The sequence below is a fragment of the Syntrophotalea acetylenica genome, from assembly GCF_001888165.1.
In the GTDB taxonomy this organism is placed as follows: Bacteria; Desulfobacterota; Desulfuromonadia; order Desulfuromonadales; family Syntrophotaleaceae; genus Syntrophotalea; species Syntrophotalea acetylenica.
Genome location: NZ_CP015455.1, coordinates 1,376,715 through 1,432,013, shown reverse-complemented (window position 1 = coordinate 1,432,013; position 55,299 = coordinate 1,376,715). Strand labels below are relative to the sequence as shown.

Annotated in this window: 64 protein-coding genes, 1 tRNA gene and 1 pseudogene (2 of these 66 running past the window's edge); 29 read left to right on the top strand and 37 right to left on the bottom strand. The window is 54.2% G+C overall.

Annotated elements, in window-relative coordinates; genetic code table 11:
- The 5 genes from A6070_RS06580 to A6070_RS06560 form a co-directional block, all read left to right on the top strand.
- Positions 1-1,133: the 3' portion of a CpaF family protein gene (locus A6070_RS06580; RefSeq protein WP_072287581.1), read on the top strand. Its footprint begins 223 nt before the window's first position; 1,133 of the gene's 1,356 nt are visible here — the last part of the coding sequence; its start codon lies off the left edge, out of view; its stop codon occupies positions 1,131-1,133.
- Between the two features lie 9 nt (positions 1,134-1,142).
- Complete coding sequence (locus tag A6070_RS06575) at positions 1,143-2,120, top strand: type II secretion system F family protein (RefSeq protein ID WP_083558795.1); 978 nt, start codon at positions 1,143-1,145, stop codon at positions 2,118-2,120.
- An 11-nt stretch (positions 2,121-2,131) separates the two neighbouring features.
- A complete protein-coding gene (locus A6070_RS06570; RefSeq protein WP_072287580.1) occupies positions 2,132-3,115 on the top strand; it encodes a type II secretion system F family protein in 984 nt (327 codons plus the stop codon).
- Positions 3,116-3,202: 87 nt separating this feature from the next.
- Positions 3,203-4,129: a tetratricopeptide repeat protein gene (locus tag A6070_RS06565; RefSeq protein ID WP_072287579.1), complete on the top strand. Its 927-nt coding sequence runs from the start codon at positions 3,203-3,205 to the stop codon at positions 4,127-4,129.
- Positions 4,130-4,147: 18 nt separating this feature from the next.
- Positions 4,148-5,662, top strand: a complete 1,515-nt coding sequence (locus A6070_RS06560) for a hypothetical protein (protein ID WP_072287578.1) — start codon at positions 4,148-4,150, stop codon at positions 5,660-5,662.
- Here A6070_RS06560 and A6070_RS06555 read toward each other — a convergent pair.
- The 10 genes from A6070_RS06555 to htpG all read right to left on the bottom strand — a co-directional run bounded on the left by A6070_RS06555 (position 5,608) and on the right by htpG (position 13,830).
- Positions 5,608-6,387 carry a dolichyl-phosphate beta-glucosyltransferase gene (locus tag A6070_RS06555; protein WP_072287577.1) on the bottom strand — a complete coding sequence of 260 codons (780 nt, stop codon included), beginning with the start codon at positions 6,385-6,387 and terminating at the stop codon, positions 5,608-5,610. The genes A6070_RS06560 and A6070_RS06555 overlap by 55 nt on opposite strands.
- Before the next feature lie 144 nt (positions 6,388-6,531).
- Entirely contained in the window at positions 6,532-7,449 is a 918-nt protein-coding gene (locus tag A6070_RS06550) for a hypothetical protein (RefSeq protein ID WP_072502042.1), read from the bottom strand.
- 155 nt (positions 7,450-7,604) lie between these two features.
- Positions 7,605-8,159: a hypothetical protein gene (locus A6070_RS15340; protein WP_145928197.1), complete on the bottom strand. Its 555-nt coding sequence runs from the start codon at positions 8,157-8,159 to the stop codon at positions 7,605-7,607.
- 113 nt (positions 8,160-8,272) lie between these two features.
- On the bottom strand, positions 8,273-9,226 hold the full coding sequence (locus tag A6070_RS06545) for a glycosyltransferase family 2 protein (RefSeq protein WP_072287575.1): 954 nt from the start codon (positions 9,224-9,226) through the stop codon (positions 8,273-8,275).
- Positions 9,227-9,793: 567 nt separating this feature from the next.
- On the bottom strand, positions 9,794-10,519 hold the full coding sequence (locus tag A6070_RS06540) for a class I SAM-dependent methyltransferase (protein WP_072287574.1): 726 nt from the start codon (positions 10,517-10,519) through the stop codon (positions 9,794-9,796).
- A gap of 31 nt (positions 10,520-10,550) precedes the next feature.
- The gene (locus tag A6070_RS06535) at positions 10,551-10,754 is read right to left on the bottom strand and encodes a GSU3473 family protein (RefSeq protein ID WP_072287573.1); all 204 of its coding nucleotides are present in this window, start codon (positions 10,752-10,754) and stop codon (positions 10,551-10,553) included.
- A 125-nt stretch (positions 10,755-10,879) separates the two neighbouring features.
- A complete protein-coding gene (locus tag A6070_RS06530; protein ID WP_072287572.1) occupies positions 10,880-11,152 on the bottom strand; it encodes a hypothetical protein in 273 nt (90 codons plus the stop codon).
- Positions 11,153-11,215: 63 nt separating this feature from the next.
- Entirely contained in the window at positions 11,216-11,482 is a 267-nt protein-coding gene (locus A6070_RS06525) for a hypothetical protein (protein WP_072287571.1), read from the bottom strand.
- A 53-nt stretch (positions 11,483-11,535) separates the two neighbouring features.
- Positions 11,536-11,769, bottom strand: coding sequence for a hypothetical protein (locus A6070_RS06520; protein WP_072287570.1), 234 nt, complete (start codon positions 11,767-11,769; stop codon positions 11,536-11,538).
- 213 nt (positions 11,770-11,982) lie between these two features.
- Positions 11,983-13,830 carry a molecular chaperone HtpG gene (htpG, locus tag A6070_RS06515; RefSeq protein ID WP_072287569.1) on the bottom strand — a complete coding sequence of 616 codons (1,848 nt, stop codon included), beginning with the start codon at positions 13,828-13,830 and terminating at the stop codon, positions 11,983-11,985.
- 422 nt (positions 13,831-14,252) lie between these two features.
- Between htpG and A6070_RS06510 the strand changes: the two genes are divergently transcribed.
- The 7 genes from A6070_RS06510 (at position 14,253) to A6070_RS06480 (ending at position 20,880) form a co-directional block, all read left to right on the top strand.
- Positions 14,253-15,335 (top strand): D-alanine--D-alanine ligase family protein, encoded by a 1,083-nt coding sequence (locus tag A6070_RS06510; protein WP_072287568.1) that lies wholly within the window; start codon positions 14,253-14,255, stop codon positions 15,333-15,335.
- Positions 15,289-16,299, top strand: coding sequence for a D-alanine--D-alanine ligase family protein (locus A6070_RS06505; protein WP_072287567.1), 1,011 nt, complete (start codon positions 15,289-15,291; stop codon positions 16,297-16,299). The genes A6070_RS06510 and A6070_RS06505 overlap by 47 nt, the downstream gene beginning before the upstream one ends.
- On the top strand, positions 16,292-16,774 hold the full coding sequence (locus A6070_RS06500) for a GNAT family N-acetyltransferase (protein WP_072287566.1): 483 nt from the start codon (positions 16,292-16,294) through the stop codon (positions 16,772-16,774). The genes A6070_RS06505 and A6070_RS06500 overlap by 8 nt, the downstream gene beginning before the upstream one ends.
- A gap of 18 nt (positions 16,775-16,792) precedes the next feature.
- On the top strand, positions 16,793-17,887 hold the full coding sequence (locus tag A6070_RS06495; RefSeq protein ID WP_268807490.1) for a KamA family radical SAM protein: 1,095 nt from the start codon (positions 16,793-16,795) through the stop codon (positions 17,885-17,887).
- Between the two features lie 158 nt (positions 17,888-18,045).
- Complete coding sequence (locus A6070_RS06490) at positions 18,046-20,181, top strand: thioredoxin domain-containing protein (protein ID WP_083558792.1); 2,136 nt, start codon at positions 18,046-18,048, stop codon at positions 20,179-20,181.
- 104 nt (positions 20,182-20,285) lie between these two features.
- Entirely contained in the window at positions 20,286-20,561 is a 276-nt protein-coding gene (locus A6070_RS06485; RefSeq protein ID WP_072287564.1) for a hypothetical protein, read from the top strand.
- Positions 20,542-20,880, top strand: coding sequence for a hypothetical protein (locus A6070_RS06480; protein WP_072287563.1), 339 nt, complete (start codon positions 20,542-20,544; stop codon positions 20,878-20,880). Before A6070_RS06485 ends, A6070_RS06480 begins: the two co-directional genes overlap by 20 nt.
- Before the next feature lie 18 nt (positions 20,881-20,898).
- Here the strand turns inward: A6070_RS06480 and A6070_RS06475 are convergent, their stop codons facing one another.
- Together A6070_RS06475 and A6070_RS06470 are read right to left on the bottom strand one after the other, a co-directional pair.
- Positions 20,899-22,239: a nitrite/sulfite reductase gene (locus tag A6070_RS06475; RefSeq protein WP_072287562.1), complete on the bottom strand. Its 1,341-nt coding sequence runs from the start codon at positions 22,237-22,239 to the stop codon at positions 20,899-20,901.
- A gap of 150 nt (positions 22,240-22,389) precedes the next feature.
- Complete coding sequence (locus A6070_RS06470; protein WP_072287561.1) at positions 22,390-22,635, bottom strand: hypothetical protein; 246 nt, start codon at positions 22,633-22,635, stop codon at positions 22,390-22,392.
- A 273-nt stretch (positions 22,636-22,908) separates the two neighbouring features.
- On the opposite strand from A6070_RS06470, the gene A6070_RS06465 reads away from it, so the two are divergent.
- Positions 22,909-24,198 (top strand): alpha/beta hydrolase, encoded by a 1,290-nt coding sequence (locus A6070_RS06465; RefSeq protein WP_072502041.1) that lies wholly within the window; start codon positions 22,909-22,911, stop codon positions 24,196-24,198.
- A 3-nt stretch (positions 24,199-24,201) separates the two neighbouring features.
- Positions 24,202-24,957, top strand: coding sequence for an MlaA family lipoprotein (locus tag A6070_RS06460; protein ID WP_072287559.1), 756 nt, complete (start codon positions 24,202-24,204; stop codon positions 24,955-24,957).
- A gap of 63 nt (positions 24,958-25,020) precedes the next feature.
- On the opposite strand, the gene aroL is transcribed toward A6070_RS06460, so the two are convergent.
- Entirely contained in the window at positions 25,021-25,542 is a 522-nt protein-coding gene (gene aroL, locus A6070_RS06455) for a shikimate kinase AroL (RefSeq protein ID WP_072287558.1), read from the bottom strand.
- A gap of 151 nt (positions 25,543-25,693) precedes the next feature.
- Positions 25,694-26,932: an MgtC/SapB family protein gene (locus A6070_RS06450; RefSeq protein WP_083558791.1), complete on the bottom strand. Its 1,239-nt coding sequence runs from the start codon at positions 26,930-26,932 to the stop codon at positions 25,694-25,696.
- A gap of 155 nt (positions 26,933-27,087) precedes the next feature.
- Here A6070_RS06450 and A6070_RS06445 point away from each other — a divergent pair, with 155 nt between their 5' ends.
- The gene (locus tag A6070_RS06445; RefSeq protein ID WP_072287557.1) at positions 27,088-28,509 is read left to right on the top strand and encodes a dihydrolipoyl dehydrogenase; all 1,422 of its coding nucleotides are present in this window, start codon (positions 27,088-27,090) and stop codon (positions 28,507-28,509) included.
- Between the two features lie 64 nt (positions 28,510-28,573).
- Here the strand turns inward: A6070_RS06445 and A6070_RS06440 are convergent.
- From A6070_RS06440 to A6070_RS06430, 3 genes are all read right to left on the bottom strand, one after another.
- Positions 28,574-28,660: transfer RNA gene (locus tag A6070_RS06440), tRNA-Leu, on the bottom strand.
- Positions 28,661-31,105: 2,445 nt separating this feature from the next.
- Positions 31,106-32,761, bottom strand: a complete 1,656-nt coding sequence (locus A6070_RS06435) for an MraY family glycosyltransferase (protein WP_072287556.1) — start codon at positions 32,759-32,761, stop codon at positions 31,106-31,108.
- Between the two features lie 128 nt (positions 32,762-32,889).
- Positions 32,890-34,377: an MBL fold metallo-hydrolase gene (locus A6070_RS06430; protein WP_072287555.1), complete on the bottom strand. Its 1,488-nt coding sequence runs from the start codon at positions 34,375-34,377 to the stop codon at positions 32,890-32,892.
- A 1,419-nt stretch (positions 34,378-35,796) separates the two neighbouring features.
- Between A6070_RS06430 and A6070_RS06425 the strand changes: the two genes are divergently transcribed.
- On the top strand, positions 35,797-36,375 hold the full coding sequence (locus A6070_RS06425; RefSeq protein WP_072287553.1) for a porin family protein: 579 nt from the start codon (positions 35,797-35,799) through the stop codon (positions 36,373-36,375).
- Positions 36,376-36,414: 39 nt separating this feature from the next.
- On the opposite strand, the gene A6070_RS06420 is transcribed toward A6070_RS06425, so the two are convergent.
- Positions 36,415-36,735 (bottom strand): type II toxin-antitoxin system RelE family toxin, encoded by a 321-nt coding sequence (locus A6070_RS06420; protein WP_235605427.1) that lies wholly within the window; start codon positions 36,733-36,735, stop codon positions 36,415-36,417.
- A gap of 1 nt (position 36,736) precedes the next feature.
- On the bottom strand, positions 36,737-36,964 hold the full coding sequence (locus A6070_RS06415) for a ribbon-helix-helix domain-containing protein (RefSeq protein ID WP_072287552.1): 228 nt from the start codon (positions 36,962-36,964) through the stop codon (positions 36,737-36,739).
- 280 nt (positions 36,965-37,244) lie between these two features.
- Between A6070_RS06415 and A6070_RS06410 the strand changes: the two genes are divergently transcribed.
- From A6070_RS06410 to A6070_RS06395, 4 genes are all read left to right on the top strand, one after another.
- Positions 37,245-37,535 (top strand): nucleotidyltransferase family protein, encoded by a 291-nt coding sequence (locus A6070_RS06410; RefSeq protein WP_072287551.1) that lies wholly within the window; start codon positions 37,245-37,247, stop codon positions 37,533-37,535.
- Positions 37,532-37,903 (top strand): HepT-like ribonuclease domain-containing protein, encoded by a 372-nt coding sequence (locus A6070_RS06405; protein ID WP_083558790.1) that lies wholly within the window; start codon positions 37,532-37,534, stop codon positions 37,901-37,903. Before A6070_RS06410 ends, A6070_RS06405 begins: the two co-directional genes overlap by 4 nt.
- A gap of 226 nt (positions 37,904-38,129) precedes the next feature.
- Positions 38,130-38,417: a type II toxin-antitoxin system Phd/YefM family antitoxin gene (locus A6070_RS06400; protein ID WP_072287550.1), complete on the top strand. Its 288-nt coding sequence runs from the start codon at positions 38,130-38,132 to the stop codon at positions 38,415-38,417.
- Positions 38,414-38,743 (top strand): type II toxin-antitoxin system RelE/ParE family toxin, encoded by a 330-nt coding sequence (locus A6070_RS06395; protein ID WP_072287549.1) that lies wholly within the window; start codon positions 38,414-38,416, stop codon positions 38,741-38,743. Before A6070_RS06400 ends, A6070_RS06395 begins: the two co-directional genes overlap by 4 nt.
- A gap of 308 nt (positions 38,744-39,051) precedes the next feature.
- Here A6070_RS06395 and A6070_RS06390 read toward each other — a convergent pair whose 3' ends face one another.
- Complete coding sequence (locus A6070_RS06390; protein ID WP_235605426.1) at positions 39,052-39,327, bottom strand: type II toxin-antitoxin system RelE family toxin; 276 nt, start codon at positions 39,325-39,327, stop codon at positions 39,052-39,054.
- 1 nt (position 39,328) lies between these two features.
- Entirely contained in the window at positions 39,329-39,556 is a 228-nt protein-coding gene (locus A6070_RS06385; RefSeq protein WP_072287548.1) for a ribbon-helix-helix domain-containing protein, read from the bottom strand.
- A 260-nt stretch (positions 39,557-39,816) separates the two neighbouring features.
- On the opposite strand from A6070_RS06385, the pseudogene A6070_RS16700 reads away from it, so the two are divergent.
- Positions 39,817-39,945 (top strand): annotated as a pseudogene (locus A6070_RS16700) (type II toxin-antitoxin system RelE family toxin); the annotation flags it as partial.
- A gap of 24 nt (positions 39,946-39,969) precedes the next feature.
- Here A6070_RS16700 and A6070_RS06375 read toward each other — a convergent pair.
- The gene (locus A6070_RS06375; protein WP_072287547.1) at positions 39,970-40,308 is read right to left on the bottom strand and encodes a HepT-like ribonuclease domain-containing protein; all 339 of its coding nucleotides are present in this window, start codon (positions 40,306-40,308) and stop codon (positions 39,970-39,972) included.
- Positions 40,298-40,591: a nucleotidyltransferase family protein gene (locus A6070_RS06370; protein ID WP_072287546.1), complete on the bottom strand. Its 294-nt coding sequence runs from the start codon at positions 40,589-40,591 to the stop codon at positions 40,298-40,300. Before A6070_RS06370 ends, A6070_RS06375 begins: the two co-directional genes overlap by 11 nt.
- A 490-nt stretch (positions 40,592-41,081) precedes the next feature.
- Here A6070_RS06370 and A6070_RS06365 point away from each other — a divergent pair, with 490 nt between their 5' ends.
- Both A6070_RS06365 and brnA read left to right on the top strand, forming a co-directional pair.
- The gene (locus A6070_RS06365) at positions 41,082-41,351 is read left to right on the top strand and encodes a BrnT family toxin (protein ID WP_072287545.1); all 270 of its coding nucleotides are present in this window, start codon (positions 41,082-41,084) and stop codon (positions 41,349-41,351) included.
- Positions 41,332-41,562 carry a type II toxin-antitoxin system BrnA family antitoxin gene (brnA, locus tag A6070_RS06360; RefSeq protein WP_072287544.1) on the top strand — a complete coding sequence of 77 codons (231 nt, stop codon included), beginning with the start codon at positions 41,332-41,334 and terminating at the stop codon, positions 41,560-41,562. Before A6070_RS06365 ends, brnA begins: the two co-directional genes overlap by 20 nt.
- A gap of 200 nt (positions 41,563-41,762) precedes the next feature.
- Here brnA and A6070_RS16695 read toward each other — a convergent pair whose 3' ends face one another.
- From A6070_RS16695 to istA, 5 genes are all read right to left on the bottom strand, one after another.
- Positions 41,763-42,041, bottom strand: coding sequence for a type II toxin-antitoxin system RelE/ParE family toxin (locus A6070_RS16695; protein WP_072287543.1), 279 nt, complete (start codon positions 42,039-42,041; stop codon positions 41,763-41,765).
- A 2-nt stretch (positions 42,042-42,043) separates the two neighbouring features.
- The gene (locus A6070_RS06350; protein WP_235605425.1) at positions 42,044-42,433 is read right to left on the bottom strand and encodes a type II toxin-antitoxin system Phd/YefM family antitoxin; all 390 of its coding nucleotides are present in this window, start codon (positions 42,431-42,433) and stop codon (positions 42,044-42,046) included.
- Between the two features lie 173 nt (positions 42,434-42,606).
- Positions 42,607-42,930 carry a helix-turn-helix domain-containing protein gene (locus A6070_RS06345; protein WP_072287542.1) on the bottom strand — a complete coding sequence of 108 codons (324 nt, stop codon included), beginning with the start codon at positions 42,928-42,930 and terminating at the stop codon, positions 42,607-42,609.
- Positions 42,911-43,300, bottom strand: coding sequence for a type II toxin-antitoxin system RelE/ParE family toxin (locus A6070_RS06340; protein WP_072287541.1), 390 nt, complete (start codon positions 43,298-43,300; stop codon positions 42,911-42,913). The genes A6070_RS06345 and A6070_RS06340 overlap by 20 nt, the downstream gene beginning before the upstream one ends.
- A gap of 157 nt (positions 43,301-43,457) precedes the next feature.
- On the bottom strand, positions 43,458-44,795 hold the full coding sequence (gene istA / locus A6070_RS06335) for an IS21 family transposase (protein WP_235605423.1): 1,338 nt from the start codon (positions 44,793-44,795) through the stop codon (positions 43,458-43,460).
- Between istA and A6070_RS15695 the strand changes: the two genes are divergently transcribed.
- On the top strand, positions 44,794-45,021 hold the full coding sequence (locus tag A6070_RS15695; RefSeq protein ID WP_072287540.1) for a hypothetical protein: 228 nt from the start codon (positions 44,794-44,796) through the stop codon (positions 45,019-45,021). The two genes, istA and A6070_RS15695, sit on opposite strands and share 2 nt — an antisense overlap.
- A gap of 40 nt (positions 45,022-45,061) precedes the next feature.
- Here the strand turns inward: A6070_RS15695 and A6070_RS06325 are convergent, their stop codons facing one another.
- The gene (locus A6070_RS06325) at positions 45,062-45,358 is read right to left on the bottom strand and encodes a type II toxin-antitoxin system RelE/ParE family toxin (protein WP_072287539.1); all 297 of its coding nucleotides are present in this window, start codon (positions 45,356-45,358) and stop codon (positions 45,062-45,064) included.
- Positions 45,355-45,576, bottom strand: coding sequence for an addiction module protein (locus A6070_RS06320; protein WP_072287538.1), 222 nt, complete (start codon positions 45,574-45,576; stop codon positions 45,355-45,357). Before A6070_RS06320 ends, A6070_RS06325 begins: the two co-directional genes overlap by 4 nt.
- Positions 45,577-45,846: 270 nt before the next feature.
- Between A6070_RS06320 and A6070_RS06315 the strand changes: the two genes are divergently transcribed.
- Both A6070_RS06315 and A6070_RS06310 read left to right on the top strand, forming a co-directional pair.
- Positions 45,847-46,119: a YlcI/YnfO family protein gene (locus tag A6070_RS06315; RefSeq protein WP_072287537.1), complete on the top strand. Its 273-nt coding sequence runs from the start codon at positions 45,847-45,849 to the stop codon at positions 46,117-46,119.
- A complete protein-coding gene (locus A6070_RS06310) occupies positions 46,116-46,415 on the top strand; it encodes a type II toxin-antitoxin system RelE/ParE family toxin (RefSeq protein WP_072287536.1) in 300 nt (99 codons plus the stop codon). The genes A6070_RS06315 and A6070_RS06310 overlap by 4 nt, the downstream gene beginning before the upstream one ends.
- Positions 46,416-46,669: 254 nt before the next feature.
- On the opposite strand, the gene A6070_RS06305 is transcribed toward A6070_RS06310, so the two are convergent.
- Positions 46,670-46,936, bottom strand: coding sequence for a type II toxin-antitoxin system RelE family toxin (locus A6070_RS06305; RefSeq protein WP_072287535.1), 267 nt, complete (start codon positions 46,934-46,936; stop codon positions 46,670-46,672).
- Positions 46,920-47,147: a type II toxin-antitoxin system RelB family antitoxin gene (relB, locus tag A6070_RS06300; protein WP_072287534.1), complete on the bottom strand. Its 228-nt coding sequence runs from the start codon at positions 47,145-47,147 to the stop codon at positions 46,920-46,922. Before relB ends, A6070_RS06305 begins: the two co-directional genes overlap by 17 nt.
- Before the next feature lie 221 nt (positions 47,148-47,368).
- Between relB and A6070_RS06295 the strand changes: the two genes are divergently transcribed.
- The gene (locus A6070_RS06295) at positions 47,369-47,614 is read left to right on the top strand and encodes a type II toxin-antitoxin system Phd/YefM family antitoxin (RefSeq protein ID WP_072287533.1); all 246 of its coding nucleotides are present in this window, start codon (positions 47,369-47,371) and stop codon (positions 47,612-47,614) included.
- Positions 47,604-47,894: a type II toxin-antitoxin system RelE family toxin gene (locus A6070_RS06290; RefSeq protein WP_072287532.1), complete on the top strand. Its 291-nt coding sequence runs from the start codon at positions 47,604-47,606 to the stop codon at positions 47,892-47,894. Before A6070_RS06295 ends, A6070_RS06290 begins: the two co-directional genes overlap by 11 nt.
- 670 nt (positions 47,895-48,564) lie before the next feature.
- Here the strand turns inward: A6070_RS06290 and A6070_RS06285 are convergent.
- Both A6070_RS06285 and A6070_RS06280 read right to left on the bottom strand, forming a co-directional pair.
- Complete coding sequence (locus A6070_RS06285; RefSeq protein ID WP_072287531.1) at positions 48,565-49,473, bottom strand: glycosyltransferase family 32 protein; 909 nt, start codon at positions 49,471-49,473, stop codon at positions 48,565-48,567.
- 20 nt (positions 49,474-49,493) lie between these two features.
- Positions 49,494-50,843, bottom strand: a complete 1,350-nt coding sequence (locus tag A6070_RS06280) for a phosphohexomutase domain-containing protein (RefSeq protein WP_072287530.1) — start codon at positions 50,841-50,843, stop codon at positions 49,494-49,496.
- 143 nt (positions 50,844-50,986) lie between these two features.
- Between A6070_RS06280 and A6070_RS06275 the strand changes: the two genes are divergently transcribed.
- Positions 50,987-51,346 (top strand): four helix bundle protein, encoded by a 360-nt coding sequence (locus A6070_RS06275; protein WP_072287529.1) that lies wholly within the window; start codon positions 50,987-50,989, stop codon positions 51,344-51,346.
- Between the two features lie 198 nt (positions 51,347-51,544).
- Here A6070_RS06275 and A6070_RS06270 read toward each other — a convergent pair whose 3' ends face one another.
- From A6070_RS06270 to A6070_RS06255, 3 genes are all read right to left on the bottom strand, one after another.
- The gene (locus A6070_RS06270; RefSeq protein ID WP_072287528.1) at positions 51,545-53,050 is read right to left on the bottom strand and encodes a mannose-1-phosphate guanylyltransferase/mannose-6-phosphate isomerase; all 1,506 of its coding nucleotides are present in this window, start codon (positions 53,048-53,050) and stop codon (positions 51,545-51,547) included.
- A gap of 509 nt (positions 53,051-53,559) precedes the next feature.
- Entirely contained in the window at positions 53,560-54,627 is a 1,068-nt protein-coding gene (locus A6070_RS06260; protein ID WP_072287526.1) for a GDP-L-fucose synthase family protein, read from the bottom strand.
- A gap of 648 nt (positions 54,628-55,275) precedes the next feature.
- Positions 55,276-55,299 (bottom strand): IS3 family transposase gene (locus A6070_RS06255; protein WP_235605421.1); it runs 1,118 nt beyond the window's last position. Within the gene, positions 55,276-55,299 belong to an annotated coding region that runs on past the window's edge; the region does not span the whole gene.

Here is a 55,299-nt window from a genome sequence, read left to right as displayed (position 1 = left end):
AGGTTCTGCTTAACGAAGAAGAACATCAGTCGCTGATCCTGGAGATTCTCGACGAATTGACCGGACTCGGGCCCATCGAGCCGTTTTTTAAGGACCCCACGGTCTCCGATATTCTGTGCAACACCTACAAGGATATTTACGTGGAGCGCCGGGGCCTGCTGGAAAGAACACCGGCGCGGTTCGTCGACAACGCCCACCTGATGAACATCATCGACCGCATCATCTCCAGGGTCGGGCGCCGCATCGACGAGTCTTCGCCCATGGTCGACGCCCGGCTCGCCGACGGGTCCCGCGTCAACGCCATCATCCCTCCCCTCGCCCTTGACGGACCGATTCTGTCGATCCGGCGTTTCTCGGTCAATCCGCTGAAAATGGATGACCTGATCAACTACAAAACCCTTACGCCGGATATCGCCACCCTGCTGGCCGGCAGCGTCAAAGCTAAGCTGAACATCATGATTTCCGGTGGCACCGGCGCCGGCAAAACCACCCTGCTCAACATTCTTTCGGGGTTCATTCCGGGCAACGAACGCATCATCACCATCGAGGACTCGGCCGAACTGCAGCTGCAACAGGAGCATGTTGTTCGCCTGGAAACCCGACCCGCCAGCATCGAAGGAACCGGCATGGTGACGCAGCGCGATCTGGTGCGCAACAGCCTGCGCATGCGCCCCGACCGCATTATCGTCGGAGAGGTGCGCGGCTCCGAAGCCTTTGACATGCTGCAGGCCATGAACACCGGCCACGAAGGCTCCCTGACCACCATTCACGCCAACACGCCGCGCGACTCCCTGACCCGTCTGGAATCGATGATCCTGATGACCGGCGTCAGCCTTCCCGAGCATGCCATGCGTTTCATGATCTCCTCGGCTCTGGACATGGTCGTGCAGGTATCCCGTCTGGCGGACGGCACCCGAAAGGTCACCTCCATTGCCGAAGTCGTGGGCATGGAGGGAGAGATCATCACCCTGCAGGATATTTTCGTCTTCGAGCGTCAGGGCATCGACGCCAACGGCAAGGTTGTCGGACGCTTCCGTGCCACCGGCATCCGCCCCAAATTCGCCGACAAGCTGGAAGTTGCCGGCGTCGATATCCCGGAAGATCTGTTCTTTGCCCACAAATACTTCGAATAAGGAGGCTGCATGGATCTTCTAGACGCCCTTATCATGGCCACGGTCTTCCTGTTTGTTGCGTCGGTGGTGACGCTGCTCTATCTGGGGTGGTCGGAAAGCCGCTTCGCCGAAAAAAAGGCTATCAAAAAGCGCCTTCTGTTCATTTCGGCTGGCGGCAAGCACGGCCGAGAAAAACTGTTCCGCTATCGGGACAAGATCCTCGCCGATGCGGGGCCGGTACAGAAACTGGCCCTCAAAATGCCCCGGGTAACCACCCTGGATCGCATGCTGCTCAAATCGGGCCTGCCTTTCAATGCAAGTGTATTCGTCCTGTTGAGCTTGTCCCTCGGGCTGATTGCTCTGCTGCTGGGGCTGAAGTTTATTCCCTCGACGTTGATCGCCATTGTGCTTGGCATTCTGGTGCTCTTCCTGCCCTTCGGCTACCTGAAGCTTGCAGAAAACGCCTACCTCAACAAGTTTCAGGACCAGCTGCCTGAAGCGCTGGACCTGCTGGCCCGGGCGCTGCGTTCCGGACATGCCATGACCTCGGGGCTGGAGATGGTCTCCAGCGAAATGGAGCCGCCTATCAGCGCCGAGTTCGGCGCGGCGGTGGATGAAATCAACCTCGGGCTGACTTTTCAGGAGGCCTTCGAAAATCTCTGCGAGCGCGTGCCCAGCACAGATCTGCGCTTCTTTGCCATCTCCGTCATCATCCAGCGGGAAACCGGCGGCAACGTGGCCGAAATCCTCGACAACATCAGCCGCCTGATCCGCGAACGCATGCAGTTCAGACGTCAGGTCAAAGCCCTCACAGCGGAGGGGCGACTCTCGGCCATGGTCCTTATCGGCCTGCCCATCACCCTGTTTGTCTATATATTTTTTGTTAATCATGAATACCTGTCGCTGCTCTGGCAGGACGTCATTGGGCAATACATGCTGGCCGGGGCCATTGTGCTGCAAATAGTGGGTGCCTTCATCATTAAAAAAATCGTTACCATTGAAATGTAAGGAGGCGCTACATGAATATTTTACTAAGTGTATATTATCGTTTATTGGAGAACGCCGGATACTGGGCTGTTCTTGTTTTGACCTTCCTGGCGACCGTCCTTTTCATTTTAAGCATCTATTTTTTCCTGACCCGCAAATCCCGTGAGGAAAAGCGGCTGGAAAAGTTGGTCCCAGCCTCAAAAACACCCATCAAACAAAAACCAAAGCTTTTGGACGCTGAACAAGGCGGGTTTATCACCCGCTTCGCCAAACCGATTGACGACATCGTCTCCAGCCAGCCCGGAGCTATGCATAAATCCATACGCCTGCACCTGATCCAGGCCGGCTGGCGCTCCAATGCGGCCTATTACAATTACATCACTGCCAAAGTTGTGCTCGGACTGGTTCTCCCCCTGGGCTATCTTATTTCAAGGTTTTTCTTTACCTTCTCCCTGCAGGTCATCCTCCTGTGCCTGTTGCTGGCAGTTATCGGCTTCGGTCTGCCCGACACCATTCTGGGATTCGCAATTAGGGCGCGACAAAATCGCATTCTCCGAGCACTGCCCGATGCCCTCGACCTGATGGTGGTCTGCGTCGAGGCCGGCCTCGGTCTGGACATGACCTTTCGCCGGGTGGGCGAAGAGATCAAGCCGCTGTGTCGGGACCTCAGCGAGGAATTTTTCCTGACCAACCTGGAGATCCGCGCCGGCAAGCCGCGCAACGAATGCTTCAAAAATATGTCGTTGCGCACCGGTGTTGCCGAAGTGGGCAATCTGATGACCATCCTGATTCAGACCAGTCGTTTCGGAACCAGCCTCGCCAAAGCCCTGCGAATACACTCCGATGCCATGCGCATCAAACGCCGTCAGGTGGCCGAGGAAAAAGCCGCCAAATCAACCGTCAAGCTCATCTTCCCGTTGGTGTTCTTTATCTTTCCTGCAATCTTTGTTGTCCTGGTGGGACCGGGTGTGATAAGAATTGTTCGTGTTTTGTTCCCCGCAATAAGTGGGGGCTAAACATTTCTCCCAGGTGACTTACTGATCAATTGCATTTCAGCATTTTTTATGCAATGTACGCCTATACAATGCGAAGGAGGGTCTTCATTGAAAACCTGGACAAGCATGTCTGCTATTTTGTTGATCGCCAGTATTACGGCATGCACACCTGTGGCTGATCCCTACCACAGGAGAGTAGCAAGATTTACGGTTCAGGAAAAAGGCGAGGATGCCTACACCCGAGAAAGAATCGCCAATCTTCCTCCGGAAGAATTGACCGGAAAGGGCCTTTCCTATCTGAACCAGGGCAACCTTGAACTTGCCCGGCTGCATTTTTCGGCGGCCCTTCAAAAAAAGCCTGATGCCACTGCAGCGCTCGCCGGGTTGGGACAGGTATTCCTTGCCCGGGGCAGCGCACCGCAAGCCCGTGAAATCTTCACCACGGTTCTGGAAAAAGATCCGCAGAACATGGCCGCGCAACTGGGGCTTGCCCGTATAGCACGCAGCCAGGGAGACTACCCCACCGCGCAAAAACTGCTGGAAACGCTCCAGTCAAATTATCCCGAGTCCCCTGCTGTTATCAGCGAACTGGCCATCACTTATGACAGCATCGGTCAGGACAAATTGGGCCTTGCGGAATCATTGCACCAGAAATTCATCTCCCTGCGGCCGGACAATCCGTCTGGTTACAACAATCTGGGGTTCAATTACCTGCTGCAGGGCCGCTACACGGATGCGATACCCCAGTTTTCCAGGGCTTTGGCCCTCGAACCCTCCAACATGCGCAGCAAAAACAATCTGGCGACGGCTTTTCTGCTCAACAACCAGGAAGTTCGCGCTTTGCAGCTCTTTGAAGACACCCTCGGCAAACCGGCTGCCTATAACAATATAGGCTATCTCTACATGACCCAGGGCAACTGGGACAAAGCTGAAAAGGCATTCAAGAAGGCCCTCGCACTGAATCCGGTATTTTATCCACGCGCCCAGCAGAACCTGGACAGACTCAACAGCCTGCGCTCCCAATCGGCACATTAGATCAGAGGCAATCTATCAATGACCGAAAAAAAAAATATCTCTGGAAGAATTGCCATCTTGCCGGACATTGCAGGGCTTTACGGTTTTATAACCTTTGCCCTGCTGATCCTTTTCGACCACGGCAAGGCCCTCGGTGATGGTGATACGTTGTGGCACATCGCTGCCGGCCAGCACATGCTCAAAACCAGAGCCATCCTTACGCAGGATATTTTCTCGCATACGGCGTTAGGAAAGCCATGGACCGCTCATGAGTGGCTTTCGGAAGTCATCATGGCCGGAGTTCACCAGCATGGCGGGCTTATCGGGACGATACTCTTCTTTTTTCTGATAGCCGCCCTGAGCTTCTGGCTGCTTTTTCGGATCGTATCCGCAGTTACCAACGACTGGGTCGCTATCCTCGCGGTGTCTGTCGCCCTGACTTTCTCCATGACTCATATGCTCGCCCGGCCTCATATCTTCTCCTGGCTGTTTGGCGTCATCGTTCTTTACGCCCTGCATAAACAGGACCGATGGCTTTGGGTCCTGCCTCCTCTAACGGCCCTGTGGGCCAACCTGCACGGAGGTTTCATTCTGGGACTGGCCCTGCAGGGACTGTTTCTCGGTGGGCAACTGCTGGATGACTTTTTTACGGAACAACCTTTCAGTTTCAAAACAACCTTTAAGACGATCCGCCGGCCAGCCACCTTTATGCTTCTGTCCGCCCTGGCAGCCGGGATCAATCCTTTCGGTTTCAGCCTCTATCTGTTTCCTTTTCATGTCGCCAGCGATGTTTTTGCCCAGGGCATTGTGGAATGGCTGCCACCGAATTTTCAGGAACAGTGGCTCTACCGAATCTACCTGCTGATTGTTCTTCTGTTTATGTCCCTCAAATCCGTGCCTACCACCTGGACTGATCGGCTGTTCGTCCTGTTTTTCATCAATGCTTCTTTGACACACCAACGCTACATGGGCATCGCGACGGTTTTTATCTGTCCATATTTTGCGAGAATGCTCCAGTCCTCTGTCCGAATCGCATCCCCCTTTCGTCCCGCGACCAAAGAGGGCGCGCAACTTCCGACTTCACCCCTGAGCGGGCCGCTGGCCATCATCATAACCGCCGTTATCCTTTGCATGCTTGTCGGCCCTTCCCATACCAAGTCTCGCGAAGTAGCGGAAACATTCCTGCCCCTTCCCGAATCCAGCCATCCGATCAAGGCCGTTGCTTATCTTAATCAGACGGTCCGCCCGGAAGGGAAGATTTTCAACAACTATGCATGGGGAGGCTATCTGATCTATGCCCTTGATCCAGCCGAGAAGGTTTTTATCGATGGGCGCGCCGATATGTACGGAGAGAAAATTTTTAAGGATTACCGAAAAATAGTGTCCCTGGATGAGGGCGCCGACAAACTTTTAAAAAACTACGGCATCGATTGGGTTCTGTTCCCTCACGATTCTGTCCTTGTCAGATATCTGAAGGCAACAGGTAAATGGCAGGAGATCTATTCGGATGGCGAGGCTTCTATTTTGCGCCGGCTGACAGCGAGCTCTCCGTAATCCCCTCGCAGGGCATTCCGGCGGATCACCAGCAGATCTCGCAGCATACGCGCTGAATCAATAACGGGATGGACTTTACTGTCCGGAGAATTCAGCCACCGCACGCCGATCTCACGAATCACTAGGCCGCGTTTGCGTGCCAGGAAAAGAACCTCGACGTCAAACCCAAAACCGTCGATTCTGCAATCCCTGAAAAGATCCATCGCCGCCGCCCGGGTAAAAAGCTTGAAGCCACACTGGGTATCAAAAATGCCTGGAGTGGCAAGCAATTGCACGAACTTGTTAAAGGTTTTGCCCATCACTACCCGGTAAAGCGGCTGGCGTTTCTCGATCACTGTCTGTCTGGTGGCTCGCGACCCGATCGCCACATCCGCCCCGGTCTCCAGTGCTTCGCGCAGCTTCAGCACTTCTTCGAAAGCCGTTGAAAGATCCGCATCACTGAACAAAATCAGATCCCCCTTGGCGGCAAGCACCCCGGTACGAACAGCACACCCCTTGCCACGGTTTTGTTCATACCGGATCAGCCTTACCCTCTCATGTTTACGGGCAAAGGACATTACAATGTCCGCAGTGCGATCGGTACTGCCATCATCCACCACGACTATTTCAAATCGAGAAAAGTATTCTTTAATTTGATTAAAAAGAGCAGGCAAAGTGAGCTGAAGCCGCTTTTCTTCATTATATGCAGGAACAACAATTGAAATCATGGTGTTACAGGCAACCATACAGTTTGCTCCTCCGATATTTGTATTTTCCCTCCAAGTAATATTACTTTAAAAATATAATTATGCAAACCTGGGGTATTTAACTTTATTAAATCTCCCCCCATATAAAAAAACATACCCAGTGTAATGACTCTTTTTTTCAAATTACTCGCCTACTATAAGACAATCCTTTTCTCCTTCATTTGATTTTTGAAAAAAATAAATTGCTTTTTGTTTATCGATCTCATAGAGATGAAAGTGTTTCCCTTCTGCAACTTTATTTAGAAAAACAAATTCTTTCATTGTCTCGGCGGATGAACTGAACCAAATTAAGTAGTCGAAATTTAATGGCCAACCATGATCGAATTTTAGATTAAACCAATCATTATTTTGAGCTTTACAGGGAGGTTTAGTAGCGTTGGCAGTTAACCGCCTCCCGGACATTTCAGCACCTGGCAGGTTAATGCTGGCAAAAGCAGATCGAGCATAAAGAGGTTGCACAACCTGGAATAAAAGAGGGAAAAAACCATCTCGATCTGAAACAATGAATGAACCTGCGTGGAGAAAAGGTCGAGAGTCACTACTACTAGCAGCAATAAGGGTCGATTTTAATGGAATTTTCTGAATGGCATCCCGTATGGCACTGACCTCATTATTGGTCATTTTCATGATTTTCCAACCGTTGATTCCTTGTAAAAACAAGCCACTAAATAACAAAATAGCAGAGAAAACCACCACCGTTTTTTTCTTGGAATCATTAATGGAAGATAAATTAACGACACTAGCAGTATATAAAAAGGTTACCATACCAAGTCGAAAATCAAGTGCAACGCCACCAATTCTTTGTGAAAAAAGAATTGTAGTAATAAACAAAGTACCGCTAACAATTGCATTTACCCTTTTCATGTGAATTACTTTTACATAAAGCGCATATGGAAAAACAGTTATAAAAAGAATAACAAAAAAAACAGCAGACCAAGTGTGACCAAAGAAAAAGGGCTGGAGAAAGGCAGAAATAATCATATTTAGCTGTGGCAATCCTATCCAAAGTTTCTCATGTGGCAGAGTTATAGGACCTTTCATAATTGAGAAATATCCTAAAATACCTATCGGCCACAACCAAAGTAACGGAGAAAAAAAGATCTTTAGTCTAGTTCGCCATATACTGGCCTGTGCAATGACATAGAAAATATGACTTGAAACAATAACCGAAAAAATAAAAAACCCAAAAAGATGGGCTAAAAAAGAAGAGTGGCCCCAAAAGTTAGAAAAACATACCCGAGAAATGTCGGGTTTTGATTTTGACATAAATAGATGGTGTACAAAAAAAATGACAGTCCCAAACTGAAATTAAAATCAAGAAAACCAAGGTAAAGACAAAAATTATAGAAAAGACCAAGACAGAGCATTAAACTCCAGGAAGTTTTTTTATAAATATGCCAATGAAGAATCCAGGCACCAAAAATGGGCATTAATGCGCTTAAAATTAAAAATATATTAAATGACAAAGAAATATTTACACCCAAAACTATTGGAAGAGCAAGAATTGCCATGGTCAGATGCGGAAAAAGCCGCCACTGAACATCATAAAAACTATGAGGCAGAGAGCCTTGTAACTTTTGAAAAGCCACACTATAAGCGGCATAGTGATTTGGATAATCTTGGGCTATTCCATAAGGATAAATGATAAATGGTATTATGAAAAAAATGGTAAAAGCTAAAATGAAAATCGAGGGTAATTTTTCTTTTAATTTTATAATATATAATGATTTGTTGTGTTTTGGAATCAACATTATGAATTAACACCAATTTTCTTATTTATAAAATAAGCTTAAGTATTTATGTAATGAATGGTAGTTTCTGGCTTTTTTTCTCTTTTTCAAATTAAATGAAAAGGAATAGAATATTATTCGATGTAACCATCAAATCCTTCTTTATTTTTATAACTTTTTTTCTTGTTAATAATATATATTGGTCTATTTTTATTTTCATCAAAAAGATGTTCTAGATATAGACTAACTTGCCCAATCGAAAACATTATTATACTTCCAATAAAAAGCACCAAAATATTTATTGTCGTAAATCCCGAAACAGCAATTCCACAGATCTTTTGGTAAAGAGAAATACTGGCAAAAATAAAACTTATAATGAAACAAGTTGCGGCTGCGAAGCTAACAAGGTGCAACATTGACGATGAAAAGCTTGTAATTGCAACCATAGCGAGGCGAGCAAGCTTCACTAGCGACCATTTTGAAGAATCACCTTGTCTGAGTGGAACTTCAAACCAGACTTGTTTAGTACTGAAACCGAGCCATGAAATTAGTCCCCGAAAGAATCTCTTTCGCTCAGGTAAATTGCAGTAAGCATCGATAACCTGCCTATCCAGAAGTTTGAAGTCTGTTTGACCTTCCAGGTTCATTTCAGAAACATAAGCAAAAATCGAATAAAAAAGTCTGGTCATCCAACGACGCAAAAACGAAATATGGCTATCTTTTGATTTACAGGCCTCAACAACATCAAATCCTTCTCGCCATGCTTCAACCATTAGTCTAATTAAACTTGGGGGATGTTGAAGGTCGCTATCCATGACAATGGCAGCTTGACGATTACAATTTAGCAAACCTGCATAAATCGCTGCTTCTTTACCAAAGTTTCTTGTAAATGATACTAATTCTAACCTAGAATCAAGAGGCAAGAAATCTTTTAAAATCATGACGCTGTCATCAGTAGATCCATCGTCAACAATGATAATTTGTGTTATATCGATTTCATCTTTATTGATAGTCTCAAGAATTTTTTTAAGGTTATTTATAATACCTTTTTCTTCATTATAAATGGGTATGACAAGACCGATTGACACTAGCTTATCTCCTCACTTTGTCAATAAATATCGCTAAGTTAAAAGTAAACCTTTCCCGCCATACTCAAAAAAACCACTCAATTGATTACTTAGGCGCTTTTTTCATGTTTTCTAACAATAAATCCTTCAAACCTAATTTTTATACAAACCTTACCTTTTGAATTTATTTCTAAACAGATCTTTAAAAAATCATAAAGATATTAAATACCATCGCCAATAATACAACACGAATCTTGAAAAGCGAATTTTAATTTTTGAAAGAAAAGGAATGAGCAAGGATTCTCTTATATCTAATATTCAATAGTCCAAAGAGACCTGCAAATTTTTAGGAATAACTATATTGATGAGAGCCTAAAGACGATCACCCTCGTTAAAAAATGAGATAATCATATGTACAGCGTGTACTGGCAGTAATGGCATTGATATAAATCTGAGTTGACTAGTTACAGTGGAAATACACTTTTTTGTGAAAGTTTCTCTTCACAAAAAAATAAATTTAAAATTAAATAGTTTAATGACTTATGTATCTAAATCAAGTACTTTACACAACAACTTATTGTATTGTTATTAATAACTTTTACGACACAAGGAAAAAACTGTTAAACCAAATAATTTATTAAATTTGAAAAGGGTATAGCATTCCAAATTATGTATGATGATCAATAAGCGATTTAACCAATTTGGATATACTCTCAATTCGCTTTGAGGCTTTGCTAATTTAAAATAATTCAATGTTTTATTCATAAAACGCAAAACAACCACTATTGGAAACAGGCTTCCAAAAAAATAGCAACTCTTCACAGGAGTGAGACCAGCATCTTTAACAAGAGTCTCGATATCATTAATTGTATAACGCCTTAAATGCTCCAGGAAAACATCGTGACCAGACCATAAAAAATTAAATGCTGGAACTGTTATTAAAACATATCCACCACTTTTCATATTTTTAGCGTAACTTTTCAAGAACTCCAGATCGTCTGATACATGCTCCAACACATCCATCATTAGCACAAGGCTATGGGAGCAACTATTTAAAGACTTAACAAAATTTATTTTTTTACCATGATATATCTCAGTTTTTTCATTTACATAATTAGGATCAACACAAACTGCACTGCTACATTGCCCTGCATCCAGCAACTGGCGAGAGAAAATCCCGGACCCTGCGCCAACATCTAAAATTTCAGGTGTTTTTATTTCGCCAAGAAATTTACGCAAAGCGCGACCTTTTGATACATAGTACCAATGGTCAACAATACTGTCTCCAAGGATATCTTCTTCCTTCAGATCCACAGCGCCTTTTTAACTCCTGTAAATATTCCTGTCATTGAGATTGCCGCCCTGCCCTGCGCTCCACTCCACGGTAACAGCATGCATTCGACCGGCCGCGCACGGGGTCGCGGCCGACCAGGACCGGACCGGAGGATCTCCAGAAAATTTCTACTTTGTTAGCACCGATAAGGCGATCGAGATAGCTGTCCTTAACCCGATCGTAGGTCCCGTCTTTGAACCGCACCGCAATCATCATGACAGGATTCCTTTCTTAAGCGGTTTCATACGTATTCTTTTAAACTGTTGCCGATTCTCCTTGGAATAAAAACGGACATAAAACAAGCGGTTCGCAAATCGAACCAATACAAAATCGGCGGCGGGTCAGGCCTCTACCAGCACCAGCCCCGGTTCGCTGCGAGGCAGGCCCAGCCCCAGGCACACTTTTACCAGGTTGTCGGTTTCCAGCGTGGCATCGCAGGCCTCGCGGATTTCCCGAAACGTGGGGCAGTCGAAAATATCGCCGTTGGGCAACTGGAGCACGGGATATCCGAAGGATGTCGCACAAAACTCTTCGTTGCACCGCAGTTCGGTCACCGTTTCCAAACCGTACTTTCCTGCCACCTCGGCGTCAGGGATGATCAAGGTTGCTTTCACTGCCAGTCTCCTATGATTATCATAACAGATATGTTTTGTCGTATACGCAATTACGGAAATTGTTCAGTCCAGTTTGATATGGTCGCCGGGATTCTTGAGATCCTTGAGTTCAGGACACATCTCTTCCATGTTTTTGAGGAATTTCTCAGTGTTTTTGAATACGGCCTTGATTTCATGGTGCCAGGCGATGGCTACCTGGTGACCGCAGTAGGTACAGGTGTCAAGGGCCTTGTCGCCGGCCGGAATCGCCCGGTACACGGTGTAATACTCGCAGGCAGGACATTTCTGCCGATGCAGAATCGGCTCGACTTCCTTTATTCTCTTTTCCATGTCACCGCAGGGCCGGACTTTTCGGTCCGGGCGCCTCTCCTTTTATAGGTGGTTTACAACTTGACGTGATCGCCACGCTCCTGCAAGCGGGACAGGGCCGGGAAATGACCGGCAAGAGCCTGTACGTCCTTTTCACCGTCGCGGATGCGGGCTTCCAGCTGGCTGTCGTTGGCAACGGCGGTTTGCGCCATGCAGTGGGTGCATACCTGAAAGGCCTTTTCGCCTTCGGTTTTAAGCTCGAAAATGGTCCAGAAATCACAGGCGGTGCATTTATTACGAAAGAGCATGTCGGCAATCCTCCCAGAATAAGCTGTTTGCGATTTCAAAACATTATTTGTCTAAGATAGCAGAGGCGTCCATCCCAGCGCAACCCATAGCTTTTGCTGGTTTTCGCCCGGAGACGGCCCTTTCCCGCCGATTGATGCCGCCACAGCGGAAAAGGACCGGTTTTAACATGAAAGCCGCGCTGCTTCCATCCGATGTTTCCGGATAAACACAGCTCAGCCAAGCGATCCGAACTTGCACAGAATCCGGTTGCTGCGCTCCAGAAAAGCGGCCATGCGTTCCCTGTCGAAGGCGCAGTGGGGCAGCATGGACAGATCGTAGATCTGCTGCATGAGCATGGCGGCGTCTTCGTCGCGGCCCTGGTCCTTGAGGCCGATAATGGTATCGACCACCGGGGATTTGCCGTTCAGGCACAGGGTGTGCTCACCAAACGGATTTTCATCGCCCTGGCCCAGCATGCGGGTCATCTCCTGCAGCCGCCGGGTCTGCTCGGACAGCACCACCATCCCGGGTACACTGTCATCCTTGAAATTCTCGACACGCACCGAAAATCCGTCGGTCTTGATCGCTTCCTCGAACAGCTGCCGGATGCGGTCGAGACGCGCCTTGCGTTCGTCCTTGCCAGGCAGCTGAATTTTGGGGTCTTCTTCGATGAGATTTTCGGTGACGTCGCTGTCGACGCGCTGAAAAGCGACCTTGCCGTTTTTCATCTCCAGAAACTGGATGAAATGGCTGTCGATAAGGCTGTCAAGAACCAGCACGTCCATGCCCTGGTTGGCGAACAGCTTCAGATAGGTGCTCTGCGCCGCTTCGTTGTTGGTGTAGTAAACCTTGTCGGCGTGCTTCGCGACGGCTTTTTCCAGGTACTCCGGCAGGGTGACGTATTCCTGGCTGCCGGCCAGGCGATAGATGACGTGGTCCTTGAGCTTGTCATGGAACTTGTCATCGCGCAGCATGCCGTATTTCACGAAGGTGTGGATGTTTTCCCAGACCGGAACAAAGTCGGCGCGGTCGCCCTTGGCAAGTTCGACGATCTTGGACGCCACGCGACCGCTGATAACCTCGCGGATCTTGCGCACCTGCGGCTCGTTCTGCAGATAGCTGCGCGACACGTTGAGCGGCAGATCCGGCGCGTCGAGACAGCCCTGCAGCGGATTGAGGAACTCGGGAATCAGCTCCGGGCAGTTGTCGGAAACGAACACCTGGTTGCAGAACAGCTTGATATGGCTTTTGGCCACGTCGAACTCGGTGGTCAGCCTGGGGAAATACAGGACCCCCTTGAGGTTGAAGGGGTAGTCGATGTTCAGATGGATCCAGAACAGGGGCTCGTCGGCCAGGGGATAGAGTTTTTTATAGAAGTCGCGGTATTCCTCGTCCTTGACCTCAGAGGCGGAGCGGGTCCACAGCGGGTTCTGGTCGTTCACCACGTCGCCGGCCAGGCGGATCGGCACCGGCAGGAAATTGCAGAAACGCTTGAGAATCTCACGGATGCGGAAGGGTTCGAGAAACTCCTTCTCCTCGGCGCCCAAGTGCAGCACCACCTCGGTGCCGCGCCCCGCCTTGTCGCACTCTTCGAGATGGTAATCGGTGGAGCCTTCGCATACCCAGTGCACGGCCGCAGCGTCGCTCTGATAGGAGCGGGTGAAAATTTCCACTTTATCCGAAACCATGAACGCCGAATAGAACCCGAGGCCGAAATGGCCGATGATCTGGTTCTTGTCGTCCAGGTCCTTGAATTTTTCCACAAACTCCTCGGCCGAGGAAAACGCGACCTGGTTGATGTATTTGCGCACCTCGTCGGCCGTCATGCCCAGGCCGTTGTCGCGGATGGAGAGGGTGCCCGCGTCCTTGTCGACGGTGATGTCGATGGCGTATTCGTCCTCCAGCTGCAGACCCTCGATGAGGTTGATGTGCTGAAGCTTGTGGATGGCGTCCACGGCGTTGGAAACCAGCTCCCGCAGGAAAATCTCTTTTTCGCTGTAGAGCCATTTTTTGATGATGGGGAAAATGTTCTCGGTGTGGATGGAAATATGGCCTTTTTCCATCTTGGCTTTATCCGGCATAACTCGTCATTCCTCCTTGTAAAATTCAGGATGTCTGGTGCGCAGAATGTAGTAACGGCTGGACGGTTTGTCAAGACGCAAGCCCCATTGCACGGCAAATGCCGGGCATGCGAAACCGTTTCGGCGCAAACGCCGGGAAGTTTTCGGCCGCATTGTGAAATCCCCGCGGTATTCGCCCATGAAACTGATTTTCCCTATTATTTTCAATAGCTTGAAAGAGAGCATTTTTCCAGTTGACAGCCCCATGTGCCAGGAGTATATAGCAAACCATTATTCGCCGTTTCAGGGTGGGAACAGCAGACGAACGACATAAAAAGCAACCCCTTTTTATCGCCGCCCGCCGCCAGGCACCCCGCCCCTGAAAAACGGCATCCCCCTCGGGGGCTTTTTTCGCACGTGGCTTTTAAAAAGGGGTTCCAGTCATGCATATCGCTCTCGCCTTCAACCTGAAGGCTGACCGTACCGCTGTATCTTCCGCCGACGACCCTCCTTCCGCCGTTGACGATCTGTACGCCGAATGGGACGACATCCACACCATCGAAGCGGTGCGGGACGCCTTGGCGAGCGCGCACCGGGTTTCGCTGGTGGAGGCCGATCTCGATGCTTTCGACAACCTGCGCAGGCTGAAACCCGACCTGGTATTCAACATGGCCGAGGGCCTCCTCGGCGCCAGCCGCGAAGCACAGATGCCCGCCATGCTCGACATGCTGGGCCTGGCCTACACCGGCAGCGATCCGGTGACTCTCGGCATCTGTCTGGACAAGCGCCGCACCAAGGAAATCCTGTCCTGTCACGGCATCGCCACGCCACGCTTCACGACGGTTACCGCCGTGGACCAGGTGCCTGCCCGCCTGCGCTATCCGCAGATGGTCAAGCCGATCCTCGAAGGCTCCAGTAAAGGCGTGCCCGACGCCTCGCTGGTTCGCGACCGCAAAGCCCTGTTGCGGCAGGTGCGCCAGGTGCTGGAAGTTTATCGTCAGCCGGCGCTGATCGAGGAATTTTTGCCCGGCAGGGAGTTTACCGTGGCGGTGCTGGGCAACGGCGCGGATCTGCGTGTGCTGCCGGCTGTCGAAATCAATTTCGAGGCCCTGCCGGCCGGCGTCAACCCCATCTATTCCTACGAAGCCAAATGGATCTGGGACCGTGAGGACGATCCGCTGCGGATCTTCACCTGCCCGGCGCGGCTCGAACCGGCCTTGCAGCAAGCCATCGAAGATCTGTGTCGCCGCGCCTTCCGGGTGCTGGGATGCCGGGACTGGTGCCGCATCGATGTGCGCCTCGATCAACACGGCCGCCCCCACATCATCGAGCTGAATCCCCTGCCGGGCATCCTGCCGCGCCCGGAACAGAACAGTTGTTTTCCCAAAGCCGCGCGCGCCGCCGGTCTGTCTTATACGGACCTGATCCTGGCCGTCGTGGATGCCGCCGTCAAACGCCTGAACCTTACGGGAAATCACCATGAGAGTAGCTGTCTGTTTCAATCGCGCGCCGTCACGGCCGGCTAAGGGCTGCGACGCCGACCTGATCTCCGAGCAGGGGGCGGAAAAGGAAGCCGCCGAAGTGGCCCGGGCTTTGAAAAGCCGGGGCTACGACGCGCATCTGGTGGCCCTGGGGCCGGATCCGGCCAGTTTCGTCGACGCGCTTCGGCGGTTGTCGCCCGCGGTGGCGTTCAATCTCTGTGAGGGCTTCTGGGGGGAAAGCCGTCAGGAGATGCATGTAGCCTCGCTGTTCGAGTTGCTGCGCCTGCCTTATACCGGCTCCACACCCCTTAGCCTGGGCCTTACCCAGGACAAGGTCCGCACCAAGGATCTGCTGCTCCGTTACCACCTGCCCACGCCCGGATACACGGTGGCCCGGCCGGGCCAGCACCTGCTGCGCTCCCATGACATGGCGTTTCCGCTGATCGTCAAACCGCGCGCTGAAGACGCCTCCCTCGGCATCACCAGCGACAGTGTTGTCGGCTCGGACAGGGCCCTGCGCGAGCGGGTGCGGTTCATCCACGAGACCTACCGCCAGGAAGCCCTGATCGAGGAATTCATCGACGGCCGCGAGCTGAATGCGGCGGTGCTGGGCGACCGGCGCCTGGAGGTGCTGCCGATTTCCGAAATCGTCTTCGAGGAGGGCCTGCCCCACCCCATCGTCAGTTATGACGGCAAATGGCTGGAGTCCAGCATAGAGTTCGCCCGCACCCGGCCGGTGTGCCCGGCGCCGCTGCGCACGCGGGAAGAAATGCTGGTGCGGGATGTGGCGCTGCGCGCCTGCAAAATCCTGGAATGCCGTGATTACGCCCGGGTCGATATCCGCCTGCGCGACGGCATACCCTACATCCTGGAAGTCAACGCCAATCCCGATATCTGCTCCGATGCCGGGCTGGCCAGAGCCGCCAAAACCGCGGAAATCCCCTACCCGGCGCTCATCGAACGCATCGTGCAGATGGCCATACAACGCAAGGAGCCGAGTCATGCGTGACCTGACAATTGCAGACCTGCCGCACCTGCAGCGCATCCTGCGCAGTACCGGCGCCTTTACCGAGGCAGAGGTCGCCTGCGCCATGGAACTTCTGGCCATCGTCCTGGACGACCCCGCCCAGATCGACTATCGGGTCGCGGTGGCGCAGACCGACGGCGACGTCCAGGGCTACGTGCTGTACGGTCCCACCCCTCTGGCCGACGGCAACGTCACCCTGTACTGGATCGCGGTGTGCCCCGAGGCGCAATGCCGAGGCGTCGGCAGACGCCTGATGGCGCAGGTTGAGGAATACGCTCGGCAACACGGCGGCCGGCTCGTCTGCCTGGAGACCTCCTCCCAGGGAGGTTATGAGCGCACCCGGAGATTCTACCGCCAGGCCGGATACGTGGAGGAATCCCGCATACGGGATTTTTACAGCCCCGGCGATGATCGCATCACCTTTGTCAAACGATTGGACCAAACACCTGATCTGTAAACCAACATCTTTCCTGTCGTGAGACCATCCATGGAAACCTGGCAAAAAATATTGCAGGCAAGCGTGACCAGCCCCGGCGCCCTGCTGCGCCGTTACGGCATCGATCCGGCCCCCCTCGAAGCGGTCGTGGAGCGTTATCCGATGCGGGTCAACCCTTATTATCTCGGCCTGATCCACGCCGTTGGCGACCCCATCTGGCGGCAGGCCATTCCGTCCGCACTGGAAATCGAGGATCACGTCTGCTGTGCCGACCCTCTGGCGGAAGAAGAGCAGAGTCCGGTGGCCAACCTGGTGCATCGTTATCCCGACCGGGTGCTGTTCATGGTCTGCTCGGAATGCGCCATGTATTGCCGCTTCTGCACCCGCAAGCGCAAAGTCGGCGGCGAGCATATGAGAGTCACCCGGGAGACCATTGCCGCGGGCATCGACTATATCCGCGCCAACCCCCAAATTCGCGACGTGATCCTGTCAGGTGGCGATCCGCTGCTGCTGGGCGACGAAAACCTCGAAGAGATCCTGGAGCAGCTGCGCCGCATCCCGAGTGTGGAAATCATCCGCATCGGTTCGCGGGTGCCGGTGGTGCTGCCACAGCGCATCACCACGAACCTGGTGCGGCTGCTGCGCCGCTACCACCCCCTGTACCTCAACACTCATTTCAACCACCCGGACGAGATCACGCCGACTTCCGCCAAAGCCTGCGCACGCCTCGCCGACGCCGGCATTCCGCTGGGCAACCAGACGGTGCTGATGCGCGGCATCAACGACGATCCGCGGGTGATGAAGCGCCTGATGCAGAAACTGCTCGCCATCCGGGTGCGGCCCTACTACATCTACCAGGCCGACCTGGTGCAGGGCACGGAACACTTCCGCACCACCGTCGAGGAAGGACTGGAAGTGATAAAGGCCCTGCGGGGACACACCTCCGGCCTGGCAGTACCGGCCTACGTCATCGACGCCCCCGGCGGCGGCGGCAAGATCCCTCTGCTGCCCGATTACCTGCAGCAACTGGGCGACACGGTACTTCTGAAAAACTACCGGGGCGATTCCTATACCTACCGCAACGCCCAACCGGACATGGAACCGCTGGAAGATGCAATGGTGCGTGCCGTCTGACCCCGCGATCCGCCAGCACGATTTTGCCCCGTGGAGACCCTGCTCCACGGGGCTTTTTTGCATGCCCGCCAAAACCGGCAGGTCCCGGTGCCGGAAATTGCGCTCCGCTTCTTTACTGATAAACTTGACAAAACCTTTTATCCCGACAAGGAGATTTCATGGACAACACGCCGGACAGGAAAACTCTGGTCAATCGCCTTTCGGAAATCGACACCAGCCAATTACCGCCTGACGGCGGCGACCGGTACAACCGCCTGATCTTCGAGAGCAGCCCCTACCTTCTGCAGCACGCCACCAATCCGGTCGACTGGCACCCCTGGGGGCCTGAAGCCTTCGATCTGGCACGGCAAAAAAACAAGCCGCTGCTGGTTTCCATCGGCTATTCGACCTGTCACTGGTGCCACGTCATGGAGCAGGAGTCCTTCGAGGACGCCGAAGTCGCCGAGGTGCTCAACAAGCTTTTCGTGCCGGTCAAGGTGGATCGGGAAGAACGGCCCGACATCGACAACCTCTACATGACGGCCTGCCAGATGATCACCGGCGGCGGAGGCTGGCCCTTGAACGTGTTCCTCAGTCCGGACAAGGTGCCGTTCTACGCCGCGACCTACATGCCGCGGAATGCGCGAGGCGGGATGCCCGGCATCATTTCCATCCTCACCAAAATCGGATCCATGTGGCAATCCGACCCCGACAAGCTGCTGCAGACCGGCAAGGCTCTCGGCGAAGCGCTGACGCGTCTCGAAACCAGGCCCGCGGAGACTGGCGGTCCGCTGGACGAGGCGCCCCTTCAGCAGGCCTTCGACCACTTTCGGGAGACCTTTGACGAAGAGCGCGGCGGCTTCGGCAAAGCACCGAAATTTCCCATGCCCCACAATCTCTCCCTGCTGTGTCACATTGGCGCGCGATTCGAACTGGAAGACGCCACCGCCATGGTTGTCAACACGCTGCAGCGCATCCGCCTCGGCGGTATCTACGACCATATCGGTTTCGGACTGCACCGCTACAGCGTCGATGCCTACTGGCGGGTGCCCCACTTCGAAAAGATGCTCTACGATCAGGCGCTGCTGACCCTGGCGGCGCTGGACGCTTTCCAGAGCACGGCGGATCCCTTCTTCGCCACCCTTGCCGACCAGACCATGACCTATGTGCTGCGCGACCTGGCGCTGCCCGAGGGCGGTTTCTGCTCTGGCGAGGACGCCGACAGTGAAGGCGCCGAGGGAACCTACTACCTCTGGACCACCGCCCAGGTAGAGGAGGTTCTGGGGCACGAGCAGGCCACCATTTTCTGCAACTGCTACGAAATATCCGAAGAAGGAAACTTCGAGGGGAGCAACATCCCGCGCCTCGAAATGGACCTGAAAGCCTGGGCGCAGTGGTTCGGCGTCAGCGTGGAGGAACTTGCCCCGGTCCTGGAGGATGGGCGGCGCAAGCTGCTCGAAGGCCGCGGCCAGCGCGTCCGGCCGCACCGCGACGACAAGCTGCTGACCTCGTGGAACGGCCTGACCATCGCCGCGATGGCCCGTACCACCGCCTTGCTGGGGCATCCCGAATATCTGAGGGCGGCAGGGAAAGCGGCCGATTTCATTCTGGAAAACATGCGCGACACACAGGGACGCCTGCTGCGGCGGTGGCGCAGGGGACAGGCCGGTATTCCGGCTTTCCTGGAGGATTACGCGGCGCTGATTCTGGGCCTGATCGAACTCTACCAGGCCGGATTCCAGACCCGCTATCTGGCCGAGGCGCTGGGCCTTGCCGGCGACATGCGGCAACTGTTCGGCAGCGCGGAAGGACTTTTCCATGACACCGGCAGCGATGCGGAGCAGGTGCTGGTGCGCAAACGCACCCTGCACGATGGCGCCATGCCTTCCGGCAATGCCATGGCCGCCATGGCGTTTCTGCGCCTCGGCGCCATGACCGGCGACGCGGCCCTCGAAGAACAGGCCGAACAGCTACTGCAGGCCTCTTCCCGGGCATGGAAGGAGACACCGACCGGCTGCAGTCAGTTGCTGATGGCGCTGGATGTGGCCCTGTCGGAACGGGAAATCCTGGTAATCGCGGCCCCCGCCGACGATCCGGACGGTCTCGCCATGCTCAAAGAAGCGCGCCGCGGATTCCGTCCCCGGCTGATGATCCTGTGGCAGCGTCCCGATGATGCTGCCCTGTCCGAAACCACCCCCATGGCCAGGGACAAGGTCATGCTCGACGGCAAGGCCACCGCCTACCTGTGCCGCGGCCGCACCTGCCTGCCGCCGGCCAACACCCCGGAGCAACTGGCGCGGCTGCTTGATTCCTGACCTGAAAAGCCGGGGTGACATGCTGCCTGAAGGCCTCCATTGGGTATTGGCGTTTTGCCACATAACGATATATATTGATAGCATCAATATCCGGAGGTTTAACTATGGCGATGGAGAAGCAAATTAATCTGAGACTCGACAACTCTGACGAAGCAACTCTTAAGTTTATGGCCGAGGCGCAAGGGCGCTCCGAGCAGGAAATCCTGCGATATTCCTTTCGCAAATACGCCAAAGAGTTTTTGGATCAAATGAATTTCATTAAGTCTGTTGAGAGGGGATGGGTTGAGCTTAAATCAGGTCTGGGCGAAATTGTGACCGAGGAGGATGACTTTTTTGATGAAATCATGAAAGATATCAATAATGAGCCCACGCCCTCTTAAGCGCTCACTCGAGTACAAGGGAAAGGTTCGCGAATACGCCAGAAACCTTGCCGGCCGTTATAGACCAGAGATAGCAGGCGTATTCCTTAAAGACGTCGGGCAGGCTGAAAAAAGAATTTTTGAGAACAATGAGGTCGGCTCTCTTGCCCCATATATCATTTTGGGGGAAAAAGTCGTATTGAGAGAACTTTATTTTTCTTCTGGCCCTGCAAAATACTGTCTGGTGTACCATATTGACGACAACTGTTTAGGGCTGGTTACGCTATGGCATGGTTCCGGGATAAGAAAATCTACCGATTTGATCCGCCTGTGGGAATAGCCAATCTCCGCGATAAAATCAGGGTTCGACCTGCTGGCAGCACTCCTTCGTCACGGGGTGCAGCAGCTGCCCGACCGCCGTCAACAGTTCCTCCAGGGTGAGCCCTGTCGCGACCGCCGTGCCGAAGCCTTCGCCGGTACGCCGGTACAGATCGAACAGGGCCGGCCTGCCGCCGGTCGCCTTGCGCGCCCCGACGATGCCGATATCGGCCAGCTGCGGCCCCGAACAGCTGTTGGAACAACCGCACACCGCCCATTCCAGATCGCGCCCGGAATCCGGGAAACATTCGTTCAGCTGCGCTGCCAGCTCGCGGGTCGGCACCAGCCCTTTGGGGCAGACCGCACTGCCGGGACAGACGCGGCAGCGCAACCCCGTGCCAGGCCGCAGCAGTCCGGCGTTTTGCAGTGCCTCCCGCAGCGCCGCGCCGTCGCTGTCCGCCGCCACCGAAACCAGCACATCCTGGTCACGGCTGACGGCCAGCCAGCCGTCCCCGTTTGTGGCGGCGATAGTGGCGATCCGGCGCAGATCGGCGGCCGCGAGCCGCCCCGCCGGCACCGGTACCGCGATCCAGCCGCGGGTGCCGGGGCACGCCAGTTCGCCAAGGGCGTCGTCAAATGGGCTGGCGACGGGGCAAGGCGTCGTGCCGTCTGTCTCACGGGCCAGCAGGGCGCGAAATTCGGCTTCGCCGATATCGGTCAGCAGGTGCTTGAGCCGTTTACCTGCCGGAGCATGCTGCATGTACACCCGGATCACGCCCTCCACAAGCGGAATCAGGCGCTCGAAGGGAACCCTCCCCGCCAGCAGAAAACCTTCCCGGGGCTGCCGTCCCAGGCCGCCGGCCACCCAGACGTCACACAGATCCCTCCCCGCATCGCGGCCCAGATACACCATGGCCAGGTCCTGGCACAAATGCCGGGCGCCGCAATAGCCGTTCTCCACGGCCAGCTTGAACTTTTTGGGCAATCCCTCGAAATGCGGATTGCCGGTGAAATGTGCGTGCAGCCGCCTGACCAGCAGCTGGATGCGCGCAGAGCTCTCCCCACCGTCCAGCGCGCAGGCAACGCCGCGCACCGCCCCGCCGCAGGCGCCCCGGGTGGTCAGTCCCACCGCCTGGTAGCGCCGCTGCACCGTCGGCAACTGCTCGCCGCGCAAGCCGTGAACCTCGATATTGCCCCGACAGGTCAGATGCAGCTTGCCGCCGCCAAAATCCTCCGCCACGGAGCAGAGCGCTTCGGCCTGCGGCGCGGAAAACAACCCGCCGGGAAGCTTGGCCCGCACCATCAGGGCGCCGTCCCCGCCCTGGCGGTAGACACCGTTGATCTTGAAGGTCTGATAGTCGATAGCGGAAAAGTCTGGCATCAGGCATATCCTTGGCTTGAAAGTTGACGGGCGGGCAACGCACAAAACGACGCCGCCGGGACGTGTCGGATGCCCCAATATGCTCCAGCCAAAGGCAAAGGTCAAGAGACAGGACTTGGAAAGAGGCCCGGAGAAAGGCTGCGGACAGGGTCAGGGACGGGTATACAGGAGCCCCGTTTCATCGTTCTCGAGTTCGGGATGCTCGGCGTACAGGGCCTCGCCCAGCATGTCTCCCAGGCGCTCTATGGCATCCTGGGCTTTTCTGGCATAATAGGCCGAGGGTTTGCCGTAGACGGGGGTCAATTCGCCCGCCATCTGTCCGAGCCTGAAGTACATTTCCCTGAGACTCTGAGCGTATTCCTGGTGTCGTTGCAAGGCAAAACCCTCTTTTGACATGGCGACCCCCTGACAGATGCGTAGCATCGAATTGGATGTCCCCCGGCGGTTCCAAAGGGACAACAACTATATTACAAAAAACCCTTCCTAATGCAATCTCTTCCAAACATTTTTTTATTCGTCGAAACAACCGGTGCATCACCGCGCCGAAATGCACCCGCCGACCCTCGCCAACAGACGTCGGAAAGGTTTAAAAACATTCATCATTGCGTCCTTGTCCGGTTTGCCGCATAATTCCGGAGCAGAGACACCAGCCTGTTTCCAGAGGAGGCCATGACAATTCTCCGTCTTATTTCGATCATGCTCATGGTTCTGATGGGCGCGAAAGGCGCGTACCGCAGCGTCAGCGCCTTCGACTACCCGATTACCGACCCCTACGCCGCCACGGTCATCGAAACCCCGAGCGAGTACCGCGCAAAACTGCCCGCCGCTCTGCCGACCAGCACCATCAACCTGCGCATCTTTCCCGACCGGCGGATCCCCGAAATTTTCTGGTATCAGGACGGCCTGCCCTGCTCCCTGATCCGCCAGCGGCATGAGGCGCCCCTTATTTTTATCATCGCCGGCACCGGCGCCCGCTACGACGCCCCCAAAATGCTCGATTTACAAAAGGTGTTTTATCAGGCAGGATTCCATGTGCTTTCCCTGTCCTCGCCGACGCATATGGATTTTGTCATCAACGCTTCGGAAAGCATGGCTCCCGGCAACCTCGAAGATGATGCCGGCGACCTCTACCGGGTCATGGAGCGCGCCCGGCAAGCGATCGGCCGCCACATCGCCGTAAGCGACTACTACCTTACCGGCTACAGCCTGGGCGGTATCCAGGCGGCCTTCGTTTCCCGACTGGATGAAGATCGGCAGCGCTTCGGTTTTCGCAAGGTGCTGCTCATCAACCCGCCGGTCAGCCTCTACCGTTCCGTTACCATCCTCGACCGGTTGCTGGACGACAACATCCCCGGCGGACTCAACAATTTCCAGACCTGGCTGGACGAGGTGATGCTGAATCTGTCGGACATCTATCAGGAGTTGGGCTATTTCGAGTTTTCCGGAGATTACATCCACCGGGTGCATGAGCGCTACCCGCATCGCGATCCTTTTCTGCGCGCCATCATCGGGCTTTCCTTCCGCATGTCGTCATCCAACATGATCTTCTCCGCCGACATCATGAACGGCGGCGGTTACATCACCCCTACCCATGCGGAAATCACCCCGACCACCAGCCTGACACCCTATGCCATGGTTGCCTGCCGAACCGGTTTTACCGACTACTTTCATGAATACCTGTATCCGCGCCTGCGCCGCAGGCACCCCGGCCTCACCGAGGCGCAGCTGATCGCCAGGCTCAGCCTGCACCATATCGGCGGGTATCTTCGGGCAACGGAAAAAATCGGCGTCATGCACAACCGTGACGACATCATTCTGGATGCGGGGGATATCGACTGGCTGCGGGAAACTTTCGGCCGGCGCGCCAGAATCTTCCCCCTGGGAGGACACTGCGGCAACCTGGCGCATCCCGAAGTGGTCAACTACATGACCGACTTTTTCAACCAAGGCAAGGACTGAATCATGGCACGCAAAACAGCGACAAGTCTGCTGTTTTTCCTGCTTCTGTCAATCCATCTGGGCGGTTGCAGCACCCTGCCCCGCACCACGGAACAGAGCCGTCCGCCGCTGCGCAGCTATGACGCGCTGGTGGATGACAGGCAGCATCCGCTGGAAGTCTACGATCCGCTGGAAGGGTTCAACCGGGGGGTGTATCGGTTCAACCACTATTTCGACCGATACCTGTTCCTGCCGGTGGTGCGTACCTATGATTTCCTGCTGCCGGACTATCTGGAAGACCGCATTTCCGGCTTTGTCGACAATGTTTTCGAGTTCAACAACCTGCTCAACAATCTCTTGCAGCTCAAATGGAAAGGCGCGGGCATCACCCTGTCGCGGCTGATCATCAACAGCACCATCGGCATCGGCGGCCTCTGGGATCCGGCTACCGGGTGGGGCCTGCAGCGCCGGACCGAGGACTTCGGACAGACGCTGGGATTTTACGGTATCGGCAACGGCCCCTATCTGGTCTTGCCGCTTCTGGGGCCGTCCAACCTGCGCGACAGCTTCGGCATCGCCGGTGACGCGGCCGGCTTTGCCGGCATCGGACCGGTCGCCTGGGTGGACAACAGCACCGCTTCGCAAGCCTTTACCTCTGTCAGCAGCGTCGACCGCCGGCACCGCCAGCCGTTCCGCTACTACCAGACCGGTTCGCCGTTTGAATATGAAATGGTGAGGTTGCTCTATACCCAGAAACGGGCGTTGGAAATTTCGAAGTAGTTTTCATCCGGCGGCGACAGCGGGCGCAGGGGCCGGATATGGCCTTCGCAGGGATTCGGCAGGTCAGCCCGTCTGGACTTTCAGCAGGTCGAGGGCCTGCTTCACGACACAGGAGACGGACCGGGCGCCATCGAGCGCATGATGCGCCGCCGCGCGGTAAAGCTCTTCGCGCGACGCCAGCACCTCCTGGATTTCTTCCGTGATGCTGCGCCCGGTCAGGCTGGGACGCTGGGCCGCGTTCGGGTCGCTTTCAAGACGCCGGGCCATAATCGCGACAGGCACCTGCAGATAAAAAACCGTACCGTTGCGCCGCATGTACTCGCGGTTGAACGTCGACAGCACCATGCCGCCGCCGGTAGCGATGACCCGGCCCGGCGCGGTCACCGCCTGCAGAGCTTCGGTTTCCCTGCGGCGGAAACCTTCCCACCCCTCTCTGGCGACCAGCTCGGCGACGCTCAGGCGCAGCGTTTCCCACAGATACTGATCCGTATCGACAAAGGCAAAGGCGAGTTCACGCGCCAGAGCGCGACCGACGGTGGTTTTGCCGGAGGCGCGGGCGCCAACCAGATAAATGGTGCTGACCATGCCGTATCTTCCTTCGAAGGGGTTCCATCCAAAACGCCTGATCCCGATGCGAGCCGGTCGCAGCCGATGGCAGGAAAAAGGCGGGACGCTGAGTATAGGAGGTTTGAGACGACCCTTCAAGCCGATTCTGACCGGCCGCTGGCAGCGTCGCTCAGGGCCAGAACCAGAGCAGCAGGATGCCGCCGGCCAGAGACAATCCGAACAGCGCCGCAATCCTGCCGAGCAGGCGCCGGCTGCCCATGAGAGCGACAACTCCCGCCTTGAACAGGATATTGGAGAGCGCGCCGATCATCATCATGCGCCAGCCGGTATCGACACCCAGTCGGCCCGCGGTTATCAACTGGGCGGTGGACAGGGTGATGGCGTCCATATCGGTCAGTCCCGACAGGGACGCCACCAGGTAGAGGCCCCCCTCGCCCAGATGCTGCCTGGCGGCAGCCACGGCCAGCAACACCAGCGCATACAACCCGCCGAAAATCACGGCGGCACCGAGATTCGACGGATCTTTCGGAACCGGGGCGCGATCCTGTTTCTGGCGCTGTCGGTAACAGGCCACCGTGGCGATCAGCGCCATCCAGGCTCCCATCAACCCGAATTGGGGGAATATTTTCCAGAAAATGCCCGGTGCCACAACCGCCACTTCAAAGGCCACGCGGGCGAACACGATGGTCGAAGCAATCATGATGACCAGGGTCGCCGTCGGCGAAGTCGCAGGCGCGGTTCTGGACATGCGGGCATAGCTTGCGGTGGCGGCGGTACTGGAGATCAAACCGCCGAGGACACCGGCGAGAATCGCCCCGGGCTTTGCGCCGATATAGCGAGAGGTCAGGTAGCCGGCGATGCTGATGCCCACGATCAGCACTACCATCAGCCAGATGCGGAAAGGATTGAGCACCGCATAAGGGCCAAAAGACCTGTCCGGCAGCAGCGGCAGCACCACCAGGGCGATAAGCACCATGCGAAACACGGCGCGGATATCCGTCGCACCGATACGCTCCACAAAACCGTGCAAGGGCTTTTTCCAGTGCAGCAGCAGCGCCACGCCACCGCCGATGGCAACGGATTCGGCCACCATGCCGTTCTGCAGCAGGGCGCCGACGGCAAACATGACCAGCGCCGCGACCTCGGTGGTTGGACCCGGCCGGGGATCCCGGGCACCGGCCCGCGAAAAATTGGCAGCGATCATCACGCCGCCCAGCGCCACCACCCCGGCGGCCAGCACCCAACCCCCGAAGCGTTCCGCCAGATGGGCACAGGCCGTGCCCAATACGCTGATCAGCGCAAAGCTGCGAATCCCCGCAGCTTCCGGTTCCGCCCATTCCCGCTGCAACCCGACCAGAAGCCCGAGGCCGAGAGAAATGCCGAACTGCTGCCAGATCTGCATCGCCATAAGGAGCCCCCCGCTCTTTGCATTCTCCTGTATCTGTATTCAATTTTACAAAGCGTGCGGGGTTTTCCAAACCGGTGAGTTCCGGAATTAAGCAGGTATAGTATCAAAGCAGGCCCGCCGGGGGTCTGCACACATCCGATCGACAAGGAGGTCCCATGGCAAAAAAAGTCGACGTCATCATTATCGGAGCGGGCAGCGCCGGGCTGGCGGCGCTACGCCAGATCCGCAAAACGACCGACAACTACCTGCTCATCGACCACGGTCCCCTGGGCACGACCTGCGCGCGGGTCGGATGCATGCCTTCCAAGGCGCTGATCAAGGTCGCCGGCAATCTGCATGGGGCGGCCAGGCTGGCAAAAGCCGGACTGGTCGACGGCAAAGCGCCGGCCTGCAACATCCCCGCCGTGCTGGCCCATGTGCGGAAATTGCGCGACGGTTTTGCCACCGGCATGCTCGAAGCGACCCGCAGGCTCGCCGGTGAACGCCTGATAAAAGCATCGGCGCGCCTGCTCGGGCCCGGCCGGGTGCGGGTCGGCGACAGCGAAATGGCCTGTTCCCGGGTCATCCTGGCGGTGGGCTCGCGGCCGACCGTGCCCGAACCATGGCAAGGCTTCCGGGAACGCATTCTGACCACCGACAGCTTTTTCGAGCAGCAGGATCTGCCACGGCGCCTTGCGGTGATCGGGCTGGGACTGATCGGTATAGAGCTGGGCCAGGCCATGGCCCGCATGGGGATCCAGGTATGGGGATTTGGCCGCAATCCGCACATTTGCGGCATCCGCGATTCTGAGGTAAATGATGTGGCAATCGCCGCCCTGAGCCGGGAATTTCCGCTTTACACCGGCGCGGAAGCCCACATCTCCCCCACCGCTGACGGCCTGCGTATCCGCAACGGCAGCAAGGAGATCGAGGTCGATGCGATCCTCGCAGCGCTGGGCGTAACCCCCAACACCGCCGGCCTCGGACTGGAGAACCTAGGCATCGAGCTGGACAAGCGCGGCCTGCCGCCCTTCAACCCGCACACCATGCAGGTGGCCGACCTGCCAATATTCATCGCCGGAGATGCCAACGGATGCCTGCCGATCCTGCACGAAGCCCAGGATGAAGGATACATCGCCGGCGTCAATGCCACCGCGAGCGCCATCGGCCCGTTCCAGCGCCGCACACCGCTCAAAATCGTATTCTGCGACCCCCAGGTGGCGGCGGTGGGACAAACCATCGATAAGCTCGATGCCGCCGCCATCGTCATCGGGCGGGCCGATTTCACCGAACAGTCCCGCGCTATCGCCGAACAGCGCAACAGCGGCCTTCTGCATGTATATGTGGACAAACTCGATGGCCGCCTGCTCGGCGCGGAAATGATCGTGCCGGGCGCCGAACATCTCGCCCAACTGCTGGCCCTGGCCATCCACCGTAAACTCACCGTCACGGACCTGCTGACCATGCCTTTCTACCATCCTACCCTCGAAGAAGGCCTGCGCACCGCATTGCGCGATGCGGCACAGCAACTCGACGATGGCCGACTGCCCCGGGAGTTGTCCCTGTGCGAGAGCTGCCCGGAGGCGCCGCTGTGCTGAATCTGCCAGCACATAACAGCAAAAAGCCCGCAACCGTTTACGATTGCGGGCTTTCATCATTTGTTGGTGCCGAAGGGGAGACTCGAACTCCCACGGCCCTACGGCCACTAGACCCTGAACCTAGCGTGTCTACCAATTCCACCACTTCGGCTTGAAGCGAGACAACTTATAGCAAATGGCCAAACCCAATGCAACAAAAAAATTCGGATTTTTCTGACCCATGTTTTTTCTTTTTGCCCCAGCCCTCAGGTTTCAGCTTACAGCCCCCAGCTTGCAGTCCTCAGTCCTTAACCCTTAACTTCAATACCGCGGGGCGGCGTCACAAGGGGGATAAAACGGCTGCGCCGTTTTAAATCAATCTCGCAGCGCCGGTTTCTGCAACAGCCCAATTGAAAAACTGGCGACGCGCAACCGATACGCAAAAGCCCTACGCAGCGCAATCGTTATGGAATCGCAGCGCCGCTGACAAAAGTGTTACCCATGTACCTGAACCGAAGTGTTACCTATGAATATGAATCGTACCATCCCAGCTCCTGGCCCGTCGGTCACTGCCCTCCGGCAGCGTCACAAGGGGGGATAAAACGGCTGCGCCGTTTTAAATCAATCTCGCAGCGCCGGTTTCTGCAACAGCCTGCCAGCAAAACTGGCGACGCAACACGGTCACGCAAAAGCCCTACGCAGCGCAACCGGTATGGATTCTCAGCGCCGGTGCCAAAAGGCAGCGCCCTTGGAGCCGGAGCCTATCATAATGGCGATAGCCGACCCTGCGTCCTTTCTTTCCATACTTTCTTTAGACGAGTAAAGAAAGTATGCCGGCTGCCGGCCGGGACCGGCGAAGTTGAAGTAAAAGGTTTTGACCTCAGCTTGCAGTTTGCAGCTATCAGCTTTCAGTTCTCAGTTCTCAGTTCTCAACCTTTAACTTCAATACCGCGGGGTGGCGCCCCCGCCCGGCGCTTTACTCTTTTTGCTTGCCCAAAAAGAGTAAACAGAAAAAGGGCACCCCGGCTCCTGGCCCGCCTGCGGCGGGTTCCCTCCGCGCAGTACCCGCCGGGCGGGCGGAAATGATTCGCTACGCTCAGATTTCCGCCTTTTTCGCCCGTCGGCCACCGCACTCCGGCGGCGTCACAAGGGGCAAAAGACGGCAAACCAGGTTTGCCGTAAACCAATCTAGCAGCGCCGGTTTCTGCAACAGCCTGCCACCAAAACCGGCGACGCAATACGGTCACGCAAAAGCCCTACGCAGAGCAACCCCGACAAACAGGCAGCGCCGGTGCCAAAAGGCAGCGCCCTTGGAGCCAGAGCCTATCATAATGGCGATAGCCGACCCTGCGTCCTTTCTTTCCATACTTTCTTTAGACGAGTAAAGAAAGTATGCCGGCTGCCGGCCGGGACCGGCGAAGTTGAAGTAAAAACATTTGACCTCAGCTCGCAGCTTACAGCTTTCAGCTCGCAGCTATCAGCTTGCAGTCCTCAGCCCTCAACCTTTAACTTCAATACCGCGGGGTGGCGCCCCCGCCCGGCGCTTTACTCTTTTTGCTTGCCCAAAAAGAGTAAACAGAAAAAGGGCACCCCGGCTCCTGGCCCGCCTGCGGCAGGTTCCCTCCGCGCAGCACCCGCCGGGCGGGCGGAAATGATTCGCTAACGCTCAGATTTCCGCCTGTTTCGCCCGTCGGCCACCGCACTCCGGCGGCGTCACAAGGGGGAAGAAACGGCATAACGGCAAACCGGGTTTGCCGTAACCCAATCACGCAGCGCCGGTTTCTGCAACAGCCTGCCACCAAAACCGGCGACGCGATACGGTCACGCAAAAGCCCTACGCAGCGCAACCCCGACAAACAGGCAGCGACAGCGCAAGAAGGCAGCGCCCTTGGCATCGGAGCCTATCATAATGGCGATAGCCGACCCTACTGTCCTTTCTTTCCATACTTTCTTTAGACGAGTAAAGAAAGTATGCCGGCTGCCGGCCGGGACCGGCGAAGTTGAAGTAAAAGGTTTTGACCTGAGCTCGCAGCTCGCAGCTCGCAGCTCGCAGCTATCAGTCCTCAACCTTTAACTTCAATACCGCGGGGTGGCGCCCCCGCCCGGCGCTTTACTCTTTTTGCTTGCCCAAAAAGAGTAAACAGAAAAAGGGCACCCCGGCTCCTGGCCCGCCTGCGGCGGGTTCCCTCCGTGCAGCACCCGCCGGGCGGGCGGAAATGATTCGCTCACGCTCAGATTTCCGCCTGTTTCGCCCGTCGGCCCCTGCACTCCGGCGGCGTCACAAGGGGAAATGGACGGCAAACCAGGTTTGCCGTAAACCAATCTAGCAGCACCGGTTTCTGCAACAGCTTAACTGAAAAACTGGCGACGCACTACCGATACGCAAAAGCCCTACGCAGCGCAACCCCACCAAACGGGCAGCGCCGGTGCCAAAAGCCAGCGCCCATAGAGCCGGAGCCTATCATAATGGCGATAGCCGACCCTACGTCCTTTCTTTCCATACTTTCTTTAGACGAGTAAAGAAAGTATGCCGGCTGCCGGCCGGGACCGGCGAAGTTGAACTAAAAGGTTCAGCACTCAGCACTCAGCACTCAGCTTACAGCCCCCAACCTCCCCCTCACATCCCCCGCAACACAAAAGTAAGCAGCAACCCATGAATCCCCCAGAACACCCAGCGCAGCATATAGCGCGAATGTACGGCCAGAATCTTGAAGGAGATAAACAACACCATGCCCTTGAGAATCACTTCCTGAAGACGGTAGGCCAGTTTCAATTCCGGGGACAGGATCGCCAGGGACAGGGACATGGCAAACAGCAGAAAATCCAGGGAAGGATGATGCAGCACCTTTTCGCCATTGCGGAACGCGAACTTGTAAAACACCAGCAGCCCGCCAACCGCAAACAGCACATTGCGAAACGCCGCCTGCGACAGAAAACCGTCACTGCCAGACAGCGCAAGCTGTTCGCTTTGAAAAGCGATCACCATGCCGGACATGAAAAGCAGCGCCATCAGAAAAGGATTGCGCAGATCCCGAGACAGGAAAAACGCGACGCAACTGACCAGCAGCAGCGCAAGAGAGATGCGAAACACCTGGTTGCTGATATCCAGGGGACTGAGAGCCGTCCAGGCAAAAAACATCAGCATCAGCCCCGCCAGAACCGGCTCGACATGGTGGTTCCACCGCGCCAGGGTTTGGAAAACCTGAGACTCGCGAAGACTGCGGTCCGAGTCCCGACTGAGCAGCGGCAGCTTGTCCCTGAATTTGAGGGACAACCGCAGGCCGGCATAAAAAAGTACGCTCAGAACAATGTAACCGAAAAGCAGCCAATAAGCGGGAAAATCACGGCACAGCAGCGCCACCACGGCCCAGAACAGGGTCAGGCCATGAATCACCAGCACCGTAAAACGGTGATGAAAGCCAAGGTCCAGAAAACGGTGGTGGACATGCGTGCGGTCGGGCGCGAAGGGGTTGCCGCGCCGCAGGATGCGTTCGCTCATGACCCGCACCGTATCGATAATCGGCAGACCGAGGATGATAAAGGGAATGACCGGCTTCACCGTCGCCCCCGGCCCCTGGGTCAGGCTGACCGCCAGAAAACCCAGCAGAAACCCGACCGTCAGGCTGCCTGCGTCCCCCATGAAAATCCGCGCCGGATAGGCGTTATAACGCAAAAATCCAAAAATGCCGCCGACCAGCGCCGCGCACAGGGACATCACCGCCAGGTTGCCGTCATTGAATCCCAACAGCAGAAAAGCGCCCAGCGCCACGGCCGCGAAACCGCCGGCCAGGCCATCGAGACCGTCGAGAAGGTTGAGGGCATTGACCACACCGACAATGGCGAATACCGTAAAAGGCACCCCCAGCCACAGCGGCAGCTCCACCGACCCGGTGCCGAAAAGGTTGCCGAGATGCGCAATATGCAGGTTTCCGACAAAGATCGTGACCAGGCAGGCGAAAATTTCGCCGAGAAACTTCTTCTTCGGCGAGATGCCGTACAGATCATCCACCAGACCGGTGGCAAACATGATCAGCGAGCCGGCCAGGATCCCCTTGACGGGCCGGGCGATGTCATCGAAAACCAGCATCGCGAAGAGAAACGCGATAAAGATCGCCACCCCGCCGAGACGCGGCTTGGGCCTTACATGCACCTTGCGCCCGTTGGGAACGTCGAACTGGCGTTTCTCGATTGCCCAGCGGCGCAGTGCCGGCACCATGATGAGCGCCATGAACAGGGCCGTCATGAAAATATAGAGTTGATGCAGCCAACCCATTTTATATGCCTCCACATGCCATAAAAATATTTAATGCAAAATCAGAACACATATAGTGTCCATCCGGCGTTTCAGGATGGACACTACAGTAGATCAAAACAAATTTTTTTCAAGCTTTCTAATAAAATTCAGCAATGTTCGACAATGCGACCGATAGCCGGCCTCAACACCTTGCGCAGCTCCGCCGCCAGGACTTGCCGCGCCTGCCTGTCCCCATGCACAAGACGTACCTCCACGGGACGCCGACGCATACCTTTGACAAAATTAACCAGATTGCTGCGGTCCGCATGCGCTGAATACCCCGTCAGGGTATGGATGCGAGCGCGTATATCGTAGCGGTTTCCTTCCAGAAAAACATATCCGCCCCGCGGCCCCCAGGTCTGGATGTCCCGGCCGGGGGTGCCCTGCGCCTGATACCCGACAAACACCACATCGGTGCGGGGGTCGCCCAGCAGGGCTTTCAAATAATTGACAATCCTGCCGCCGCTGCACATGCCCGAAGCGGCGATAACCACGCAGGGACGGGCCTTGCGCTGCAGATAATCGACAGCGGCCAGATGATCCTCATGCCGGTCGATGACTGTCATCTGCTCGAAGGAGAGCGGATGCCGCCCCGCCCTCACCCGGCGCTGCGCTTCCTGATCCCAGAAGTTCTGCAACTGACGGTAGACCTGCGTATAGCGCAGCGCCAACGGCGAATCGACAATGATCTCCAGATCCTCCCAGGTCAGGCCTTGCGCGGCGAAGCGCTCGCGATTGCGATGAATGATGTCCTCGATTTCGTACAGCAGCTCCTGGGTGCGCCCAATGCTGAAAGCCGGAATCAGCACCACCCCACGATCCCGCAGCGCGGTTTCGATAATCCCCTGCAACCGAACCCGTCGGGTGCGCCGGCCCTCGTGCAGGCGATCGCCGTAGGTGCTCTCCAGCACCAGCACATCGGCCCGCCAGGGCGGTCTTGGCGCCGGCAGCAGTGGCGCATGGGGCGCGCCCAGATCGCCGGAGAAGCAGATCAGGGATGGCATACCGGTGGTTGGCGCCATGGATGAGCCCGGAGGGTGGTTTCCCCCGGGTATCTCCTCAGCACCCAAGACCTGGCTCCGTGCACCTGTCTTCACCCTGGCGAGAACATAGGCCGACCCAAGGATATGCCCGGCGGGCTGCAACTTGACGGACAGGGTGGTGGTGGTGCCGGTGTCAATGTCCCGCCACTTTCCGTAAGGCAGAGGCACGATCAAGGCTTGCAACCGTGTCAAAAAGCTTTGCAGCAAGCCCGCATCCCGCGTGATGCCGGTTTTGACCGCATCCTCCAGCACCAGCGGAAGCAGCAGGGCTGACGGTTCGCTGCACAGAATCGGCCCTGCAAACCCCGCCGCCATCAGGTAAGGGATGCGCCCGACGTGATCCAGATGCACGTGGGTCACCACCAGCGCGCGGATATGCCCGACGGCAAACTCGATGCCCGGATGCTCTTCGCAGGCCCCGCCGGAAGAGCACTCCTGCCCTTGAAACATCCCGCAATCGACGAGGATGCCGGGACCTTCCTGCAGCCGCAACTCGTGGCAGGACCCGGTCACGCCGTCAACGGCGCCATGGTGAAGGAGCTGAAAAGACATGGTGAAATTGGCGATGAGCTGGTTTGCAGTGGAAGGATTCCCCTGAAAACCAGGTTGTATGCAAAGCCGGGATCGGCTTGCATATCATGAGAAGCGAAGGACGAGGCGAAAAGAGCGTCGCTGGAAACTTGGGCGGATTATAAACACAAACTCATTGTTATTGTCAATTCATATTCGTGCGCAGCATGGTTATATGCACAGAACACACGATGCGCACGGATTTGCGCGGATTTTAATCATAAGCCTTCACAGCCCGCTCATTGCATTCGCCAGGGGACGCAGAGAAGACGGAGAAATTCCGGGACGCGGTTTGCGGGACGCGGGACGCGAAAATCTTGGTTTGCAGGACTGGGGCCTGAATGGAACGCGGATCAAATCTGATGCGCGCGGATTTTCGCGGATTTTAATCACAAACCTTCACCACCCGCTCGATTCTCTCGCTAGAGGCACAGAGAGCACAGAGGAGAGGCAAAGGCAGAGGTTGGCTCTGTGATGTTCTCTGTGTCCTCTGTGGCTCTGTGGTGAAAGTTTTGGCAATCCGTGTTCTATTGGTTTTAAATTCCGGGACGCGGTTTGCGGGACGCGGGCCGCGAAAATCTTGGTTCGCAGGACTGGGGCCTGAATGGAACGCGGATCAAATCTGATGCGCTCGGATTTACGCGGATTTTAATCACAAACCTTCACCACCCGCTCGATTCTCTCGCTAGAGGCACAGAGAGCACAGAGGAGAGGCAAAGGGCAGAGGTTGGCTCTGTGATGTTCTCTGTGTCCTCTGTGGCTCTGTGGTGAAAGTTTTGGCAATCCGTGTTCTATTGGTTTTAAATTCCGGGACGCGGTTTGCGGGACGCGGGACGCGAAAATCTTGGTTCGCAGGACTGGGGCCTGAATGGAACGCGGATCAAATCTGATGCGCACGGATTTACGCGGATTTTAATCACAAACCTTCACCACCCGCTCGATTCTCTCGCTAGAGGCACAGAGAGCACAGAGGAGAGGCAAAGGGCAGAGGTTGACTCTGTGATGTTCTCTGTGTCCTCTGTGGCTCTGTGGTGAGAGTTTTGGCAATCCGTGTTCTATTGGTTTTAAATTCCGGGACGCGGGACGCGAAAATCTTGCTTTGCAGGACTGGGGCCTGAATGGAACGCGGATCAAATCTGATGCGCGCGGATTTTCGCGGATTAAATCCTATCGTTTTTTCGTGAATAAAAACAAACGGAATGGTTGACTTTTAACAAATAAAAACTTAGAGTTGTCAGACTTGAAATGTTCTAGGGGAAAACAGTTGTAATCTGACATGTTTTCCCTAAATTTTTTATGAAGGCGGCATGAAATTGGTGCCAAGGCTATCCGGTCAGACTGATGACCGGCGGAATCATCCTGCGGCATGCAAGATTTCCGTATTCAATTAAAGGGGGTTTTATGAAAATCAACAGCGTTTGTACAAGTATTTCCACGGCCATTCTGGCCGCCCTGTTACTGTGCAGTCCTGCCCTGGCCGCTGACCAGGCTTCCGACTGGAAAGTTGGCGCCGGTTATCAAGCCATGTGGGCCGGAGAATTCCTCAACGGCATTTCAGCCCGCGCCTGGTACCAGGATCGTTTCGGTATCGAAGGCAACTTCTTCTATGGCGGCGTGGATTTTGAGGTCGACTACGACTATAACGAGCATGAGGAAGCCGATCTGTACGTTGGCGAAATCAAGCTGATGTATGCGCCCATCGTTCGCGAATACAGCAAATTCTACATTGGTGCTCAAGGCAGCATCGGGCAGTTCGAGCTCGATGGCGATCTGATCGACTACAAGGATGAAATCTACGGATTCGGCGTCTTTATCGGTAGCGAGTTCCATTTCCAGGAAATTCCCGAACTGGGCTTCAACTTCGACGTTGGCTACAAGCATTACTTCTACGAAGACAAACCCTATGGCAGCAGCGGCCCTGAAGTCGATATCGAACTGAAAGGCGTTGGCGCCACCTTCGGTATCCACTACTACTTCTGATTTTTTCATCGTCAGAGCACAATGCCTCTGGAAAGCCAATCATGCGCCCTTCGACACGGGACATTTCTTACGAGATGTCCCGTTTTTTATAGCGCCCATCCCGACACCCCAAATGGCCTTGCGAAGGCAAATTCCAAGGATAAGAATTTCGTCGCCGTCAATCTTGAATACAATGCGGCAATCCCCGACCCTGCGTTTCCAGTAGCTCTTGAGAGTCTTTCGCAAAGGTTCACCATATTCCTGGGGGGCAACCATGAGTCGGGTTTCGATCGCTTTTTTGATCCGCACCCGGACATCGCCGTTTATCTTCGGGATATCTCGCCCTTTGACGTCGGGATGATAGATGACCGAAAATACCACCCTACCCCCAGACATCTTCATGGCCCACAGCCTTACGGCGGTCAAAACCGTTTTCCCGTTCGGCGGCTAAATCGGCCAGTGCTCGATCTTCCCGGATTTCGAGGACCTCCCTCACCAGGTCCCGCATCAACATGGACATGGAGACACCTTCGTCTTCGGCGAGGTCATGGAGGGCATTATAGAGGGGTTTTTCAAGGACTACGTTGACTCTTGGGTTTTTTGCAGGCACGGCAAATCTCCTTTTTCGTCAGTGTGCCACTTGTGCTCCACCTTATCAAATATTCACCTGGTAGAATCACGAAATGCCGAGTGGGAGCCTGAATGTTAATGCAAACTCTTGCCATGGGTGTTCGTCCAACATTCTGCTGTGGTAAGTCAACAAGTCACCTACGTCCCCTCTGGGGTCCTGGCATCTATTGTATTACTTGATTCATTGACGACTGTAGCATGTTGTCATATATTAAGAAAAACAACGTAAATAGCAAAATTGCCTTGTATCAAGGACCCACATGAAACCATCATACGCCCTCAAAATACACCGCGAGGAAGTTAAAAAAGCTGTCCGTGCCCGAAAGGCATTCAATGCCCGTATCTTTGGCTCTGTTCTCGCGGGCACAGACACAGAAGGAAGCGATCTCGACCTGCTAGTTGATACGTTGCCCGGCACGACCCTTTTCGAATTAGGAGGCCTCCAGGTTGACCTTGAAGAGATTCTTGGCGTTCCGGTTGACCTTTTAACCCCTGGGGATTTACCGGCCAAGTTTCGGGACAAGGTTCTTCACGAAGCGAAAGAGATATGATCGCGAAGAAACGACATCTGTCGGTAGAGGATTACCTCGATCACATAGAACAAGCAGCGACCTTGGCAACCGGGTACGTCCGGGACATGACCAGGCGCACTTTTCTGGACGACAGGAAAACGCAACCAGCGGTCATATACAACATCATGATTATTGGCGAAGCAGCCACCCAAATCATCAACGAATATCCGGATTTTGTCGCCGCCCATCCAGATATTCCCTGGCGCGAAATGCGCGGAATCCGAAACCGCATGGCACACGGCTATTACGAGTTGGACCTGACAATCATCTGGGACACCGTGACCACCTATCTCGACAGACTGATCCTGCAGATTGCTTCAGCCAAAAATTTCTCATCCTCTTATTAAAGTCAAAATGTATAATCCACAAGTCCCAGCGCCCGCCCTCCGGGATCCCTAACCACAAGCCCTGGTTTAACGCTTTGAATCCGCGAAGATGCGTGCATCAACACGTTATCCGCGTCATGTTCAGGGTGTAAAAAGGTTTTAGGGATCCAAGGAGTTGCGCCATGTCTTGCCTTCTGGCCGAACTTAATTTAAACTGAATTCAGTTAGAAACTTGGAGGCTCCAGCGATGAAACTGAGCGAATCCGTTAAACCGATTACTTATTTCAAGGCCCATTCGGCTGAGGTTTTGGACCATCTCAACCAGGATGGCAACGCCCTGGTTATTACTCAAAATGGCGAAGCGAAAGCCGTGATCATGGGCATCCGTGAATATGAACGCCTTAAAGACACCATTGCGCTCATGCAGCTGCTGGCGCAAAGCGAGCGCAGCCTCCGGGAAGGTCGCGGAAAAACTTTGGATGAGGGATTTGAAGAGCTCTGGAAAAAAATTGACCATGAGGAAAAAAAGGAATGAAAACCTACCAGGTTGTGCTTGCCCCCGATTTCCTTTCCGATCTTTTTGAGCTCTATCGATATGTGGCCCTCAGAGATGGCAAGGAAAGAGCCAGGGATTTGGTAAAAAAACTGGAAAAAGCCGCTCGACAGCTCAAAAACTTCCCGGACCGCGGCCACGCATTGCCGGAACTGGCACCGATGGGGATCCAGGACATCCAAGAAATCACCAACGGTCCTTATCGGATTATATATAAAGTGCTGGACAACGCCGTTCACATATTGGCCTGTATCGATGGCCGCAGGGATGTTGAACAGGTTTTGATACAGCGAGCCGTAAGAGTTTAAGAGACAATGGACCATCCTACCCCTCTCCAGCCTCTGTTACCACACGATTAATCAACAAATCACCTACGGACAAAGCCAGCGATATTTTCGAACGACCTTACTGAGGAATTTAAGGAAAACCTCGCGGTCTTTGTCGTCTTCAAAGATTCCCTGCCGGGCGTTACCACGCGAGATAAGGTGATAAACAGCCCCAGGGAATTCAATGCGTAAGGGACGAGCCGTAACTTTCCCCTCTCTTTCCATCGGTAGTTTAGCGTGAAAAGTGGCATTGCAAGACCTGACCCCGCAGCCTCATAAAAACGGTTTTTTCACTGTCGGCTTTCCATCAGCGGATAAACTCCCTTGCGATGGCAGATTCCGAGGATAAGAATTTCGTCGCCGTCAATCTTGAATACAATGCGGCAATCCCCGACCCTGAGTTTCCAGTAGCCCTTAAGGGTCTTTCGCAATGGTTCACCATATTCTTGAGGGGCAACCATGAGTCGGGTTTCGATCGCTTTTTTGATCCGCACCCGGACATCGCCGTTTATCTTAGGGATGTCTCGCCCTTTGACATCGGGATGATAGATGACCGAAAATGCCACCCTACCCCCAGACATCTTCATGGCTTACAGCCTTACGGCGGTCAAAACCATTTTCCCGTTCGGCGGCTAAATCGGCCAGTGCTCGATCTTCCCGGATTTCGAGGGCCTCCCTTACCAGGTCCCGCATCAACATGGACATGGAGACACCTTCGTCTTCGGCGAGGTCATGGAGGGCATTATAGAGGGGTTTTTCAAGGACTACGTTGACTCTTGGGTTTTTTGCAGGCATGGCAAATCTCCTTTTTCGTCAGTGTGCCACTTGTGCTCCACCTTGTCAATTATTCACTTGGCAGAGCCACGAAATACCGGGTGGGAGTCTGAATGTTAATGCAAACTCTTGCCATGGGTGTTCGTCCAACATTCTGCCGTGGTAAGTCAACAAGTCACCTACGTCCCCTCCGGGGTCCCTTATGGAACAGCTTGAGGATTATGAACTCTCCCGCCTGGTCAAAGAGCGGGAAAAGGAATCCACAATCCCGGTATCGCTCGATGAGCTATAGCCTTGAATTCAAAGGATCCGCTCTGAAGGAATGGAAAAAACTGGATGGTGGAATCCGGGAGCAATTCAAGAAAAAGCTGGCGGAACGCCTCGGCAGACCTCATGTCGAAGCTGCCAGATATCTTCACTTAGAGAGCCTTGGTTCAGTCTTTGTCAATCTCCATCAAAAGCATTTTCAAGCCTGGCAAATCATCCTGAATTGTCCGCCAAACAACTTCTGCGTCCACGCCAAAGTACTCGTGAATCAAAACATTTCTAATGCCTCTCATCTTCGCCCAGGGAATTTTTCGGAAACGTTCTTGAACCTCGAAAGGCACATGATTGGCTGCTTCTCCAATAATCTCAAAATTACGTATAACCGCATCAACGGTTTTTTGGTCCTGTTGCCAATTAGGATAATCAAGGCCGGCGGAATATTCCTGAATACGAGTAATTGCCTCCAGAATGTCCTCAATCCGAAACCTCCACCCCCTAGTGGACATGAACAGCCTCCCCAAGGATTTCATCGCGAAGTTGCTTTTTAAGGGCCTTCATGGTCACCAGATCGACCGGTTGGTGAAACAAGTCTTCGAGATACTCTTTTAAATCCAAGTACTTAAACAACCCAGGAACTTGACTGTAGGTAACAAGTATATCGAGATCGCTATCCGGTCTGGATTCTCCTCTGGCAACCGAACCAAAAAGAGACAGCGATTGAACATCAAATTTTTGACGGATTTCTTCCATATGTTGTGAAAGAATCTGGATGACCTGCTCTCGTTGCATGGCATATTCCTTTCGGAAACCGTATCCATCCAAGCTGTTCCCGCCTGGCAAGAGATCGGCATGTGGGTCAAATCTGAAAGAAATAGGAGTTTTGCGGCTCCCACTTTTCAAACAAGTACCCTATAAGCTTTTTATAGCACGAGTTTGAAAATCGCAATAACTCAAAATCAAGATATTGAATCCCATAGGTTAATCACAACGCCAACACCCATTCCTTTATTTGCCTCAGCTGGAAATGGAGAATTGCCCCTGGCGAGTTAGCGAATGAAAGATTCCCCCTGATTCCAGCTTTTGCTGGTAGAGGTTGGGGCGACGTTTTTCCTCCAGCAGACCGCCGCTGTCGGTGTGAACCAACTGGCCATCATGTTGAGATGAACAGTTAGTCAACAAATCACCTACGTCCCCTCTGGGGTCCCAAATCACCTACGTCCCCTCTGGGGTCCCCGATAATCTTGACATCCTCATACCATAAAGGTATATTTTTTATACCATGAGATTCAAATTCGACCCTCAAAAAAGTGCTTCCAATAAGGCCAAACACGGCATCGATTTCGACGAAGCTCAAGCACTCTGGGCCGATCCGGATCTGCTGGAAATCCCCGCTCGAACCATCGATGAGCCCCGCTTCTTAATTCTCGGTAAAATCGATGGCAAATATTGGTCAGGAGTCATCACTTACCGCCGGAACGTCATCCGTATCATTTCCATCCGGCGTTCCCGCCCGGAAGAGGTCGCCCTTTATGAAAACAAAAGCTTGTGATTTCGACAAAAAATTCGACGATGGCGAAGATATCACCTCGGATCTGGACCTGGATAACGCACGCCGTCCTGAATATGAGCAAAAACGGGTCAATGTCGATTTCCCGCTCTGGATGATTCAGTCTCTTGATCGAGAGGCCAAGCGACTTGGTGTGCCGCGCCAGGCAATCATCAAATTATGGATTGCGGACCGTCTGGAGAAAGCATCCTGACAACGAGTGGTCTATTCAGTCACGCCCCCCCCCACCCGCTCATAATACTCGCTGGCCCCCAACCCGGCTTCCCTGCAAACCGCCGTTGTCGCTGAACACCAAACTTGCGGACGTGTTGAGATGGACAGTTAAGTCAACAAGTCACCTACGTCCCCTCCGGGGTTCTTTTTTAAGAGCGTCCCTACTACGGTCTACACATGTTAGCGGTATACTTCATCGTGGCTGCCAACATCGAGGAGAATAATGCACTGATCCTGTATGACCAACTCAAGGGTTATTCGATACCCGATATTGATGGACACAGAATGAAGTTCACTCAAAGGGCCTTTGAGCCGATGCAATCGCAAGGACGGGTGGTAAGGGTTCAACTCCAAAAGCTTGAGGGTTTTTTCGTATTGAGGAAGAAGGTCAGGATGCCTTTTCAGGAAACGGGAGGCCCGCTTGTTATAGGAAGGGGTGTAAAGAATCCGAAAACTCATGATCAAAGCTTCTTGATTCGCTCAATGTGTTCCTCTACACTTTCCTCCACCGCCTTTCCATCGGCAATCTCTTGTCTGGCCTGATAAAGGGCGGCCTCCAGTTCACAAACCCGAAGCCTGTTATAGGTTTCCACATCCATCACTACGTAGCAATCCTTTCCACGTACCGAGATGAAAGCTTCATCCTGATCTTTTAAGGCTGCATCGATGGATGCAACACCCCTGGTCTTCAATTCATTTGCCGTAATCGCTTTCATAACCCAGCCCTCTACAAATCCCTTCATGGTACGGATAATAGTACGATTAAAAGTATCACAGACCCTAAGGAAAGACAACCCTGGACCAGAAAGAAGGTTTATCCCCTGCCGCCTTCGTTGCAATCCTTTTGCCACCAGGAGCAATTCTCCATTTCCAGCTCAGGCAAAACAATAATACTCGCTGGCCCCCAACCCGGCTTCCCTGCAAACCGCCGTTGTCGCTGAACACCAAACTTGCGGACGTGTTGAGATGGACAGTTAAGTCAACAAGTCACCTACGTCCCCTCCGGGGTTCCTGACCTTATGGATCACATCAAGGTATCAAGCCCCTTACGATCCAGAAGGTTAAGCAGTTTTAGCGATGAACCGCTAGGGTGTTTTTCGCCGATCTCCCACTTCTGTACGGTAGAGAGACTGGTATTGAGAATTGAAGCCAGCACCGCCTGGCTGATCCGGTACCGTTCCCGCAGTGAACGTATCTCATCCGCGGAATATGGAGGAATCGGCTCCAGACAGAGTGCATCATAGCGCCGCAATGCTCGTTTATCGATAAAGCCCAGGCCATACAGATCCAGGGCGGTCTCATGCACCGCTTCAAGAATTCGGCTCTTTTCAGCTTTCACATGCTTCATCGCTTACCTCCAGGAGATTCCCGCTATCGAGCGCTTCAGAGATCTGTGCTGCATTTAATGCCAGCAGATCCCCGGCGAGCAATTTTAACGCTTCCAGTTCCTTCACGGCAACATTCGCCCGATCATGTTTCTCAAAACCGAATACGAATATCCATCTATCGTCACGATTAGTTGCCAACAACGTCCTCGTGCTGCCACGCTTCCCCTGCCCTGGCAAAGCGATTCGCTTCTTCACAACACCCCCGCCAAGGTCGGCATCAATCAGTCCATTGCTCATCTCGATAACAGCATGAAATAAAGCCCTATCCGACAATCCCGCTTTCCTTGCCCAGCGATGGAAGTGTCGGGTTTTTAGTATTATGCATGACATAGCATATCACCCAGTGCTATAGTTTGCAAGAACCAGCGTTTACCCTCGGGAGTGCTCTGAGTGACTGCAGAGTACCTGATACCCTGCGGTAAGTAAATTTCTTTATTTATTATTTACCAATGATTGATTATTTGCCTCACAACGATTAGTCAACAAGTCACCTACGTCCCCTCAGGGGTTCCATGCAGGAGCGGAATCCGTGCTCGGGGTAGGCCTTGCGCGAGAGGATCTGCTCCACGACGGCGGCCGTGGCCGCTCCGGTCTGGGCCGCCCAGGCCACGATGCGCTGCGGCGTCCACTCGGCGTATTCCCGGTGGGCCTTGGGCATGTGTTCCGGCAAGGTGGTGTGCTTGCCCGCAAGAAACGAACGGACATGAGAAGCCACCCGGTTCCCCTTGTGCAGGCATTCGACCGTGGTCGCGGTGGAACGGACATCCAGTTGCTCGCCCACCAGACGATGGGGAACGCTGTAGAAATGGTGGTCCACCTCGACATGGTAATCGATATGGACCCGGGCTTTGATCCAGAGGGAGAGTTGGTACGGGGTCTCGGGCAGCGGCAGCATCGCCGGCCGGTCGAACTCTTCGAAACGGCTGCGCCGACTGCCGGGGAGTTTGCGGAAGGGGCGGTTGTTCAGCAATTCCAGCCGCTGCCGGATGGCGGCGTTGGCCGCAGCCAGACTGAAGAAGGTACGATGACGAAGCCCGGCCAGGATAAAGCGCTGGGCGATCAGCACACCCCCTTCGACCTTGGCCTTGTCCTTGGGACGGCGAACGCGAGCGGGGATGATGGCGGTGCTGTAATGGTCGGCACATTCGGCGTAGCTGGGATTGAGGTCCGGCTCGTAGCGGCAGGCCTTGGTGACCCCGGAGCGCAGGTTGTCCGGAACCACGCAATGGGGAACGGCGCCGAGATAGCTAAAGGCCCGGACGTGGGAGCCGATCCAGTCGGGCAAACCTTGGGTCCAAGTTACCTCGGCGAAGGTCAGGTTGCTGTTGCCCATGACCCCGACGAAGACTTGGGATTCCCTGATCTCCCCCGTTGAGGCATCCACAATGGGCAGGGTCGACCCGCTGTAGTCGACGAAAAACTTATCGCCGGCGCGGTGCTCCTGGCGCATGGAGCGGTCCAGCTTCTTGCGCCACTGACGATAGAGTTCGCAAAACTGGCTGTACTGGTAACCGGAAGGTTCGCCCTCTTTGTACTCCTGCCACAGCAGCATGAGGGTGAGGTGTTTGTGGCCGGTCAGTTCATCATGCAAGGCCTGCCAGTCGGGCTGACGCAGTTTCCGGGATGAGGGAGGCCGAAGAGGGGGATAGAGGCGCTTTTCAAGGGTTTCGTCATCCATCGCCACCGGCCAGGACAGCCCGGCGGCAATGGCCCTGTTGATCGTATCGTTCACGGTGCTCTTGCCGACACCGCAGGCTTTGGCCGTATCGCGCCGGCTCTGGTTACAACCCCAGACCAGGCGCAGGATCTCACGTATTTTTCGCATGGCAACTCTTTCTCTCGGCATCATGCCCTCCTTTGAAAAAATCAAGGACGGCAGGATACCCGTGGAGTTACCCCGCGACTACACTCTCAAATCACACTGGCCGGATTGCTCCGGAATGGTGGCCGGAATCGAATCGGAATGGTGGCCGGATTCGTGTCGGAACGGTGGACGCTTTCCCGTCGGAACCGTGGCCGGATTCGTCCGGAATACGCATCCCATCGATTAATCAACAAATCACCTACGTCCCATCCGGGGTCCCAGACTGTCTACTCCATCATTCTTGTTATCCAGTAGGAAGGCTTCCTCTTCAGGTGGGCAACGGCTATCACGACGATGGTATCATCCTTTAAACCGTAGTAAATGCCATAGGGGAATCGGTTGACCAGGCAGCGCCTGATTTTCTTGATCACTTGAGTTTGAAATTCAGGGAAGGTCGCAACCAGTCGAAGGGATAGATCAAGCTCATTGAGAAACTCGTAGCCGAGTCCGACAGCTTGCTCTTCATACCAGGAAAAAGCATCATCAAGTTCGGCTTGTGCCGGAGGAAGGAAAAAGATTTTCATCGTTGATTTCGGTACTTATCCATCACGAATTCATAAGATACCGTCGCAATTTCACCACTTTCAAACGCCTTCCAACGCGCCTCCACCTCTTTCACCCATACGCCCTCAATTTCAACATCGGGTCTTATGGTATCGCGAACAACCTTATCGATAAGCCGCACCCGTTCAGCGGGGGAAAGTTTTTCAATCTCCTGGACCAATTCCTTGGCAGTGGGCATTATCCATCTCCTCAATTTAGAAAAACATCTCCTATATCCATCTGTTTAAATTTTTGCATTCTCTTATATTCCGAGTCAAATTCTTTTTCGCCGGCAACAGAATACTCACCAAATTCGGTCGCCTAACCCTTGCCCTACCTCCTTCTTCGCACATGCCTTCGCGTTGATAACACCACGTAGGTCTGAAACCTTCAGTTTCCCTTTTAGCCATTGCCTACAGAGACGACTTAGGCTAAAATGAATTACAAATGCACCTCAAGGAGATCCAAGATGAAAACTTCAACAATTCCAGCCATAAGGGTCGAGCCAGAGCTTCGCCAAGCCGCAGAAAAAATATTACATGAAGGTGAAACCCTCTCCAGCTTCATGGTAGAATCTCTCCGTGCAGGGATCCTGCATCGAAAAGCCCAACAAGAATTTCTGGTACGGGGTCTGGCAGCAAGAGACGAGGCAAAACAAACAGGGGTATTTCATTCTGCGGAGACAGTCCTTGATGAACTAGAGAACATGCTGACTCATGCAGAACAGCAGAACGCCAAATGAGGTACCAGCTCCGCTACACCCAGGCCGCAAAAGATGACCTCGTGCGCCTTTATAGTTTTCTCATCAAGCAAGATATTGCCGCCGCCCGCAAAGCCCTCACAGCCATTCAAAAAGGGACTGAATTCCTCAAGGATTTTCCTTTTACCTGCAGAAAAGCGTCAACAGAAGATCCGCTATTGAGAGAAATGATCATCCCGTTTGGATCAAAAGGCTATGTCCTCCTCTTCGAAATTGAGAACGCTGAGACAGTAACCATTCTGACCGTACGGCATCAACGCGAAGAAGATTATCATTGAATCTGGAATCAGAAGAGTCAGATTTTTTCTCGCTTCCAGCACAAACATTCACCAGCCTGTCGATTTTGACTTGGCCCTATCCCTTGCATCCCATGTATCCCTGTAAATATCACTTTTTACGTTGAACCGAAAGCATGCTCTTTCGGTGCAAATCAGCGTCCAAAGGTTCGCATAATGTAAAATCAATATGTTACACATCTGAAATTGACAAATAAACACCGTCCCACCAGGATCTTAAAAGTTCAACAACTCAGCTACTTGTATATTTGCCTTCGGTGGCCTGCTTCTACGACCAGAATCCGCATAATGCTATCCTGAATTTCGCAGAGCACTCGATAGTCTCCAATCCGATATCTCCACAGTTCCCCAAGGGGGCCGGATAGAGCCTTCCCACGAGTCCGTGGATTTTCAAGGGGCGCTATTTTGTCATCCATATAATTAAGGATATGTCTTGCGACCGGCCTGTCCAGTTTCCGAAGCTGGGTTTCAGCTGTTCTGGTGTATTCAATCGTCCAGCTCAAGGGATCTCCTTACATCGGAGGACGAAAGAACCTCTTCCTCGCCCTTGCGGACTCTTTCTAGAACATCGGCCGCCAGGTAGTAATCCTCAAGGTCCTCCATCCCTCGGGTAATGAGTTCACGAAGATAAAAGGCCTTGGTTCGCCCAGTCTGGGTTGCGAGAAAATTCAACCTCTCTTCTACTTCTGGATCTAAGCGTATAGACGTAGCCATGGAATGCTCCTTTAAAATGTCCGTATTCACTGTATGCAGGATATCACATGGATTACAGAAATGAAACAAGCATAGACAACAAACAGTCATTGACGAGATGAACCCCACGGTCCTTTACTTAAAGTTAGTTTTTTAAGAATGGTTGCCCCAGTTTCAAGCTTGCCAATCTCTAAAAAATAGTCTATATTTAGCACTATATTTCGCACACAAATGAGGTCGATATGGAACGTCTTTATGCCCGTGCATCAGTCAGCATCAGCGATCTGAAAAAGAACCCTTCCCGGATCATCAACGAAGCCGAGGGCACGCCGGTCGCAATTTTGAATCACAACAAACCCAGCGCATACCTCGTACCTGCCAAAGCCTTTGAGGCCCTTATGGAGCAGCTCGAGGATTATGAACTCTCCCGCCTGGTCAAAGAGCGGGAAAAGGAATCCACAATCCCGGTATCGCTCGATGAGTTATAGCCTTGAATTCAAAGGATCCGCTCTGAAGGAATGGAAAAAACTGGATGGTGGAATCCGGGAGCAATTCAAGAAAAAGCTGGCGGAACGCCTCGGCAGACCTCATGTCGAAGCTGCCAGACTTAAGGGGATACCTGACTGCTACAAGATCAAGCTGAAAAATGCCGGTTACCGGCTGGTTTACCAGGTGGACGACAACCGGGTGGTAGTTATCGTCGTAGCAGTGGGTAAGCGGGAAAATCTATCGGTATACAAAACGGCGGGAAGGCGGGTAAAGGATTGATTCTTTGGCTGCCTTGCCTCCCCCAACCTGGCCGGACGGGCCTCAAGCGCAAGACCTTGCTTATCCCCCCCATTCCCATTGAAAAGATCATTGCGCAAAGTGCATGAAAAAAAAGAACATCTTAGACCCGCAATTTTAACCCCGAAAATGGGCTTTTAAACCTGTTTTTGGCGATGATTTTCAAGGTTTTCGCTGGGGAATCAAGGAGTTACCTTGGTCATACCCCGGCCATGAGCCCCGGCCATGATTGTCCTTTGACAAAAACCTTCACCACCCGCTCGATTCTCTCGCTAGAGGCACAGAGAGCACAGAGGAGAGACAACGGCAGAGGTTGGCTCTGTGATGTTCTCTGTGTCCTCTGTGGCTCTGTGGTGAAAGTTTTGGCAATCCGTGTTCTATTGGTTTTAAATTCCGGGACGCGGTTTGCGGCACGCGGGACGCGAAAATCTTGGTTTGCAGGACTGGGGCCTGAATAGAACGCGGATCAAATCTGATGCGCGCGGATTTTCGCGGATTTTAATCACAAACCTTCACCACCCGCTCGATTCTCTCGCTAGAGGCACAGAGAGCACAGAGGAGAGGCAGAGGTTGGCTCTGTGATGTTCTCTGTGTCCTCTGTGTCTCTGTGGTGAAAGCCTTTGGGGTTAAAATCCGCTGTTATCCGGTTTTATCAATGCCAGTTCGGAAGCCTGAACATCGTCCCACTTTTGTTGATCAATTTGTTTGCGCGCTTGGTGATGCTCTTCCGGATTCTTTTGAATGTCGAGGTCACACAGGCAAGGGGGCGGCCGAGAAAGCCAAAGATGATCATCGCTCCTTCTGGCTTTACAATTGGAATTTTTTGTTTGGAATAATGTTTGTACCCGGAGCAGGCTCTATGTGATTTCATGCCGGGCAAAATGGTATAACGAAACCCCAAATCCGTTTCCGCATCGACAATCGAGTGCTCAACGGTATCCATCAATGACAGAATCGCGCGTGTATAGGCAATGGGTCCCGTCAGTCTAAGCACGCCCATGCCACCTGTTGCTCCGGTAAAATATCGATACTTGTCTATATTTTCACACACCCGTTCGATGGTCCGTTGCAAAAAAGGATGCCGGGGTGGTGCCACGATAAACCATTGCTGGAATTCCCCTCGATCGGGCCAGGGTTCCGGTTCCTTTTGCAGCGCCGGAAACAAGCCACAGTCTTCATATTTTTCCCCGGGACCGTTTTGCCAATGGGACAACAGATAGACCGCGTCGCGGGGCAGCACTTCATCCAATGGTTTTGTGATGCTGCTTTTTATATCAAGATAGACGCCGCCTTCATTGTATAACACCAGATATCGAAAAAAATCGGCCCTGGCTGCGCCATACGCTTTGTCGATGCGATTGTAATACCCCAAATAATCGGGAAAATTGCGGGAAATATAATTTTGAATGTCCTGGTTGTCATAAAAACGATACTCCCAGCCAGGGCATAACTCCCTGATACGCGCAATGTTCTGCTCATACCAGGAGGGCAGCTGATGATCCCGATAGGTTTGATGGATTATTTTCGGCAACCAGCCATGCAGCATCTTTACGTCATTCATACCTAAATCCGTCTCGCTAATCACCCTTCCATCATGGCCAGGATTTCCTGTGTCTTCTGTTCCATCAACATCTGATCGCCACGGCTCTCCACATTCAGCCGCACCACCGGCTCGGTGTTGGAGCAGCGCAGGTTGAAGCGCCAGCGATCGAATTCCATGCTCAACCCGTCGGTATAATCCGCGCCTCGGGCGCAACAGCGGTAATGGGTCTCGATGCGCGCCAGAGTTGCCGCGGGGTCACTGAGGCGGCGGTTAATTTCGCCGCTGGCCGGGTAGCGAGCGATGCGCGCGCCGACCAGGCGCGACAGGGGCTGTCCGTTGCGGCTCATCAGCTCCGTGACCAGCAGCCAGGGGATCATGCCGCTGTCGCAATAGGCGAAATCGCGGAAATAATGGTGGGCGCTCATCTCCCCGCCATACACCGCGTCCTCCTGACGCATGCGTTCCTTGATAAAGGCATGGCCGGTCTTGCTCATGACCGGCGTGCCGCCGAGCTCACCGACCAGATCCATGGTGTTCCAGGTCAGGCGCGGATCGTGGATGATGCGGGCGCCGGGGTGGTGCTGCAAAAACGCCGCCGCCAGCAGGCCCACCACGTAATAACCCTCGATAAAGCTCCCCTGCTCGTCGAACAGGAAACAGCGGTCGAAATCGCCGTCCCAGGCAATCCCCAGATCCGCGCCATGGGCCACCACCGCCTCGGCCGTAGCCGAGCGGTTTTCCGGCAGCAAGGGATTGGGGATGCCGTTGGGAAAACTGCCATCCGGTTCATGATGGACCTTGATAAATTCAAAGGGCAGATGTCGCTCCAACTGATCCAGCACCGGTCCGGCACAGCCGTTGCCGGCATTGACCACGACCTTCAACGGCCGCAACTGCTGCCGGTCAATGTACCCAAGCAGATGCTCGATATAACGCGGCCGGGTCTCCAGTGCCACACGGGTACCGCTTTTCGCCACCGGAGTGAATTGGTTGCCCTGAGCCAGTTCCCGGATGGTCTGCAGGCCGCTGTCGCCGCTGATGGGCCGCGCCCCCTGCCGCACCAGCTTCATGCCGTTGTAATCCATGGGGTTATGGCTGGCCGTCACCATGATGCCGCCATCCATGTCCTCGGCAAAGGTGGCGAAATAGATCTCCTCCGTACCGCACAAACCGATATCGAACACCTCCGCCCCGCCATCCATGAGTCCGGCCGCCAGCGCATCACACAGCGCCGCGCTACCAAGCCGAACATCGCGCCCCACCACCACCCTGCCCGGCCGCAGGTACGCGGCATAGGCCCGGCCGATGCGGTAAGCGATGTCTTCGTTCAGTTCATCCGGCAGCCGACCGCGAATATCGTAGGCTTTGAAGCAAGGCAAAATCGTCATTTGTCAATAGTCCATTATGAATAAAAGTGATTCGTGACTGGTGATTAGTGATTAGAAAAATAGATTTACTTAATGTTTTATCTCAGGTAAGTTGGCGATGGTAGCTATCTAACCCTATTCAGCAGAGTCCAATATCGAAATCAATGAAACACCATAAGCAATTGGAAGTTTGGAAGCGATCCGTAGCTTTGGCTGGAGCAATATACTCAGCGACACGAGACTTTCCACCGGAAGAGAAATACGGATTAACCTCTCAAATGTGTCGGGCGGCTGTTTCCATACCCAGCAATATTGCTGAAGGTGCGGCACGACATACAGTGAAGGAATTTATCCACTTTCTCCATATTTCTTCAGGCTCAGCAAGCGAGTTGGATACCCAAATTGAAATCGCCAGATTGATTAATATGGGAAATCAAAAGAGCCTCCTGGAAGCTCAACAAGAGCTTTCCCAAATATCCCGAATGCTCAAGGGTCTTATTCGTTCGTTGGAAAAAAGTCGATAATACTTGTTATATAAACAGTGACAAGTGATTAGTGACTTGTGACTAGCAACAATCACTGCTTTAATTTTTGCTTTGATTTTGTTTGTTTTTTAAACCAATCACTAATCACTAATTACTAATCACTTCTTTAATTTTTGCTTTGATTTTGATTTTTCAACTAATCACTAATCACCGCCTTATAATTACCAATCACCGAAGTTACCTTCCGTATTTGTCCTCAAAACGCACAATATCATCCTCCCCGAGATACGCCCCGGACTGCACTTCGATCAGCTCAAGCGGAATCAGACCAGGATTCTCCAGGCGGTGTTTCACACCGAGGGGAATGTAGGTCGACTGGTTTTCGGAGATGACCAGGGTATCGTCGCCCCGGGTGATGCGGGCGGTGCCCTTGACCACGATCCAGTGTTCGGCACGGTGATGATGCATCTGCAGCGACAGGCTCGCGCCGGGGTTGACTGTGATGCGCTTGACCTGGAAACGCTCGCTGTGATCGATGCTCTCGTAGCTGCCCCAGGGGCGGTTGACGCGCCGGTGCAGCAGCGCCTCGCCCCGGCCCTGCGCCTTGAGCTGTTCGACAATGGCCTTGACATCCTGGGCCCGGTCGCGCCGCGCCACCAGCACCGCATCGGCGGTTTCCACCACCACATGATCCTCCAGCCCCACCGCCGCCACCATGCGCCCGCTGGAGTGCAGGTAACAGTTGCGGCTGTCATGGGTCAAAACATCGCCGCGCATCACGTTACCGGCCCCGTCAGCCTGCCCGACCTCCCACAGCGCCGACCAGGAACCGACATCGCTCCACCCGGCATCCAGCGGGATCACCACCGCCTCGGCGGTCTTCTCCATCACCGCATAGTCGATGGAATCCTTCGGACAGGCCCCGAACGCCTCGGCATCCAGCCGCACAAAATCGAGATCCCGCTGCGCCTTCTCCAGAGCCTCGCGGCAACAATCCAGCATCTGCGGCGCAAACGTCTCCAACTCCTCCAGATAGCGCGAGGCACGGAACATGAACATGCCGCTGTTCCAGTAGTAGTCGCCGGAAGCGAGGTAGGATTCAGCGGTAGGAAGATCGGGTTTTTCGACAAAAGAAGCGACGGTATATCCCGTTAGTGCCGGGTGCTGAGTGCTGAGTGCTGAGTGAAGTTCTTTAACTGCAGGGCTTTGATATTCCTCAGCACTCGTTACTCGGCCCTCAGCACTACGGTTACATCCGAGCCGCTCCGCGGCACGGATGTAACCGTACCCCGTCTCAGCTTTCGTCGGCACAATCCCGAAAGTCACCAGCTTGCCGTCCCGGGCAAGCTCCGCGCCGGCAACCACCGCCCCCCGAAACGTCTCGGCATCGACAATCACATGATCCGCCGGCAACACCAGCAGCACCGGATCAGCCCCTGCTCTCTGCGCCTGCAACGCCGCCACCGCCACCGCCGGGGCGGTATTGCGCCCCACCGGCTCCAGCAAAATCGCCCCGGCCGGGCACCCCGCCTGACGCATCTGCTCCGCCACCATAAACCGATGGCTTTCGTTGCACACCACCAGCGGCTCGGCCAGGTTCTGCAGACCGTTCAGGCGCAGCTGGGTCTCCTGCAGCATGGTGCAATCGTTGACCAGCGGCAGCAGCTGCTTGGGATAAAGCTCGCGGGATAAAGGCCAGAGTCGGGTACCAGCCCCACCGGACATGATTACCGGGACGATCATTTTTCCTCCGCATTTTACGCAAATATTCATTGGGCAGTTACGCCCTACACAAAAACAATGATATACATCTCACGCCCGCTCCTTGCAGTCGCTAGAGCCACGGAGAACTCAGAGAAACCCAGAGCCAGGTTTTTCTCTGCGAACTCTGCGCCTCGAGTGCGCGAAGCAAACGGGCGAGAAATTGGTTTTAAGATGTTATCCAGGTTGTCCCATAACCCCTGGTAACCCGACAAAAAGCGTCTCGCGCCCGCTCCTTTCAGTCGCTAGAGTCGCAGAGAACACAGAGAAACCCAAATCCAGGTTTTTCTCTGCGACCTCTGTGCCTCGAGTGAGGACAGCGAACGGGCGTGATAAGGATTTAAAGGCTTTTGCCAGCTCACTGCAAAAACTATCTCACGCCCGCTCCTTGCAGTCGCTAAAGCCACGGAGAGCGCAGGGAAAACCCTGTCCGATGTCCTCTGCGATCTCTGCGCCTCGAGTGAGCGCAGCGAACGGGCGTGATAAGGGTTTTAAACGCCTCTTCGCATCTGATCGTTATTCAGATACCAGGAATAGAGCTTCTGCACCCCTTCTCCCAAATCAACCTGATGCCGCCACCCAAGAGCATGCAACTTACTCACATCGGTCAGCTTGCGTAAGGTCCCATCCGGCTTGCTGGCGTCAAAAACCAACTCCCCGCCAAAACCAACGGTCTGTCGTACCAGCTCGGCCAGTTCGGCGATGCTGACATCCTCTCCGGTGCCGATGTTGATATGGGTATTGCGCACCTCTTTGCTACCGGGCGCATAGGTATCGGCAAAATCCCGCTCCTGCATCAGATACACACAGGCTGCAGCCATATCCTCGCTCCAGAGAAACTCCCTGCGGGGCTTGCCTGTCCCCCAGATCTGAACGCTTGTGGAAGATACGCCAAACTTGCCAAGGATTGCCAGCGCCTCATCTTCGTTCGGCACCTGCAGATCCGCCACCACCGCCTGCAGGTCGCCGGATTCCATCAATTTGGCAAGGTGCATTTTACGCACCATCGCCGGTAAAACGTGCGACTTCTCCAGATCGAAATTATCCCCGGGACCATACAGATTGGTCGGCATCACCGAGATAAAGTTGGTGCCGTACTGCAGGTTGTAGCTTTCACACAGCTTGATCCCCGCGATCTTGGCGATGGCGTAAGGTTCGTTGGTGTATTCCAGCGGGCTGGTCAGCAACGACTCCTCTTTCATCGGCTGCGGACACTCGCGGGGATAGATGCAGGTACTGCCGAGGAACAGCAGTTTCTTCACGCCATGCAGATAACTCTGGTGGATGACGTTGTTCTGAATCGCCAGGTTCTCGTAGATGAAATCGGCCCGGTAGGTGTTGTTGGCGATAATCCCCCCCACCTTCGCCGCAGCGAGGAAGACGTAGTCGGGTTTTTCTTTTCCAAAAAAGTCGGCAACTGCCAACTGATCAGTGAGGTCCAGTTCGGTATGCGTGCGGGTGATCAGGTTGGTGTAGCCGGCGTTTTGTAACTGGCGAACAATAGCCGATCCGACCAGTCCCCTGTGACCAGCGACAAATATTTTCCCATTCAAATCCATTATCACGCCCGTTCGTTTCACTCACTCGAGCCGCAGAGCCCTCAGAGATAAAACCCATAGATCATTTTGTTTTGACCTTCTCTGTGACTCTGCGTCTCTGCGAGAGATGATTTTTGATTTTTAAAGAAAATACTTTGCAGGCGAACCATTATCACGCCCGTTCGTTTCACTCACTCGAGCCGCAGAGCCCTCAAAGGTTAAACCAAAAGTCCAGGTTTTAAGGTCTCTCTGCGCACTCTGCGTCTCTAGCGACTGTAAGGAGCGGGCGAGAAATCAGCGGGCGAGAAATCGCCTTTAAAATCACCTCACGCCCGTTCGTTTCACTCACTTGAGCCGCAGAGCCCTCAAAGGTTAAACCAAAAGTCCAGGTTTTAAGGTCTCTCTGCGCACTCTGCGTCTCTAGCGACTGTAAGGAGCGGGCGAGAAATCAGCGGGCGAGAAATCGCCTTTAAAATCACCTCACGCCCGTTCGTTTCACTCACTTGAGCCGCAGAGCCCTCAGAGAAAAACACCCAAAGATATATTTTGTTTTGACCTTCTCTGCGTGCTCTGCGTCTCTGCGAGAGATGATTTTTGATTTTTACAGAGAATACTTTGCAGGCGAACCATTATCACGCCTGATCTGTCAACACTTTTCCGGACACATGATTACGCAGCTTTTTTCATGGCCTC

Bases quoted from the DNA above. Each gene is read 5' to 3' on its own strand.
- A6070_RS06575 (WP_083558795.1), top strand. From the start codon at position 1,143: ATGGATCTTCTAGACGCCCTTATCATGGCCACGGTCTTCCTGTTTGTT.
- A6070_RS06570 (WP_072287580.1), top strand. From the start codon at position 2,132: ATGAATATTTTACTAAGTGTATATTATCGTTTATTGGAGAACGCCGGA.
- A6070_RS06560 (WP_072287578.1), top strand. From the start codon at position 4,148: ATGACCGAAAAAAAAAATATCTCTGGAAGAATTGCCATCTTGCCGGAC.
- A6070_RS06555 (WP_072287577.1), bottom strand. From the start codon at position 6,387: ATGGTTGCCTGTAACACCATGATTTCAATTGTTGTTCCTGCATATAAT.
- A6070_RS06550 (WP_072502042.1), bottom strand. From the start codon at position 7,449: ATGAAAGGTCCTATAACTCTGCCACATGAGAAACTTTGGATAGGATTG.
- A6070_RS15340 (WP_145928197.1), bottom strand. From the start codon at position 8,159: ATGTTGATTCCAAAACACAACAAATCATTATATATTATAAAATTAAAA.
- A6070_RS06535 (WP_072287573.1), bottom strand. From the start codon at position 10,754: ATGATGATTGCGGTGCGGTTCAAAGACGGGACCTACGATCGGGTTAAG.
- A6070_RS06525 (WP_072287571.1), bottom strand. From the start codon at position 11,482: ATGGAAAAGAGAATAAAGGAAGTCGAGCCGATTCTGCATCGGCAGAAA.
- A6070_RS06520 (WP_072287570.1), bottom strand. From the start codon at position 11,769: ATGCTCTTTCGTAATAAATGCACCGCCTGTGATTTCTGGACCATTTTC.
- htpG (WP_072287569.1), bottom strand. From the start codon at position 13,830: ATGCCGGATAAAGCCAAGATGGAAAAAGGCCATATTTCCATCCACACC.
- A6070_RS06510 (WP_072287568.1), top strand. From the start codon at position 14,253: ATGCATATCGCTCTCGCCTTCAACCTGAAGGCTGACCGTACCGCTGTA.
- A6070_RS06505 (WP_072287567.1), top strand. From the start codon at position 15,289: ATGAGAGTAGCTGTCTGTTTCAATCGCGCGCCGTCACGGCCGGCTAAG.
- A6070_RS06500 (WP_072287566.1), top strand. From the start codon at position 16,292: ATGCGTGACCTGACAATTGCAGACCTGCCGCACCTGCAGCGCATCCTG.
- A6070_RS06490 (WP_083558792.1), top strand. From the start codon at position 18,046: ATGGACAACACGCCGGACAGGAAAACTCTGGTCAATCGCCTTTCGGAA.
- A6070_RS06485 (WP_072287564.1), top strand. From the start codon at position 20,286: ATGGCGATGGAGAAGCAAATTAATCTGAGACTCGACAACTCTGACGAA.
- A6070_RS06480 (WP_072287563.1), top strand. From the start codon at position 20,542: ATGAGCCCACGCCCTCTTAAGCGCTCACTCGAGTACAAGGGAAAGGTT.
- A6070_RS06475 (WP_072287562.1), bottom strand. From the start codon at position 22,239: ATGCCAGACTTTTCCGCTATCGACTATCAGACCTTCAAGATCAACGGT.
- A6070_RS06470 (WP_072287561.1), bottom strand. From the start codon at position 22,635: ATGTCAAAAGAGGGTTTTGCCTTGCAACGACACCAGGAATACGCTCAG.
- A6070_RS06465 (WP_072502041.1), top strand. From the start codon at position 22,909: ATGACAATTCTCCGTCTTATTTCGATCATGCTCATGGTTCTGATGGGC.
- A6070_RS06460 (WP_072287559.1), top strand. From the start codon at position 24,202: ATGGCACGCAAAACAGCGACAAGTCTGCTGTTTTTCCTGCTTCTGTCA.
- aroL (WP_072287558.1), bottom strand. From the start codon at position 25,542: ATGGTCAGCACCATTTATCTGGTTGGCGCCCGCGCCTCCGGCAAAACC.
- A6070_RS06450 (WP_083558791.1), bottom strand. From the start codon at position 26,932: ATGGCGATGCAGATCTGGCAGCAGTTCGGCATTTCTCTCGGCCTCGGG.
- A6070_RS06445 (WP_072287557.1), top strand. From the start codon at position 27,088: ATGGCAAAAAAAGTCGACGTCATCATTATCGGAGCGGGCAGCGCCGGG.
- A6070_RS06435 (WP_072287556.1), bottom strand. From the start codon at position 32,761: ATGGGTTGGCTGCATCAACTCTATATTTTCATGACGGCCCTGTTCATG.
- A6070_RS06430 (WP_072287555.1), bottom strand. From the start codon at position 34,377: ATGTCTTTTCAGCTCCTTCACCATGGCGCCGTTGACGGCGTGACCGGG.
- A6070_RS06425 (WP_072287553.1), top strand. From the start codon at position 35,797: ATGAAAATCAACAGCGTTTGTACAAGTATTTCCACGGCCATTCTGGCC.
- A6070_RS06410 (WP_072287551.1), top strand. From the start codon at position 37,245: ATGAAACCATCATACGCCCTCAAAATACACCGCGAGGAAGTTAAAAAA.
- A6070_RS06405 (WP_083558790.1), top strand. From the start codon at position 37,532: ATGATCGCGAAGAAACGACATCTGTCGGTAGAGGATTACCTCGATCAC.
- A6070_RS06400 (WP_072287550.1), top strand. From the start codon at position 38,130: ATGAAACTGAGCGAATCCGTTAAACCGATTACTTATTTCAAGGCCCAT.
- A6070_RS06395 (WP_072287549.1), top strand. From the start codon at position 38,414: ATGAAAACCTACCAGGTTGTGCTTGCCCCCGATTTCCTTTCCGATCTT.
- A6070_RS06385 (WP_072287548.1), bottom strand. From the start codon at position 39,556: ATGCCTGCAAAAAACCCAAGAGTCAACGTAGTCCTTGAAAAACCCCTC.
- A6070_RS06375 (WP_072287547.1), bottom strand. From the start codon at position 40,308: ATGTCCACTAGGGGGTGGAGGTTTCGGATTGAGGACATTCTGGAGGCA.
- A6070_RS06370 (WP_072287546.1), bottom strand. From the start codon at position 40,591: ATGCAACGAGAGCAGGTCATCCAGATTCTTTCACAACATATGGAAGAA.
- A6070_RS06365 (WP_072287545.1), top strand. From the start codon at position 41,082: ATGAGATTCAAATTCGACCCTCAAAAAAGTGCTTCCAATAAGGCCAAA.
- brnA (WP_072287544.1), top strand. From the start codon at position 41,332: ATGAAAACAAAAGCTTGTGATTTCGACAAAAAATTCGACGATGGCGAA.
- A6070_RS16695 (WP_072287543.1), bottom strand. From the start codon at position 42,041: ATGAGTTTTCGGATTCTTTACACCCCTTCCTATAACAAGCGGGCCTCC.
- A6070_RS06345 (WP_072287542.1), bottom strand. From the start codon at position 42,930: ATGAAGCATGTGAAAGCTGAAAAGAGCCGAATTCTTGAAGCGGTGCAT.
- A6070_RS06340 (WP_072287541.1), bottom strand. From the start codon at position 43,300: ATGTCATGCATAATACTAAAAACCCGACACTTCCATCGCTGGGCAAGG.
- A6070_RS15695 (WP_072287540.1), top strand. From the start codon at position 44,794: ATGGCAACTCTTTCTCTCGGCATCATGCCCTCCTTTGAAAAAATCAAG.
- istA (WP_235605423.1), bottom strand. From the start codon at position 44,795: ATGCGAAAAATACGTGAGATCCTGCGCCTGGTCTGGGGTTGTAACCAG.
- A6070_RS06325 (WP_072287539.1), bottom strand. From the start codon at position 45,358: ATGAAAATCTTTTTCCTTCCTCCGGCACAAGCCGAACTTGATGATGCT.
- A6070_RS06320 (WP_072287538.1), bottom strand. From the start codon at position 45,576: ATGCCCACTGCCAAGGAATTGGTCCAGGAGATTGAAAAACTTTCCCCC.
- A6070_RS06315 (WP_072287537.1), top strand. From the start codon at position 45,847: ATGAAAACTTCAACAATTCCAGCCATAAGGGTCGAGCCAGAGCTTCGC.
- A6070_RS06310 (WP_072287536.1), top strand. From the start codon at position 46,116: ATGAGGTACCAGCTCCGCTACACCCAGGCCGCAAAAGATGACCTCGTG.
- relB (WP_072287534.1), bottom strand. From the start codon at position 47,147: ATGGCTACGTCTATACGCTTAGATCCAGAAGTAGAAGAGAGGTTGAAT.
- A6070_RS06295 (WP_072287533.1), top strand. From the start codon at position 47,369: ATGGAACGTCTTTATGCCCGTGCATCAGTCAGCATCAGCGATCTGAAA.
- A6070_RS06290 (WP_072287532.1), top strand. From the start codon at position 47,604: ATGAGTTATAGCCTTGAATTCAAAGGATCCGCTCTGAAGGAATGGAAA.
- A6070_RS06285 (WP_072287531.1), bottom strand. From the start codon at position 49,473: ATGAATGACGTAAAGATGCTGCATGGCTGGTTGCCGAAAATAATCCAT.
- A6070_RS06280 (WP_072287530.1), bottom strand. From the start codon at position 50,843: ATGACGATTTTGCCTTGCTTCAAAGCCTACGATATTCGCGGTCGGCTG.
- A6070_RS06275 (WP_072287529.1), top strand. From the start codon at position 50,987: ATGAAACACCATAAGCAATTGGAAGTTTGGAAGCGATCCGTAGCTTTG.
- A6070_RS06270 (WP_072287528.1), bottom strand. From the start codon at position 53,050: ATGATCGTCCCGGTAATCATGTCCGGTGGGGCTGGTACCCGACTCTGG.
- A6070_RS06260 (WP_072287526.1), bottom strand. From the start codon at position 54,627: ATGGATTTGAATGGGAAAATATTTGTCGCTGGTCACAGGGGACTGGTC.